Annotated in this window: 50 protein-coding genes (2 of these 50 running past the window's edge); 26 read left to right on the forward strand and 24 right to left on the reverse strand. The window is 53.4% G+C overall.

Annotated elements, in window-relative coordinates; all coding sequences use genetic code 11:
- Both Q3V30_RS09595 and malX read right to left on the reverse strand, forming a co-directional pair.
- On the reverse strand, positions 1 to 227 hold the start of the coding sequence (locus Q3V30_RS09595) for a MalY/PatB family protein (protein ID WP_306212749.1). 946 nt of this gene lie to the left of the window's left edge; only the first 227 of its 1,173 coding nucleotides appear in the window; its start codon is at positions 225 to 227; its stop codon lies beyond the left edge, outside the window.
- A gap of 113 nt (positions 228 to 340) precedes the next feature.
- Complete coding sequence (gene malX, locus Q3V30_RS09600; RefSeq protein WP_306212751.1) at positions 341 to 1,927, reverse strand: maltose/glucose-specific PTS transporter subunit IIBC; 1,587 nt, start codon at positions 1,925 to 1,927, stop codon at positions 341 to 343.
- Positions 1,928 to 2,126: 199 nt separating this feature from the next.
- Here malX and Q3V30_RS09605 point away from each other — a divergent pair, with 199 nt between their 5' ends.
- Positions 2,127 to 3,158, forward strand: a complete 1,032-nt coding sequence (locus Q3V30_RS09605) for a Mal regulon transcriptional regulator MalI (protein WP_306212752.1) — start codon at positions 2,127 to 2,129, stop codon at positions 3,156 to 3,158.
- A 95-nt stretch (positions 3,159 to 3,253) separates the two neighbouring features.
- On the opposite strand, the gene Q3V30_RS09610 is transcribed toward Q3V30_RS09605, so the two are convergent.
- Together Q3V30_RS09610 and manA are read right to left on the reverse strand one after the other, a co-directional pair.
- Positions 3,254 to 4,753 (reverse strand): YdgA family protein, encoded by a 1,500-nt coding sequence (locus tag Q3V30_RS09610; protein ID WP_306212753.1) that lies wholly within the window; start codon positions 4,751 to 4,753, stop codon positions 3,254 to 3,256.
- A 131-nt stretch (positions 4,754 to 4,884) separates the two neighbouring features.
- The gene (gene manA, locus Q3V30_RS09615) at positions 4,885 to 6,069 is read right to left on the reverse strand and encodes a mannose-6-phosphate isomerase (protein WP_306212754.1); all 1,185 of its coding nucleotides are present in this window, start codon (positions 6,067 to 6,069) and stop codon (positions 4,885 to 4,887) included.
- Positions 6,070 to 6,267: 198 nt separating this feature from the next.
- On the opposite strand from manA, the gene fumC reads away from it, so the two are divergent.
- Complete coding sequence (gene fumC, locus Q3V30_RS09620; RefSeq protein ID WP_306212755.1) at positions 6,268 to 7,665, forward strand: class II fumarate hydratase; 1,398 nt, start codon at positions 6,268 to 6,270, stop codon at positions 7,663 to 7,665.
- Between the two features lie 56 nt (positions 7,666 to 7,721).
- Here the strand turns inward: fumC and tus are convergent, their stop codons facing one another.
- Together tus and Q3V30_RS09630 are read right to left on the reverse strand one after the other, a co-directional pair.
- Positions 7,722 to 8,651, reverse strand: coding sequence for a DNA replication terminus site-binding protein (gene tus / locus Q3V30_RS09625; protein WP_306212756.1), 930 nt, complete (start codon positions 8,649 to 8,651; stop codon positions 7,722 to 7,724).
- 139 nt (positions 8,652 to 8,790) lie between these two features.
- The gene (locus Q3V30_RS09630) at positions 8,791 to 9,192 is read right to left on the reverse strand and encodes an H-NS family histone-like protein (RefSeq protein WP_306212757.1); all 402 of its coding nucleotides are present in this window, start codon (positions 9,190 to 9,192) and stop codon (positions 8,791 to 8,793) included.
- Between the two features lie 708 nt (positions 9,193 to 9,900).
- Here Q3V30_RS09630 and Q3V30_RS09635 point away from each other — a divergent pair.
- Positions 9,901 to 10,977 (forward strand): AbrB family transcriptional regulator, encoded by a 1,077-nt coding sequence (locus Q3V30_RS09635; protein ID WP_306212758.1) that lies wholly within the window; start codon positions 9,901 to 9,903, stop codon positions 10,975 to 10,977.
- Positions 10,978 to 11,025: 48 nt separating this feature from the next.
- Here the strand turns inward: Q3V30_RS09635 and Q3V30_RS09640 are convergent, their stop codons facing one another.
- The 3 genes from Q3V30_RS09640 to bhsA (Q3V30_RS09650) all read right to left on the reverse strand — a co-directional run bounded on the left by Q3V30_RS09640 (position 11,026) and on the right by bhsA (Q3V30_RS09650) (position 14,109).
- Positions 11,026 to 13,068, reverse strand: coding sequence for a choline transporter (locus Q3V30_RS09640; protein WP_306212759.1), 2,043 nt, complete (start codon positions 13,066 to 13,068; stop codon positions 11,026 to 11,028).
- A gap of 476 nt (positions 13,069 to 13,544) precedes the next feature.
- Positions 13,545 to 13,802: a multiple stress resistance protein BhsA gene (gene bhsA / locus Q3V30_RS09645; protein WP_306212760.1), complete on the reverse strand. Its 258-nt coding sequence runs from the start codon at positions 13,800 to 13,802 to the stop codon at positions 13,545 to 13,547.
- A gap of 52 nt (positions 13,803 to 13,854) precedes the next feature.
- Positions 13,855 to 14,109, reverse strand: coding sequence for a multiple stress resistance protein BhsA (gene bhsA / locus Q3V30_RS09650; protein WP_306212761.1), 255 nt, complete (start codon positions 14,107 to 14,109; stop codon positions 13,855 to 13,857).
- Positions 14,110 to 14,425: 316 nt separating this feature from the next.
- Here bhsA (Q3V30_RS09650) and Q3V30_RS09655 point away from each other — a divergent pair, with 316 nt between their 5' ends.
- Complete coding sequence (locus Q3V30_RS09655) at positions 14,426 to 15,067, forward strand: TetR/AcrR family transcriptional regulator (RefSeq protein ID WP_306212762.1); 642 nt, start codon at positions 14,426 to 14,428, stop codon at positions 15,065 to 15,067.
- 28 nt (positions 15,068 to 15,095) lie between these two features.
- Positions 15,096 to 15,629, forward strand: a complete 534-nt coding sequence (gene msrA / locus Q3V30_RS09660; protein WP_306212763.1) for a peptide-methionine (S)-S-oxide reductase MsrA — start codon at positions 15,096 to 15,098, stop codon at positions 15,627 to 15,629.
- Between the two features lie 47 nt (positions 15,630 to 15,676).
- Here the strand turns inward: msrA and Q3V30_RS09665 are convergent, their stop codons facing one another.
- On the reverse strand, positions 15,677 to 16,942 hold the full coding sequence (locus Q3V30_RS09665) for an MFS transporter (protein ID WP_428979256.1): 1,266 nt from the start codon (positions 16,940 to 16,942) through the stop codon (positions 15,677 to 15,679).
- An 81-nt stretch (positions 16,943 to 17,023) separates the two neighbouring features.
- Here Q3V30_RS09665 and Q3V30_RS09670 point away from each other — a divergent pair, with 81 nt between their 5' ends.
- The 3 genes from Q3V30_RS09670 (at position 17,024) to bioD (ending at position 20,064) form a co-directional block, all read left to right on the forward strand.
- On the forward strand, positions 17,024 to 17,935 hold the full coding sequence (locus Q3V30_RS09670; RefSeq protein ID WP_306212764.1) for a LysR family transcriptional regulator: 912 nt from the start codon (positions 17,024 to 17,026) through the stop codon (positions 17,933 to 17,935).
- A gap of 68 nt (positions 17,936 to 18,003) precedes the next feature.
- The gene (gene mlc, locus Q3V30_RS09675) at positions 18,004 to 19,269 is read left to right on the forward strand and encodes a sugar metabolism global transcriptional regulator Mlc (RefSeq protein WP_428979245.1); all 1,266 of its coding nucleotides are present in this window, start codon (positions 18,004 to 18,006) and stop codon (positions 19,267 to 19,269) included.
- Positions 19,270 to 19,395: 126 nt separating this feature from the next.
- Positions 19,396 to 20,064, forward strand: coding sequence for a dethiobiotin synthase (gene bioD / locus Q3V30_RS09680; RefSeq protein WP_306213160.1), 669 nt, complete (start codon positions 19,396 to 19,398; stop codon positions 20,062 to 20,064).
- A gap of 101 nt (positions 20,065 to 20,165) precedes the next feature.
- Here the strand turns inward: bioD and osmV are convergent, their stop codons facing one another.
- The 4 genes from osmV to osmY are packed head-to-tail and all read right to left on the reverse strand — an operon-like array spanning position 20,166 to position 23,621.
- Positions 20,166 to 21,305 carry an osmoprotectant ABC transporter ATP-binding protein OsmV gene (gene osmV, locus Q3V30_RS09685; protein WP_306212766.1) on the reverse strand — a complete coding sequence of 380 codons (1,140 nt, stop codon included), beginning with the start codon at positions 21,303 to 21,305 and terminating at the stop codon, positions 20,166 to 20,168.
- Positions 21,305 to 21,952 carry an osmoprotectant ABC transporter permease OsmW gene (gene osmW, locus Q3V30_RS09690; RefSeq protein WP_306212767.1) on the reverse strand — a complete coding sequence of 216 codons (648 nt, stop codon included), beginning with the start codon at positions 21,950 to 21,952 and terminating at the stop codon, positions 21,305 to 21,307. Before osmW ends, osmV begins: the two co-directional genes overlap by 1 nt.
- 9 nt (positions 21,953 to 21,961) lie before the next feature.
- On the reverse strand, positions 21,962 to 22,867 hold the full coding sequence (locus tag Q3V30_RS09695; RefSeq protein WP_428979257.1) for a glycine betaine ABC transporter substrate-binding protein: 906 nt from the start codon (positions 22,865 to 22,867) through the stop codon (positions 21,962 to 21,964).
- 37 nt (positions 22,868 to 22,904) lie between these two features.
- Positions 22,905 to 23,621 (reverse strand): osmoprotectant ABC transporter permease OsmY, encoded by a 717-nt coding sequence (gene osmY / locus Q3V30_RS09700; protein ID WP_306212768.1) that lies wholly within the window; start codon positions 23,619 to 23,621, stop codon positions 22,905 to 22,907.
- A gap of 407 nt (positions 23,622 to 24,028) precedes the next feature.
- On the opposite strand from osmY, the gene Q3V30_RS09705 reads away from it, so the two are divergent.
- Positions 24,029 to 25,483 (forward strand): MDR family MFS transporter, encoded by a 1,455-nt coding sequence (locus tag Q3V30_RS09705; protein WP_306212769.1) that lies wholly within the window; start codon positions 24,029 to 24,031, stop codon positions 25,481 to 25,483.
- A 138-nt stretch (positions 25,484 to 25,621) separates the two neighbouring features.
- On the opposite strand, the gene Q3V30_RS09710 is transcribed toward Q3V30_RS09705, so the two are convergent.
- Positions 25,622 to 25,915: a DUF1161 domain-containing protein gene (locus tag Q3V30_RS09710; RefSeq protein ID WP_306212770.1), complete on the reverse strand. Its 294-nt coding sequence runs from the start codon at positions 25,913 to 25,915 to the stop codon at positions 25,622 to 25,624.
- A 62-nt stretch (positions 25,916 to 25,977) separates the two neighbouring features.
- Complete coding sequence (locus Q3V30_RS09715; protein WP_306212771.1) at positions 25,978 to 26,325, reverse strand: DUF1283 family protein; 348 nt, start codon at positions 26,323 to 26,325, stop codon at positions 25,978 to 25,980.
- A gap of 128 nt (positions 26,326 to 26,453) precedes the next feature.
- Here Q3V30_RS09715 and Q3V30_RS09720 point away from each other — a divergent pair, with 128 nt between their 5' ends.
- On the forward strand, positions 26,454 to 26,786 hold the full coding sequence (locus Q3V30_RS09720) for a YnfA family protein (RefSeq protein WP_306212772.1): 333 nt from the start codon (positions 26,454 to 26,456) through the stop codon (positions 26,784 to 26,786).
- Positions 26,787 to 27,354: 568 nt separating this feature from the next.
- On the opposite strand, the gene ydfG is transcribed toward Q3V30_RS09720, so the two are convergent.
- On the reverse strand, positions 27,355 to 28,101 hold the full coding sequence (gene ydfG, locus Q3V30_RS09725) for a bifunctional NADP-dependent 3-hydroxy acid dehydrogenase/3-hydroxypropionate dehydrogenase YdfG (RefSeq protein WP_306212773.1): 747 nt from the start codon (positions 28,099 to 28,101) through the stop codon (positions 27,355 to 27,357).
- A gap of 406 nt (positions 28,102 to 28,507) precedes the next feature.
- Between ydfG and guaD the strand changes: the two genes are divergently transcribed.
- From guaD to Q3V30_RS09755, 6 genes are all read left to right on the forward strand, one after another.
- On the forward strand, positions 28,508 to 29,839 hold the full coding sequence (guaD, locus tag Q3V30_RS09730; protein ID WP_306212774.1) for a guanine deaminase: 1,332 nt from the start codon (positions 28,508 to 28,510) through the stop codon (positions 29,837 to 29,839).
- Positions 29,836 to 31,281: a xanthine dehydrogenase small subunit gene (xdhA, locus tag Q3V30_RS09735; RefSeq protein WP_306212775.1), complete on the forward strand. Its 1,446-nt coding sequence runs from the start codon at positions 29,836 to 29,838 to the stop codon at positions 31,279 to 31,281. Before guaD ends, xdhA begins: the two co-directional genes overlap by 4 nt.
- Complete coding sequence (xdhB, locus tag Q3V30_RS09740; RefSeq protein WP_306212776.1) at positions 31,271 to 33,640, forward strand: xanthine dehydrogenase molybdopterin binding subunit; 2,370 nt, start codon at positions 31,271 to 31,273, stop codon at positions 33,638 to 33,640. Before xdhA ends, xdhB begins: the two co-directional genes overlap by 11 nt.
- Positions 33,627 to 34,412: a xanthine dehydrogenase accessory protein XdhC gene (gene xdhC, locus Q3V30_RS09745; RefSeq protein WP_306212777.1), complete on the forward strand. Its 786-nt coding sequence runs from the start codon at positions 33,627 to 33,629 to the stop codon at positions 34,410 to 34,412. The genes xdhB and xdhC overlap by 14 nt, the downstream gene beginning before the upstream one ends.
- A gap of 260 nt (positions 34,413 to 34,672) precedes the next feature.
- Positions 34,673 to 36,217, forward strand: a complete 1,545-nt coding sequence (locus Q3V30_RS09750) for a methyl-accepting chemotaxis protein (protein ID WP_306212778.1) — start codon at positions 34,673 to 34,675, stop codon at positions 36,215 to 36,217.
- Between the two features lie 211 nt (positions 36,218 to 36,428).
- Complete coding sequence (locus Q3V30_RS09755) at positions 36,429 to 37,943, forward strand: sensor domain-containing diguanylate cyclase (protein WP_428979258.1); 1,515 nt, start codon at positions 36,429 to 36,431, stop codon at positions 37,941 to 37,943.
- 194 nt (positions 37,944 to 38,137) lie between these two features.
- On the opposite strand, the gene Q3V30_RS09760 is transcribed toward Q3V30_RS09755, so the two are convergent.
- Positions 38,138 to 38,353: a YdgH/BhsA/McbA-like domain containing protein gene (locus Q3V30_RS09760; RefSeq protein WP_306212780.1), complete on the reverse strand. Its 216-nt coding sequence runs from the start codon at positions 38,351 to 38,353 to the stop codon at positions 38,138 to 38,140.
- Between the two features lie 219 nt (positions 38,354 to 38,572).
- Here Q3V30_RS09760 and Q3V30_RS09765 point away from each other — a divergent pair, with 219 nt between their 5' ends.
- The gene (locus Q3V30_RS09765; protein ID WP_306212782.1) at positions 38,573 to 39,112 is read left to right on the forward strand and encodes a P-loop NTPase family protein; all 540 of its coding nucleotides are present in this window, start codon (positions 38,573 to 38,575) and stop codon (positions 39,110 to 39,112) included.
- 79 nt (positions 39,113 to 39,191) lie between these two features.
- Here Q3V30_RS09765 and Q3V30_RS09770 read toward each other — a convergent pair whose 3' ends face one another.
- Positions 39,192 to 39,902: an IclR family transcriptional regulator gene (locus Q3V30_RS09770; protein WP_306212783.1), complete on the reverse strand. Its 711-nt coding sequence runs from the start codon at positions 39,900 to 39,902 to the stop codon at positions 39,192 to 39,194.
- A gap of 171 nt (positions 39,903 to 40,073) precedes the next feature.
- Between Q3V30_RS09770 and Q3V30_RS09775 the strand changes: the two genes are divergently transcribed.
- From Q3V30_RS09775 to Q3V30_RS09790, 4 genes are all read left to right on the forward strand, one after another.
- Positions 40,074 to 40,766 carry an RraA family protein gene (locus Q3V30_RS09775; RefSeq protein ID WP_306212785.1) on the forward strand — a complete coding sequence of 231 codons (693 nt, stop codon included), beginning with the start codon at positions 40,074 to 40,076 and terminating at the stop codon, positions 40,764 to 40,766.
- Positions 40,766 to 41,716 carry an NAD(P)-dependent oxidoreductase gene (locus Q3V30_RS09780; protein ID WP_306212786.1) on the forward strand — a complete coding sequence of 317 codons (951 nt, stop codon included), beginning with the start codon at positions 40,766 to 40,768 and terminating at the stop codon, positions 41,714 to 41,716. The genes Q3V30_RS09775 and Q3V30_RS09780 overlap by 1 nt, the downstream gene beginning before the upstream one ends.
- Positions 41,713 to 42,648 carry an SMP-30/gluconolactonase/LRE family protein gene (locus Q3V30_RS09785; protein ID WP_306212788.1) on the forward strand — a complete coding sequence of 312 codons (936 nt, stop codon included), beginning with the start codon at positions 41,713 to 41,715 and terminating at the stop codon, positions 42,646 to 42,648. The genes Q3V30_RS09780 and Q3V30_RS09785 overlap by 4 nt, the downstream gene beginning before the upstream one ends.
- A gap of 65 nt (positions 42,649 to 42,713) precedes the next feature.
- On the forward strand, positions 42,714 to 44,036 hold the full coding sequence (locus Q3V30_RS09790; protein ID WP_306213165.1) for an MFS transporter: 1,323 nt from the start codon (positions 42,714 to 42,716) through the stop codon (positions 44,034 to 44,036).
- 209 nt (positions 44,037 to 44,245) lie between these two features.
- On the opposite strand, the gene Q3V30_RS09795 is transcribed toward Q3V30_RS09790, so the two are convergent.
- Positions 44,246 to 45,586 carry an MFS transporter gene (locus tag Q3V30_RS09795; RefSeq protein ID WP_306212790.1) on the reverse strand — a complete coding sequence of 447 codons (1,341 nt, stop codon included), beginning with the start codon at positions 45,584 to 45,586 and terminating at the stop codon, positions 44,246 to 44,248.
- 728 nt (positions 45,587 to 46,314) lie between these two features.
- On the opposite strand from Q3V30_RS09795, the gene dcp reads away from it, so the two are divergent.
- Entirely contained in the window at positions 46,315 to 48,360 is a 2,046-nt protein-coding gene (gene dcp / locus Q3V30_RS09800; protein ID WP_306212792.1) for a peptidyl-dipeptidase Dcp, read from the forward strand.
- A 127-nt stretch (positions 48,361 to 48,487) separates the two neighbouring features.
- On the opposite strand, the gene hpxO is transcribed toward dcp, so the two are convergent.
- Positions 48,488 to 49,645 carry an FAD-dependent urate hydroxylase HpxO gene (gene hpxO / locus Q3V30_RS09805; protein ID WP_306212794.1) on the reverse strand — a complete coding sequence of 386 codons (1,158 nt, stop codon included), beginning with the start codon at positions 49,643 to 49,645 and terminating at the stop codon, positions 48,488 to 48,490.
- Positions 49,646 to 49,896: 251 nt separating this feature from the next.
- On the opposite strand from hpxO, the gene Q3V30_RS09810 reads away from it, so the two are divergent.
- Positions 49,897 to 50,532, forward strand: coding sequence for a hypothetical protein (locus Q3V30_RS09810; RefSeq protein ID WP_306212796.1), 636 nt, complete (start codon positions 49,897 to 49,899; stop codon positions 50,530 to 50,532).
- A gap of 72 nt (positions 50,533 to 50,604) precedes the next feature.
- A complete protein-coding gene (locus Q3V30_RS09815; protein ID WP_306212798.1) occupies positions 50,605 to 51,024 on the forward strand; it encodes a hypothetical protein in 420 nt (139 codons plus the stop codon).
- A 19-nt stretch (positions 51,025 to 51,043) separates the two neighbouring features.
- Here the strand turns inward: Q3V30_RS09815 and Q3V30_RS09820 are convergent, their stop codons facing one another.
- Complete coding sequence (locus Q3V30_RS09820) at positions 51,044 to 51,955, reverse strand: TIM barrel protein (protein WP_306212800.1); 912 nt, start codon at positions 51,953 to 51,955, stop codon at positions 51,044 to 51,046.
- Positions 51,956 to 51,964: 9 nt separating this feature from the next.
- The gene (locus Q3V30_RS09825; RefSeq protein WP_306212801.1) at positions 51,965 to 53,020 is read right to left on the reverse strand and encodes a LacI family DNA-binding transcriptional regulator; all 1,056 of its coding nucleotides are present in this window, start codon (positions 53,018 to 53,020) and stop codon (positions 51,965 to 51,967) included.
- Between the two features lie 256 nt (positions 53,021 to 53,276).
- Here Q3V30_RS09825 and Q3V30_RS09830 point away from each other — a divergent pair, with 256 nt between their 5' ends.
- The gene (locus Q3V30_RS09830; RefSeq protein WP_306212803.1) at positions 53,277 to 54,455 is read left to right on the forward strand and encodes a Gfo/Idh/MocA family protein; all 1,179 of its coding nucleotides are present in this window, start codon (positions 53,277 to 53,279) and stop codon (positions 54,453 to 54,455) included.
- 45 nt (positions 54,456 to 54,500) lie between these two features.
- Here the strand turns inward: Q3V30_RS09830 and Q3V30_RS09835 are convergent, their stop codons facing one another.
- Complete coding sequence (locus Q3V30_RS09835; RefSeq protein WP_306212805.1) at positions 54,501 to 55,775, reverse strand: Glu/Leu/Phe/Val family dehydrogenase; 1,275 nt, start codon at positions 55,773 to 55,775, stop codon at positions 54,501 to 54,503.
- A gap of 519 nt (positions 55,776 to 56,294) precedes the next feature.
- Between Q3V30_RS09835 and eptB the strand changes: the two genes are divergently transcribed.
- A protein-coding gene (gene eptB / locus Q3V30_RS09840) for a kdo(2)-lipid A phosphoethanolamine 7''-transferase (protein WP_306212807.1) crosses the window boundary here: on the forward strand, positions 56,295 to 57,671 show its 5' portion. 282 nt of this gene lie beyond the right edge of the window; only the first 1,377 of its 1,659 coding nucleotides appear in the window; it begins with the start codon at positions 56,295 to 56,297; its stop codon lies off the right edge, out of view.

Genomic DNA, 57,671 nt, shown 5'->3' on the forward strand with positions numbered 1-57,671 from the left:
CAGTGGCTGACAGCTGACAGAAAGTCCGGATGCTGCCAGCGGCTGTAGCCGAGCACGCCATGCGCCAGGCGCTGCAAAAGCGCATCAGTCACGGCGGGGGCGGTGGCAAAATCCATATCAGAAATGGTAAAAGGCAGCAGATCGTCGCGGCCAAAGCGATCGGCGACGAAGTCCCACTGGGTAGACCAGCTGCCGCGCCGGTCGATAACTCGATCAAAATCAAACATTTGCTTTCTCCGTGGTTGTACGCCAGCTTCCCTGCTGGTCTGCCATCCGTTCTTCTGAAACAGAGGCGGAGTGATGGGACAAGGTGAGGGCATCACGTACCCTCAGCCATGATTCAGCCGGGCACCGTCGCCATCATGCTGGCCATCTCATCTTTCACTGACTGAACCTGCGGACCAATCACCACCTGCAGGCTGTGCTGATTCAGATGAACCACGCCAATCACCCTGTTCGCCTTAAGGGCGGCGTCATCTACCAGGCTCATCTCTTTGACCGTAAGACGCAGGCGGGTCAGGCAGTTATCCAGCGAGGTGATGTTCTCCATACCGCCCAGCGCCGCAAGAATAGCCGGAGTGTTGTAACCCGATTTACCCACCGTAGCAGAGAGGCTCTTTTCAACGGTGGTGGTATCGAGATCGCGGCCCGGCGTTTTGATATTGAAATGGGTAATAGCGAAACGGAAAATCAGGTAGTAACCCACAAACCAGACGGCAGCCACCACCGGCACGAAATACCATTTGGTGGCGAGGCCATGCAGGATGCCAAACACCACGAAATCGATAATGTTGCCGTCCGTATTGCCGATGGTCACGCCCAGTACCGCCATCACGGTGAATCCCAGTCCGGTCAGCAGCGCATGGATCAGATAGAGCACGGGCGCCACAAACAGGAACAGGAATTCAATCGGTTCGGTGGTGCCGCCCACCACGCAGGCCACCACCCCTGAAATCAGCAGCCCCTTTATTTTGTGTCGGTTTTCAGGACGGGCGCAGTGGTACATCGCCAGCGCTGCGCCCGGTAAACCGCCGAGGAAGGCGGGCATTTTACCCTGCGACAGGAAGCGCGTGGCGCTTTCAGCAAAGCCAGAGGTCTGCGGGCAGGAGAGCTGTGCCTGGAAAATGGTTAAAGCGCCGCTGACGCTGTGACCGCAAACTTCCATCGTGCCGCCCGCATCGGTAAAGCGGATAATCGCCACCAGAATATGCTGCAGGCCAAACGGCAGCAGCAGGCGTTCGCCGGTGCCGAAGATCATCGGGCCGAACTCGCCAGCGCCGTTGATAACCCAGCCAAGCCCGGTAATTGCCGCAGCGAACCAGGGCCAGATCAGCGGAACCATCAGCCCGACCAGCCCCATGACCAGCGTGGTAATTATCGGTACAAAGCGCGTGCCGCCAAAGAAGGCGAGCGCGTCAGGCAGACGGATGGTATGGAAACGCTCATGCAGATAAAACACGATGATGCCCACAATGACCGCGCCGAGGATCCCGGTATCGATCGACTGAATGCCGATAATATTCTGGATGTTGTTGGCCTTGAGTAGCGCAGCATCGGTCGCCGGTAAAATCCCTTTCGCGTTAAGCCAGAAGTTCACCGCCAGATTCATCACCGCAAAGCCCACAAAGCCGGAGAAGGCGGCAACGCCCTTATTTTCCCGCGCCATCCCCAGCGGGATCGCAATGGCAAACATCACCGGCAGATAGCTGAAGGCAAACGATCCTACTTTGCTCATCCACAGGAAAATCAGCTGTAAAACCTGATTGCCCAGAAAGGGGATCAGCGTGATGACATCGTGACTGCTCAGCGAGCTGCCAATTCCCATCATGATGCCGCAGAACGAGAGCAGCGCAACGGGAAGCATAAAAGTTTTGCCCAGACTCTGGAAAAATTCCCACAGCGTTATTTTGTGTTTAGTGGCCGACATAGACTCTCCCGGGATAAAAAAAGCTCAGACCGCGCTGAGATAAAAAAATGATAAAACGTTTTATCAGGTATTAATGCGCCATAAGTCACACTCTTCCCGGCAGTGCAGGTTTTATTTCAGGCCTCACAAGTGTAACGTTTTACCTTGTGGTTTCGACCAGGTTCACTAAACGAGTCAGCCAGGGCTGGCTGGAAATTTTATGTCACTGAAAAAAAGCACCATAAATGATGTTGCGCTCGAAGCTGGCGTCTCCGTGACGACGGTCTCTCTGGTCTTGTCCGGAAAAGGGCGCATCTCCTCTGCCACCACCGAACGCGTTAACAAAGCTGTTCAGGCGCTTGGGTTTGTTCCAAATCGCTCTGCCACCATGCTCAGAGGCGGCGGCAGCGGGGTGGTGGGATTGATCGTCCGCGATCTCTGCCATCCTTTTTACGCTGAGATGACCGCAGGCCTCAGCGAAGGGCTGGAAGCGCAGGGCAAAGTGCTGTTTCTGACGCAAAGCGGGCCGAAGGGCAAGCAGATTGACCGCTGTTTCGATACGCTGGTGGCGCAGGGGGTGGAGGGGATTGTATTAGGCGGCGGTGCGGAGAACGCCTCGCACCTTGTTGAAAAAGCGCGTGAGCAGGGGATCGCCCTGATCTGCGCCTCACGAGCCAGTAGCCTGGAGGAGACGGACTCTATCCGTCCCGATAATCTCCACGCTGCGCAGATTGCTACGGAGTATCTGATCAGGCGGGGCCACCACTGTATTGCCTGGCTCGGCGGCTCCGGCTCTTCCCTGACCAGAGCGGAGCGCATCGGTGGCTACTGCTCAACGCTGTTACAGTATGGTTTGCCGTTTCGCAGCGAATGGATTATCGAAAGCGGCCGCTATCAGCGGGATGTGGCTGAACTGACCGAAGATCTGATCCATCATCATCCCACCATTACCGCGATCCTTTGCCACAACGCATCAGTAGCGCTGGGCTGCTATTTTGGGTTACAGCGCACGGGCAGAATCATCGGCAAAGGGGGGGTGGACAGCTACTACGGACAGCAAATGGCGCTGGTAGGCTTTGGTGACGCGCCGGAAGCGGAACTGACCGATCCGCCGCTGACCTTTATCACCAGCTCGGCCAGAGAGATTGGGCGTACGGCGGCGCAAAGGCTGCTGCAGCGAATGGCCGATCCGGCCGGAGCTGTGCAAAACAGTATCCTGCCGCCGGTGCTTATCGAGCGCGGGTCTGCATAAATAAAGGGGCGGTAAAAGCCTGACTCAGATCGCCAGCGAGGCGGAGGGCAGATAAAAAAGGGCGCGATAATCGCGCCCTGATAAAAAACTCACCGTTATTGCGGCATCTCTGCTGGTGCCATGCCACCCAACATATAGCGCGCCAGGAACTGATCCAGCGCCATTTTTTCACCGTTCATTGTTACCTGGCCCGTCGCATACTGTAGGCTGGTGACGATATTGTTATCCTTCCGGGTGGTCAGCTTAAACATCTGACCCATTGCCGCCACGCCTTTCACCTGCTGATCGGCCAGCTTCGCGGCATCCTCTTCTTTATAACCTTCCGCCATCGCCACGTGAGTCATCATCTCGGTCGCCATCGGCATTGAGATGCTCAGCTTGCCATCCAGCGTTTTCAGGACGTTATCCACGGCCTGACCGATGTTCTGCGGTTGAGCGGTGTTAGTGGAGGGATCCTTGAAGTGCACCGAGAGATTGAAGCTGCTCTCGCCTTTATCATTCTTCCAGCTGAAGGGGGCGATGTTAACTACCGGGTCGCCTTTCAGCAGCAGGGGCAGGTTAGCCGTCAGGATCTGGCTCATGCGCTGCTGGTAAAGTGCCGGATTGTCGCCGATCCCGGGCTCATTCATCAGCGCCTGTACCTGGCTGTTGTAGTTGTCAGAGAAGGCCTTCATGCCGTTGGCGTCAAACTGCGACAGCTTAATAGAAAGCTTACCTTCACCAAAGTTCTGGTTTTGCAGCTTCAGGGAATCCAGGGTGTAATCAATCGTCCCGGCGATCAGGCTCTTTTCAGAGTTGAAGGAGGATTTTCCCTTCAGGCCTTCAGCGATAAACGCTTCCTGGCCATTAACGGCGGCGGTGAGTTTCTGCAGATTGATGCTCTGATCGCCCACGCGCATCCCTTCCGGACTGAGGTGGGTGGAGGCATCCAGCTTCAGGCCGTTAGCGGTAAACAGCACCGGCATGTCGAGCTGATTTTTGGTAGTCAGCACCAGGCTGTCCAGATTACCGCTGAAATCAACTTTGTCGCCCTTGTCATCCGCGCTGACGTTGAGCGTGCCGCCATTAGAGGCAAACCGCTCTCCGGTCTGGCTATTGTTGTAATCCATCGGCAGCAGATGAATGTCAGAAACGGTAGTGCCGCTGTAACCCACACGCGTTTCTGCCTGAATAATCGACTGACCTTTGGTCATTTCAAACAGCTTCTTCACCGCATCGGTGTTTTCCAGCTGAGTGTGTACGGAAGCCATACTTGGGATCAGATTGAATTTTTTCAGCTGGGCAAAAGGGAAAGGGCCATGGTCAATCTTCTCGTTAAAGACGATGCTCTGGCCAGGCTTGATCAGGGCGTTATCTTCAGTCTGCGAGTTGGACTGCAGCACAAAACGGGCAGTACTGCTGAAAACGCCGCGTCTGAAATCCTGATAGCTCAGCTTCAGGCGGCTTTCCGGCGCCATATTATTCATCTGGGCATTCGCATTCTGCACCAGCCGATCCATATTCTTTTCCAGTTGTTTCCCGGTAAACCAGGCGGTTCCGGTCCAAATCACGCCGAGTGCGACTACTACTCCAATCGCTATCTTTGTCTTTTTCATCTGTAAAGTCGTCCTTTTAGTCACTGGCGCCGGCAAATCGATGCTGGGGGCAAAGGCCTGGCGAATAAAAAACGCCCGGGGGCGTTTTTGTTTAATAATTTGATTAATAATAGCAATTGTGGCGCTTTACGTCAGCCGCAATCCTGCAGATCGTTAAAGACCCGCGCGACCCGTCCATTGCCTGCCAGGGTAAGGGAAGAGTCCGTTGCCGGAACAAAACAGGACTCGCCGGGCTTAAGCGTCAGCTGCTGCTCACCCTGAATGACAACAGCCTGGCCCTCCACGCAGAACAGAATGGCGGCGCTTTGCTGGTGTATGGGAGCGGGCGTGGGGCTGAGCTGGTGCAGGGAAAAGGCAAAGTCATCCACCGGCACCGGGAAGTTCAGGGTGGTCCCCACCTGCTCCGGCTGGGTGAGCAGGCTGGCATAAGGTTTAGCCTCGAACTTCAGGTTGGCCAGCAGTTCAGGAATATCGATATATTTTGGCGTCAGGCCGGCGCGTAACACGTTATCTGAATTTGCCATCACCTCCAGCGCCACGCCCTGCAGATAGGCATGCGGTGTTTCAGCAAACAGAAACATCGCTTCGCCAGGCTGCAGCTCAATCACATTCAGCAGCAGCGGGGAAAAGAGTCCGCTGTCATCCGGGTAGACCTCCGCAATCAAAGCCACGGTCTCCCACGGCTCGCCTTTACGGCTTCTCAGTTCGCTCTTGAGCAAATCCAGCGCCAGGCTTTTTTGTTCCCCTTCCATCGACAGCAGGGCAGCAAACAGCGTTGAGAGGCCGCTCATCTCAGGTGACTGCAGGAAGTGGGCAATAGCCGGATGCGCGCCTGCTACGGGTTGCAGCAGAGAGATAATTTCATGGAGTTCACGAAATCCGTTGATCGCCTTAAATGGAGTAAGGGCAAACACCAGTTCTGGCTTGTGGTTGGCATCTTTATAATTGCGGTTCGCTGCCGAAAGGGGAATACCGGCAGCATTCTCTTTAGCAAACCCCGCTTCGGCAGCGGCCTTGCTGGGATGAACCTGAATGGATAAAGGCTGGTCAGCGCAGAGTACCTTGAATAAGAAAGGCAGCTCTCCAAATCGCTCTGCCACGGCTTTACTTAATAAAGCCTCTTTATCTGCCTCTATAACCGTGCGCAGCGACTTTTTTTCACCGTCAACGTCAATATAAGAGGGACTTTTAGGATGCGCACCCATCCAGAGTTCAGCCATAGGTTGCCCATCCGGATTGGCAATCCCATAGAGATCCGTCAGAGCCGTCGGGCTTCCCCAGGCGTAATTTTGCAGCGAATTGATCAATTTTTGCATGTTAACTCACCTGTATTCCGATAATTTCTCGGGATATTAAAGCAGAAAACCGTGACGAAAAGACATTGCGGTGTGCAATAAGAGCGTATGGGTCCCATAATGTTAAATTATTGTATGACACACTACGCCCCGCGCTTTCAGCCCGGAAGGGTAAAAGAAAGGGTTAATATTCATATCATTGTGTAGAAGGAGAGAATCATGGCTGCCAACCGCATTGAGAAAGATTCAATGGGTTCCATCGAAGTTCCTGCGGATAAACTCTGGGGGGCACAGACGCAGCGCTCCCTGGAACATTTTCGCATCTCCACGGAAAAAATGCCCGTTGAGCTGGTGCGGGCGCTGGCGCTCACCAAGCGCGCAGCGGCGAAGGTTAACAGCGATTTAGGGCTGCTTCCGGCTGAACGCGCCACCGCCATTATCAGCGCGGCGGATGAAGTCCTTGCCGACAAGCACAGCGCGGAGTTCCCGCTCGCTATCTGGCAAACCGGCTCCGGTACGCAAAGCAATATGAATATGAATGAGGTGCTCGCCAACCGTGCCAGTGAGATCCTGGGCGGCGTACGCGGCATGGAACGTCTTGTTCACCCTAACGACGATGTGAACAAGAGCCAAAGCTCGAATGACGTTTTCCCGACCGCGATGCACGTCGCTGCCGTGCTGGCGGTGCAGGAGCATCTGCTCCCCGAACTGAAAACCCTGCAAACAACGCTGAATGAGAAAGCGGAAGCCTTTAAAGATATCGTCAAAATTGGCCGAACTCACCTGCAGGACGCCACGCCGCTGACGCTGGGTCAGGAGATTTCCGGCTGGGTGGCGATGCTGGGGCACAATCTCAGGCACATTGAACAGAGTATTCCGCATGTGGCTGAGCTGGCGCTGGGCGGCACGGCGGTGGGGACCGGCCTCAATACTCATCCTGAATATGCCGTTCGCGTGGCTGAAGAGCTGGCTAACCTGACCAGCCAGCCGTTTGTCACGTCACCCAATAAGTTTGAAGCGCTGGCAACCTGCGATGCGCTGGTGCATGCCCACGGTTCACTCAAGGGCCTGGCCGCCTCTCTGATGAAGATCGCCAACGACGTTCGCTGGCTCTCTTCCGGCCCGCGTTGCGGCATCGGAGAAATCTCCATACCTGAGAACGAGCCGGGCAGCTCAATTATGCCAGGGAAAGTTAACCCGACACAGTGTGAAGCCATGACAATGTTGTGCTGTCAGGTGATGGGAAATGACGTAGCCGTAAATATGGGCGGCGCTTCCGGTAACTTCGAACTGAACGTTTACCGTCCGATGATTATTCATAATTTCCTGCAATCGGTGCGTATGCTGGCAGACGGTATGGATAGCTTTAATCACCATTGCGCCGTAGGGATAGAGCCGAACCACGATCGCATCTCTCAGCTGCTCAATGAATCGCTGATGCTGGTCACGGCGTTAAATACGCATATCGGCTACGATAAAGCCGCAGAAATAGCCAAAAAGGCGCATAAGGAGGGATTAACCCTTAAAGCTTCAGCGCTGAAACTTGGCTATCTCTCGGAAGAGGAGTTTGATGCCTGGGTACGCCCAGAAGATATGGTTGGCAGCATGAAGTCATAACATTCTTACGATAAAAAGAGCGGGGATCATCCCGCTCTTTTTTGCTTTTATCACGGTCAAACTTCCCTGTCGCTATATAAATGCAGCCTTGGGATCACCGAAAAGAGAGGTTTAGCCTGAGGCTTAAATTTGTGAACCACATTATCGGCATCATAATTGAGCAACTCGCCTAATTTCGGCACGCTGGTTGCATCCGGGCAAAGAATCAGTAGCGGTGAAGGGCAGGCAAGCTGCGTTTGCTTCTGCTGCTGTTTATTCCATACGCGTGCAATGGGCTGCACCTTAACCGGGCGTTTTATCTTTAGCTTCACGGAAGCGGGCAGGGAATTAAGCAGCGCGATCTCTTCAGTGAGTTTTTCCGCCCACTCTTCTCGCGTCCAGGGCGCCATTGACCGTCCCGCCTTGACGCTTTTATTCAGTTTTTCCAGCATCTCTTCGCGTGTGACATTTTTAATAATATGTTTGTTGGCCCAGCCAAAATGCAGGGAATCGGCTGAGTCCAGCAGGGTAATTGTCCTGTAAGCATTAAGCGTAATTAGCCCTTTCAGATGCGTATGGACAAATTCAAACCGCTCTTCACTCGGCACGCCAGATTCCACCGTAATAATCTGCTCAAGGCGCTGTTTAAGGCTATTTATGTGATCGATATGCTGGCGCACCCGCTGAGCTTGTTCAGGGCTGGCGGCAAAGCAGAGTGCGCCCGGTAAGCGAACCGCAGCTTTAGTACTTAACGACTCAGACTGATGCTGAATAAAAAGGCGCAGGTAGTGTTTGAGGGCAAGATCCAGAGCGGGTTGCGCCAGGTGCTGTCTGACCGGGATTTTACGCACCGGGTCATGCTCTTTGCCCTTAAGGACGGGCGGCAGCTCAAATACCCGGGCTACTAACAACCGCAGGTCAGGCAGGGAGTTGGTGAACGTTTTCAGCGCGGCCTCAAGGTCAGCCACGCAGCGGTGGAGATTATCTACGGCTTCATAACGACTCATCTGGCATCCTTAGTTACAACATACCAATCAGTGACAGCATAATATAACAATGAGGGGCTTATAAAACGGAAAAATTAAGCGGTCAGGGATAATAAACCGGAAGGGGGCCACGCCAGGATAAGCTGACGTGGCAGGAAGATTAAATCAGGAAATCTTCCAGTTTTTTACCCTGATCTAATGCCTGCTTAATTACCGCTGGGGTACGACCCTGGCCGGTCCAGGATTTAGTTTCACCGTTTTCGTCGGTGTACTGATATTTAGCCGGGCGGGGAGCACGTTTAGCACGGGATTTGCCCGTAGTGGTTTCGGCCGCAGTCAGTTCGCTTAAATCAATACCGTCATCCAGCAGCATCTGACGATATTTCGCCAGCTTCTCTTCCTTTTCCTTGACTTCAGAAGCAATGGCCGCTTCTGATTCACGACGTTCATTCACTACCGCTTCGAGTTTTTCCAGCATCTCTTCAAGTTCAGTTAAAGAAACTTCACGAGCCTGCGCACGAAGAGTTCGAATGTTATTTAATACTTTCAGAGTTTCGCTCATAAAGGAATCCGTAGCGTTGAGTGGTTTAAAAATTAAACAGTCCAGGTAACAGGGCTCAGTGTACAGAGAAAATTCCCGGTAAAAAACAGTTAATGCGTAAATTCGTTATTTATTTTATGCGCCGTCACCTTTTTAAGCGAAAGAGCAGGGCGCCTGCATTAATATATTTACATTAATAAGACAAATCTTAACGGTGTATGAGCAGAAGTCTTGGACAAATGAACAAACGCCATTTTTGAAGAGAAAGGTAATTGCCGGAGAGATTCACACAGCTATATTCATCCGCTCCGGCAGGGCAGCACTTAAAAGCTTCAGAGCCACAGTTAATATGAGTGAGCGCCGCAATACTTCTGGCTGGTGAAAATTAGTCTGCTGACAGGGCGACAGTAATAACACCTCTCTACGGCAAGATTAAAAGCGGTTTATCTGGCTGACCGCCAGAGAGACTGAAAAGAAGCACCATTTTGCTGGAGTTTAAAAGCAGAGGCTTATTAAAGGGCCTGAAGTCAGGAAAGCGGACAAAAGGAGGGCGTTACAAACAGAGTGCTGGCTGCATTTTAGTTACAACATGCTAATATGCATATTAACAAACCATCGCGATAAACCCGAGCTAATCTGAAGAAAAAAGTCGCTGTAACTATGCCTGGCAGGCTGGAGATGAGCTGATAAAATGCGAAGGTTCGTGTTGAACGCCTCCTGGAGCTATAAATGAAAACACCCCGTATGCGCTGGTTCTGGCTGATTCTGTTTTCCGCTCTTACTGTAGTGGGGCTGGAGAGCCTGAATCTACCGGCAGCGCTACTGTTGGGCCCCATGGCGATGGCTATTGTTTTTGCAGCGCGAGACAAGCCATTGGTTATCCATCGCCAGCTCTTTTCTCTGGCTCAGGGGGTGGTAGGGGTGATGATTGCCAGAGCGATGCCAGCCTCGCTCTTTGTTGAAATAGCTAAGAACTGGCCGCTGTTTGTCGCCAGTATCTGTTCGGTGATTATTGCCAGTACATTTCTGGGGTGGTTACTGGCTCGCTGGCAAGTGTTGCCAGGTTCAACCGCTATCTGGGGATCGTCACCCGGTGCAGCCACCGCCATGACATTAATGGCAGAAAGTTACGGGGCCGACGTGCGGCTGGTCGCCTTTATGCAATATCTGCGGGTAGTGATCGTAGCTGTAACGGCAACGCTGGTGGCACGTATCTGGGCGCCCGCAGCGCCTGCAGGCAGCATGACCTCAAGCTTTGATATCATTCAGCCTGTGGCATGGGGCCATTTTTGTTATACGCTGCTGGTCATTGCCGGGGGGGTGCTGATAAGCCGTCTCTGGCGTATTCCGGCAGGGCCGTTACTGATCACGCTTGCGGGCGGGGCGCTCTTGCAGGATTTTAACGTTATTGCGATTGAACTGCCGCCAGCCTTGCTGATGATGGCTTATGCGATTATTGGCTGGAGTATTGGACTGCGCTTTAACCGGGCTATTCTGATGTATGTTGCAAAAGCCTTGCCGCGACTCTTGTTATCAATATTCAGTCTGGTAGCGATCTGCGGCCTGTTTGCTTTTTGCCTGGTCCATTTTGCCGGTATCGAGCCGCTGACAGCTTATCTGGCTACCAGTCCGGGCGGTGCCGACTCTGTGGCTATTATCGCTTCATCCAGCCACGTCGATATGCCGTTTGTGATGTCGATGCAAACCGGGCGTTTTATTATTGTGCTGCTGACAGGACCTGCGCTTGCAAGGTGGGTTGCCAACTCGATGGCGGCGAAACAACCAAAACAGCAGACCCCGCCCTGAATATAAAAGCCAGGCGTATGCCTGGCTTTATTACTGAACAAGAGGGCGTTATGAGACTTCGGGGAAAGGCATGGTGTTGCCCGGCGCTTCCCGATGAATATGCAGGAAGGTTAAATGACGCTCATACTGATCGAGAATGTCATTAATAATCTGCTCTTTGGTGTAATCCATCAGGTCATTGCCCTGCGTACCTTCAAGCAGGAATGTTTCCAGCCGGAAATAATCTGACTTGCCGCTGCGTGCCCGATAGGTAAAGGCGGGAACAGAGTAGCGCTGAGGCCAGATCTGGTAAAGGAAGCGCTGTTCTTCGCCCAGGCTAACTAACATCTCCAGATGATTCAGACGCTCATCTTCCAGCGGCGGCAACTCGTTGACCTGCACCTCGGCACCGCGCCTTTCCAGTTCCAGCGCTACCTCCTGCATGGCGGGCAGACAAACGGTATCCAGCATCTTTTTAGTGTGGGTGCTGCCAGGGTAATTCATCACGCGAGAAATACGCTGCTTCCAGTTCAGGCGGTCTTCGCGGGACACCGGGACGGGCGGGGTGCTGACCACGCTGCTTGCACGACGGTGATCTTCCACACGCAGAGATTTATACAAACCGGCCATAACAAAGAAAATCACAAAGCTGAACGGCAGCCCCATAATCACCGTGGTTTTCTGCAGCGCCGTAACGCCATTGACCATCAGCATTCCCAGCGTGAGCAATCCAATAGCCAGTGACCAGAAGATCCGCAGCCAGTTTGGTGCATCGTTATTGATGTCACTGAGTCGTGAGGTGAAATTGCCCAATACCAGCGAGCCGGAATCTGCAGAGGTGACGTAGAACAGCAGGCCGGTAATGGTCGCCACCGAAGCGCTGAAGGTAAAGGCGGGATATTGCGCCAGCAGGCTGTAGAAGCCGCGCTCAGGATGCGCCAGCGTTTCCTGCGCAAAGCCCAGGTTGCCGTGGATAATTTCATTCAGCGCGCTGTTGCCGAAAATCGACAACCAGAGCAGGGTGAAGATGAAGGGAATAGTCAGCGTGCCGACAACGAACTGTCGGATTGTACGGCCACGAGAGATGCGAGCCAGGAACAGGCCGACAAACGGCGACCAGGCAACCCACCACGCCCAGAAGAAGAGCGTCCAGTTGTTCATCCATTCTGTTGGGCGATCGAAGGCAAAACTGTTCAGCGTCATGCCCATAAAGCGATTGATATAATCCCCTACGTTGAGCACCAGCGCATTCAGCAGGAAACTGGTATCGCCCATAAACAGCACAAAGAGGATCAGACCCAGCGCCAGCAGAACATTCAGTTCCGAGAGGATCCTGATCCCTTTATTCACGCCAGAGGTCACTGAAATAGTCGCCATAATCACTGAAAGGGCGATCAGCGCAGCCTGCGCCGTCAGCCCTTCAGGCACATGGAACAGCACATTGAGTCCATAGTTCAGCTGAACTACGCCAATCCCAAGCGTAGTGGCAATACCAAAAATGGTACCAATGACCGCAGCAATATCAACAGTGTGGCCAATCGCGCCATTAATACGTTTGCCAAATATGGGGTAGAGTGCAGAGCGGATAGTTAGCGGCAGACCGTAGCGGTAGCTGAAGTAGCCCAGAGCGATCCCCATCAGCGCATACATTGCCCAGCCGGTTAAACCGTAGTGGAACAGTGTCCAGACCATCGCCTGGCGCGCCGCTTCCATTGTCTGACCCTGGCCTTCAGGCGGCATCATATACTGTGTCACCGGTTCTGCTACCGAGAAAAACATCAGATCGATACCAATACCTGCAGCAAACAGCATTGCAGCCCAGCTCATCAGACTGAATTCCGGTTTGGACTGTTCCGGCCCCAGTTTGATAGAGCCAAAGCGGGAGGCAGCAATCACCACCACAAAGACGATATAAACCGTCGCGGCCAGCAGGTAATACCAGCCAAAGGTATTTGATACCCACTCCAGCGTTTTGTTAATCCACCGATCGGATAAGTCAGTAAAAAAAATGGTGGTTAAAGAAAACAGCAATATCAGCGCTGCAGAGGTGTAAAAGACCACGGGATTTATGCGGTCTTGTTGTTCTTTGCTGGATATTTCAGTCGTCGGCATACCTTCTCCGAAATTAATCAAGATTGAACCTGATATTCGCAAAGCGTGCCTTAGCGCATACTGGGAAAACTCCGCCGCATATCCGCTAACTACACTGGGGAAAACTCAGGTGTGTAAAGTTATCTTTTTGATTTAACTCTGTTAATTAACCATTTTTTCACCTTTTCAATAACATAATGTGCGAAAACTGGTAACCATCATAGTTTTTATTGATTGAGCATTCAATTAAAAATAACTTAAGTTCACAGGGTTAATTTATTTCCACACTAAGAGTAGATATATATTTCCACAGCTTATTTATGGGATATAAAACAGGAACCAGGATGATTTTTGAGGTGATTGAGCGCTGGTGAATTTGTGCGCAGAGTGCAGAGACGGAGAAAGTAAGGGAGGGGGAGAAGGAATATTTTCTTTGCCTGAGAGCAGAGAGATAACCGCCGCCAGCAGTTGAGCTGACGGCAGGGCGGCTGTCGAAATTAATTATAAATGATGGCGGTGCCATGCAGGTTGTTCTGACCAGAGGTCGAAGTGATGAGGAAAGATTTCGCGCCTGCCCCCTGAGCCTTTTCCGAGAGTTGTGCCTCCAGAGAAGCCAGGTTGGTACTGCCGGTTGCGCTGATCACCCCCAGTTTTTGCTGATTTGCCGGGGCGCTGGTAACCAGCTCTGCCGCCATGCTGCCAAAAGAGAGAGAACTTAAAACAGCTGCGGCGATAACTAATTTGATGTTTTTCATGACGATACCCTTAATAGTTTAAAATTTTACAAACAAAGCTCATTCGGTGTAATTACTGATAAATCTCTGCAGTAGCATGCATGCGGTTATTACCTGTGGTTGAGGTAATCCGGAATGATTTAGCGCCTGCGGCATCAGCTTTAGCAGCCAGTTGAGATTCCAGTGAAGACAGATTGCTACCTGTAGCACTTACCACGCCTACCTGCTGCTGGTTCATCGGTTCCTGAGTCACGCTATCGGCCGCAAAACTGGCAAACGAGACAGAGGTCAGTGCGAGGGCTGCAAGGATCATTTTTAAGTTTTTCATGGTTCAGATTCTCTCTTAATTCGGTTAAGTTGATGATTGCGTCGTTATTAGTTAACGATCGATAACTAAATGGTATTCCTGGCCCGGACATTCGTCAACAGCATTTTGTTATCGATCGTTAATTTAATAGCTATCACATTGATTTTTAAAATTTTATAATACGAAAAAAAATTAAAACCTCGCCTGAAATCTGCGCTTGCCCCCTTTAACTCTTTTTGCTTCAGGAATGTGATAAAGAGACTCGACATCGCAGCCTGAATGTTTTTATAATGATCGGTAATTTAATCAGCTAGTGCTGTGTCAACAGAGAGGACTTATGACTGATCAGGACATCTGCACACGTAAGGGCCGGGGACGGCCAAAAACGTTTAACCGCGAAGCTGCCCTGGATAAGGCGCTTGAGCTCTTCTGGCAACATGGCTATGAAGCCACATCCCTGTCAGATCTGGTCGAGGCGACGGGCGCTAAAGCCCCAACGCTCTATGCAGAATTTACCAATAAAGAGGGACTGTTCCGCGCAGCCGTAGACAGATATACGGAGAAGTTTGCCGATCAACGGCAGGCGGCTTTAGCCTGTCCGGAGAACAGCGTTGAAAAAGGGGTAGAAAACTACTTTCGTTCAACCGCAGCCTGTTTTACCGACGGACAGAAACCAGCCGGCTGTTTCTTTATCTGTACTTCTACGGCGCTTTCAGCCGACTCTGCGGAGGTGGCGGATATGCTTAAAGCCCGCCACACCAGCCAGGAGAGCCATCTCCATCACTTCTTGCTTGCCCGTCAGGCTGCTGGCGAACTTGATGCAGAAACGAATATTGCCGCGCTTGCAGCCTATCTTGGTTGCCTGCTGCAGGGCATGTCGGTGCGCGCACGGGAAGGGGCAAGCCGGGAAGAACTGGATAGCATTATCGACACGCTTATGCTGCAATGGCCTGCATTAAGCCGGATCGGCTCTCATTAAGTCCAGCAACATTAAAAGAGGAGTCACCATGACAATTGAATATGCAACCATCGCCGGAGGCTGTTTCTGGTGTACTGAAGCGGTCTTCAAACAAATTAACGGTGTGGTCTCGGTAGAAAGTGGTTATATCGGCGGCCATACGGCTAATCCCACTTACCGCCAGGTTTGTGAGGGCGATACGGGCCATGCTGAAGCGATCCGCCTGGGCTTTGATCCTGAAAAGGTGAGCTACGGTGACCTGCTGGATATCAGCTTTGCCACACACGATCCGACCCAGCTTAACCGCCAGGGTAACGATATCGGGACTCAGTATCGTTCCGCTATTTTCCCCGCTGATGATGCTCAGGCAGAAGAAGCCAGGGCCGCTATCGTGCGGGCGCAGGAAGATCACACCAGCCCCATTGTGACCACCATTGAAGGGCCAGCGGAGTGGTATCCGGCCGAAGATTATCACCAGAATTACTGGGAAGGCGAAGGGCAGCAGAACCGTTACTGCCTGGCAGTTATTCCCCCTAAACTGCAAAAACTGCATAAACGCTATGCGGACCGTACTAAAGCGTAAGCTTGTACGTGCAGGCAGATCGGAGAACGGGCGCAAGGCCCGTTCTTTTACAGCTGTTTACTCCTGAGACGTACCCCCACCAGCAATGCCGCCGTCAGCAGTAGAGTGATAAAAGCGGTAATCCCCTGCCAGCCTAACTGATGCCAGAAGACCCCGCCCACCGTCCCGGCCACGCTGGAACCCAGATAATAACTGAACAGATAGAGTGAACTGGCCTGGCCCTTAGCCCTTCTGGCACGCGGGCCGATCCAGCCGCTGGCCACCGTATGCCCGGCAAAAAAGCCGGCGGTAAACAGCATCATACCTGGCAGGATCAGCCAGACGGAGCTGAACAGCGTCATCAGCACGCCCACGATCATCATACCAATCGCAAACAGCAGCACCGGGGCACGACCAAACTTAGCCGTCATCAAACCCGCTTTTGGCGAACTCCATGAGCCGGTGAGATAGACCACTGAAAGCAGGCCGACAATGGCCTGACTCATAAAGTAAGGCGGTGCCAGCAGGCGATAGCCGATGTAATTAAACAGCGTGACAAAGGCACCCATCAGCAGAAATCCCTGCGCAAACAGTAGCGGAAGACCGTTATCGCGCCAGTGCAGCCTGAAATTAATCAGCAGACTGTGGGGTTTCAAGGAGGCGGGACGGAAATGGCGCGAAGGCGGCAGGATTTTCCAGAACATCAGGGCAGAGGCGAGAGCGAAACAGCCGATGACCGTTACAGCCACACGCCATGAGCTGAAATCGGTGATCACGCCGCTTAGCAGCCTGCCGCTCATTCCGCCGATAGAGTTACCGCTGATATAGAGTCCCATCGAGAAGGCGATGACTCCGGGGTGCATCTCCTCACTGAGATAGGTCATGCCCACCGCAGCCACGCCGCTTAGCGACAAGCCGATAAGCGCCCGCATAATCAGGATCCCATGCCAGCTGGTCATGACGGCTGAAAGCAGCGTACAGCATGCGGCCAGAAGCAGCGCGGTCACCATCACGGATTTCCGCCCGACGGCATCAGAGAGCGGCCCCGTCACCAGTAAACCCAGCGCCAGCAGCACGGTAGAGAGCGAGAGCGAAAGGCTGCTGGCGGCCGGTGAAACCCCAAATTCATGCGACAGCACGGGCATAATGGGCTGTACGCAATAGAGAAGGGCGAAGGTAGCCAATCCGGCTGAAAACAGGGCCAGCGTCACGCGCACGTATTGCGGAGTACCGCGCTCGATATATTCACTATCGGGAGCAGGTTGCTGATTATGCTTAACGCGATCGTCCAGCGTCGCAGAAGATGATAAGCGATTCACTGCAAATCCTTTCAGGAAGTTAAATCATCATTTACTGTAATAAGCGCTCAGTATGATGTCTAATCTATTAATAATCTTAAATGAGACTTTAAAGATATGAATATTGAGCTGCGCCATCTGCGCTATTTTATTGCCGTAGCGGAAGAGCTCCATTTTGGCCGGGCGGCACAGCGTCTTAACATCTCCCAACCTCCGCTCAGCCAGCAGATCCAGATCCTTGAACAGCAGATCGGTGCACGACTCTTCGCCCGCACCAACCGAAGTGTTCAACTTACCGCAGCAGGTCTGCAGTTTCTTAATGATGCCAGGCAGATTATGCAGAGCGTAACGCAGGCTGCGGATAAAGCCGCCCGTCTGCACCGGGGAGAAGAGGGCGAGCTGCGGATTGGTTTTACCTCCTCCGCTCCCTTTATTACCGCCGTATCGGATGCCCTGTTCACTTTCCGTCAACGTCATCCGGGCGTCCATATTCAGATGCAGGAGATCAATACGCGTCAGCAGCTTGACCCCCTGAATGAGGGCCGGCTGGATCTGGGGGTGATGAGAAATACGCCGCTGCCGGAAACGCTTGCCCATCAGCTGATGCTGCGTGAACCGCTCTGTGCGGTTTTGCCACGCGATCATCGCCTGGCGGGTAAATCTGCAATCTCAGTCACGGAGCTGGCGCAGGAACCCTTTGTCTTTTTTGACCCGCAGGTCGGCACGGCGCTCTATAGCGAAACGCTCGCTCTTCTTCAGCGTTACGCTATTGCGCCTAATATTGCGCAGGAAGTGGGAGAGGCGATGACCATTCTTGGGCTGGTCGCCACGGGGTTAGGCATTTCAATTCTTCCTGCCTCCTTCAGCCGTATTCGTCTGGATGATGTCCGCTGGGTAGCGTTGAAAGAGCAGGATGCCTGGTCCGAAGTCTGGCTGGTCTGGTCGCGGCGGCGCGAGACCACTGCGATCACAGAACAGATGAAAACCCTGCTGCTGGCGTCAACCGTTGGCGGTTTAACCGGCAGCTGAGGCACTTTTATGTGCTGTAAATCACATTCCGAATCAAATATTTGACGGCATCCGTGAAGTGTTTCACCATGCAGATATGCTTTATTTTGAAGCGTGAAAATAACCAGGAGCAGGGTGTGATAGTGGACGGCCAGCCAGGCCATATTGACCAGATCAAACAGACCAATGCAGGGGCCGTTTATCGCCTGATTGACCGTTGTGGTCCCATTTCGCGCATCGAACTGTCTAAAAAAGCGCAGCTCGCCCCCGCCAGCATTACCAAAATTGTGCGTGAGATGCTGGAAGCGCATCTGGTACAGGAAACCGAGTTTCAGGAACCGGGAAGCCGCGGACGGCCTGCCGTTGGTTTGATCCTCGACACCAAAGCCTGGCACTACCTCTCGGTGAGTATTGGCCACGGCGATATCCTGCTGGCTTTACGCGACTTAAGCAATCAACTGGTTACTGAAGAGAGCTGCCCGCTGCCCGTGACGGAGAGCGAGCCGCTGTTAAACAGGATCATCGCAGAAATTGACGCTTTTTTTATCCGCCATCAAAAGAAGCTGGAGCGCCTTACGGCGATAGCCATTACGCTGCCCGGCATTTTAAACGCCCGCAGCGGCATCGTTCACCGCATGCCTTTTTATCACGTCACCGATATGCCTCTCGGACCAGAGCTTGAGAAACGCACCGGACTACCGGTCTATATCCAGCATGATGTCTCTGCCTGGACGCTGGCCGAGTCGCTTTTTGGTGCTTCGCAGCAGGCCAGAGACGTCATTCAGGTCGTGATCGATCATCAGGTGGGCGCTGGCGTGATCACCAGTGGAAAGCTGTTGCATAACGGCAGTAGTACGCTGGTAGAGATCGGCCATACGCAGGTCGATCCTCAGGGTAAGCAGTGCTACTGCGGCAATCACGGCTGCCTGGAAACGGTTGCCAGTAGCGATAGTCTGTTAGAGCTGGCCGAACAACGCCTGCGAACGGGTGAAGCAAGCAGCCTGCAGGGGCAGCCTCTGAGCATTGACCGGCTGTGCAAAGCGGCAATGCAGGACGATGCGCTGGCAAAAGAGCTGATAGCGGGCGTTGGGCAGAGCGTAGGGCGGATCGTCGCCATCATGGTTAATCTCTTTAATCCACAAAAAATTCTGATTGGTTCGCCGCTTAATCAGGCCCAGTCAATTCTGTTCCCCGCCATCGCTGACGCGATTCATCGTCAGGCCTTACCTGCTTACAGCCAGCAGATTGAAGTTGAGCCTGCGTATTTCCATCAGGTTGGAACAATGCGGGGCGCGGCCCTGGTTAAGGATGCGCTTTATGATGGCACCTTGCTGGTAAAGCTGCTGCAGGGATAAATATTCGCACTTAGTGAAAAAATGTTGCGCTAACGCAAACCGATCTCATCTCGCCTGACCTACCATGCCTGCTCTGACAGTTAATGAAATTTAATTGATTGGCCAAACGGGGCCGATGGAGAGGGCATATTGAAGCAGTTATTTGTCACTGGCACCGATACCGAGGTGGGGAAAACAGTGGTCAGCCGTGCGCTTTTGCAGAAACTGACAGAAGGCAATAAACTCACCGTGGGCTACAAGCCTGTAGCCAAAAGCAGCCAGCAAACGGAGGAGGGGCCGCGTAATAAAGATGCGCTGATTTTACAATCTTCCTCTTCATTGCAGCTACCCTATGCCGCGATCAATCCGGTCACAGCACTGGATGATGAGCTCAGCACCAGCCGCGATACCGCTATCGATTACTCCACGCTGAGCGCCGGTCTGCGATCGCTGGCAGCGCAGGCAGATTATGTGGTTGTTGAGGGAACGGGTGGCTGGCGAAGCCTGATGAACGATCTCAGACCGTTGTCGGAATGGGCTGTTGAAGAGAAGCTTCCGGTAGTGATGGTGGTAGGGATCAAGCTCGGTTGCCTGAGCCATGCGTTACTGACCGCGGAAGCTATCCAGAATGATGGCCTGCCGCTGTTGGGCTGGGTTGCCAACCGCATCAACCCTGGCCTGGCACACTATGCCGAGATCATTAGCGTGCTGAGCAGCAAAATTCAGGCGCCGTTGCTGGGTGAGCTACCCTATTTACCGCGTGCCGAAACGCGGGATCTGGCAAAATATCTGGATCTGAGTGCGCTGAAATTGTGATAGCCCGGTTAGCTGCAAAGCCTGCCGATGAATGTATTACATCGACGAGCTTAACAGACACACTATTAGCAGCCAGCGGCTAATCACCGCTGGCTGGATCGTTAAGCCAGATTCAGTACCCGGCGGGTACGGCCTGAACTCAGATAATCTGCAATATAGTCCTGCGAAATTTCTCCGCTGTACCGGCCTTCTTCATCCACAATTGGCATCCAGACCAGATTGTGCTCATAGAGCTTTGACAGCACAACGCGCAGGTTCTCTTCCGCGCGTCCGGTTACGGTAAATTTGTTCAGCATATCGGCACAGTGACCTGACGCGCCGCGAGCCTCACGACGTTTCACAAAGCCGAGCGGTTTGCCATCATCATCCACTACCGTAATTGAGCGCATATCGTTATCGTCCATCATGCCGAATGCCTCAGAGAGCGGGGTGCTTTTCCTGACGGTGATGGTGGGTTGCTGGTCAGTTACGTCACCCGCCTGGACTAACAGCAGTCGCTTCAGGGTACGGTCCTGGCCGACGAAAGATCCGACAAACTCGTTAGCTGGTTTTGCCAGAAGCTCATCCGGGCTGGCGCACTGCACGATTTTACCCTGGCCAAATACCGCAATGCGGTCACCCAGCTTCAGCGCTTCATCAATGTCGTGGCTGACCAGCATCACGGTTTTCTTCAGCTGTCGTTGCATATCCAGGAATTCATTCTGGATCGCTTCACGGTTGATCGGGTCGACCGCGCCAAAAGGTTCATCCATCAGTAAAACCGGTGGATCGGCAGCCAGGGCGCGGATCACGCCGATACGCTGCTGCTGGCCGCCAGACAACTCGCGGGGGTAGCGATGCAGGAAGTTTTTGGGATCCAGCGCAACCATACTCATCAGCTCACTGGCGCGATCGCGGCAACGTTTCTTGTCCCAACCCAGCATCCGGGGCACCACGGTAATGTTCTCCTCGATGGTCATATTCGGGAACAGACCAATCTGCTGAATAACATAACCTATGTTCCGGCGGAGGGTAACAGTATCCAGTCCGCTGGTATCTTCACCGTTGATCAGAATCTTACCGCTGGTCGAGGGGATCAGGCGGTTGATCATCTTGAGAGTGGTCGATTTGCCGCAGCCGGAAGGGCCGAGCAGCACGCACATTTCGCCTTCCGGCACGTTAAGGCTGACGTTGTCTACGGCGTTAAAAGTGTTGCCGTTTTTCTGGCTAAAAGTTTTGGTGAGGTTTTCCAGTTTTATCATTATCGAATCCCCTTCGGAGTCAGCGCCAGCTGCAGGCGGTGCAGCAGCCAGTCGAGAATAATTGCCAGCAGGCAGATCATCAGCGCGCCTGCAATCAGCATGCGGATATCGCTGCCGCTGATACCATCCAGCAGCAGCAGGCCCAGTCCGCCGGCACCAATCACGGCGGCAATGGCCATTACGCCTACGTTCATCACTACTGCGGTACGAATGCCGCCAAAAATCACCGGCAGCGCCATCGGGATCTCAACCCAGCGCAAACGCTGTGAGAAAGTCATACCAATCCCGCGACCCGCTTCGCGAAGTCCCGGTGGAATATTCTCCAGTGCCGTATGGGTGTTGCGCACGATAGGGAGCAGCGAGTAGAGGAACACTGCGGTTACCGCAGGCAACACTCCAATCCCCTGGCCCACCAGCGAAAACAGCGGGATCATCAGGCCAAACAGTGCAATGGAAGGGATGGTGAGCACAATGGTCGCCAGGCCGAGGACCGGTGTCGCCAGCCATTTATAACGAACGATAACAATCCCCAGCGGCACGCCGATGACGATCGCCATGCCCACAGCCAGCGCCACAAGCCAGAGATGCTGGAAGGTCAGTGTGGCCAGATAGCTCCAGTTATCAATAATATAGTGAAGGGTGTCCATAGGGTCTCCTCAGATCAAACCTTTAGATTTCAGGAAATCACTTGCCACCTTCTGCGGAGACTGATGATCGATATCAACGCGTTTGTTCATTTCGGTAATCGCATCATCGGTGATCAGTGGCGACAGGCTGTTAAGCGCTTCGGCCAAGCCGGGATGTGAATCGAGCGTGGCCTGGGTCACTACCGGCGTAACGGCATAGCTTGGGAAGAAACCTTTATCATCTTTCAGGATTTTCAGATCGAAACCCTTCACGCGGCCATCGGTGGTGTAGACCAGCCCGGCATCCACAAAACCATCCCGGATAGCGTTATAAACCAGTCCGGGATCCATCTGCCGGATCTGCGGCCGATCCAGCGGCATGTTATAGGCTTTCTGCAACGGCTTCATACCGTCTGAACGTCCGGCAAACTCCAGATCCAGGCCCAGCATCCAGTTATGGTCCGGGTCGTTTTTGCGGATATCTTCAATTTTGGCCACCAGCTGTGACATCGTTTCAATGTGCTCTACATCAGCACGTTTACGCTGCATAGCGAACGCATAGGTATTATTCATCGGCGCGGGATTGAGCCAGACCAGACCCAGTTTGGCATCCAGTTTTTTCACCGTGTTATAGGCCTCTTCAGACGACATTGGCTTATTGATATGGTTGAAAATAATCAGCGAGGTGCCGGTGTACTCCCAGGTCATATCAATCTGCTTGTTGATCATCGCATTACGGCCAATAGTGGTGGCAATATTGGTTTTGGGCTCTACCTGGAACCCTTTTTTACGAAGATACTGCGTGGTCAGGGCAGAGAGAATGTGCTGCTCGGTAAAGCTTTTGGTTGCCATTCTGATCGGTTCGGCCGCTGCGGTAGCGCTCATCGCCAGCGTGGCTCCCAGCGCCAGCGCGGTATATCTGACCCAACGGGTCATTGAGAAGGCCTTAGCCATGATTCACTCCTGATTATTCTTATACGGCCGTGTGAGGGCTTAAAATACGGCCCAGGCCAGCCAGCAGCATATCGAGGATCAGCGCAAATAACGCTGTTGCTGCGGCGCCAAGGATTAGCGTAGGGAAGTCATTAAGGTAAATGCCGGGGAAGATCAGCTCGCCATAGCTGCTGGCGCCAATCAGAAACGCCAGCGGCGCGGTGCCGACGTTAATAGCTGTTGCCACGCGAATGCCGGAAAGCATAACCGGCCAGGCGTTGGGTAGTTCGACCTGGCGTAACCGCTGGCCTTTAGTCATGCCGATGCCCTTAGCCGCTTCAGTCAGAGAAGCAGGTACCGAGCAGAGACCGGAGTAGGTGTTACGGACAATTGGCAGTAAGGAAGCCAGGAACAGCGCGATAATGGCAGGACGATCGCCGATCCCCAGTACCACCATCGCCAGCGCCAGTACGGCAAGCGGCGGAAGAGTATTACCGACGTTGAAGATCTGCATGACATATTCAGCCCATTTGCGGGCGAAAGGGCGGCTGAGGAGGATCCCGCTGGGAATACCGACCAGCAGGGCGAAGAGCATTGACCAGAACACCAGCAGCATATGTTGCTGACCAAGGTAAAGCAGATCGACCTTACGGGCTTTAATCGTCTCAATCCCAAGGCCGTAAACCAGCAGGCCAATGACGACAGCGATAAAGATCACGGCGAGTAGAGCGCGCCGGAGCAGAGTATGATGTTGCATGAATCCCATTCTCCCTGACAATCCCAAAGGGATAGTGCTAATTAACAATCTGGCCATTTCAGTGCGCAAAAGAGGCGCGTTGCCAGAAAACGTCTTACTTTCTCAAAACCAGACAGATGAGCTGAAAAAGTGTGACGTTTAACGCTTTTTGTTGATAAAGGGTCTGAAAGCGCCTTCAATCTATAGCAGCCTTGAACAGGTAATGCCAAGTTTAAGGCTTAAAATCAGAGGCATAGTTTTGATGAACAGGGCGCTCAAACCCTTACCGGTACTGGCCTGAGTTCAATGAAAATATTTTATCGATCAAAAAGTGACACCGTCACAATTAGTGCTCAGTAAAAAGCACTTTTCGGAAACTGTTGCCCCCATTCCAGGCCAGAATAAAGGAAGCTTACTCAAGGAGACTTATGTCTGATACAGCTCAACACCAGGTGACGCATCGCCACTGGATCCTGGTTGCCGCTATGCTGGCGATGTTTATGGCGGCCATTGAGGTGACCATCGTCGCTACGGCGATGCCGACCATTATTGCTGAGCTCGGTGGGTTTTCGCAGTTTGGCTGGGTTTTTTCCATCTACTTGCTGACCCAGGCAGTAAGCGTGCCTGTTTATGGCCGTCTGGCAGATTTGTGGGGCAGAAAGCGAGTCTTTTTCATCGGCACCTCGCTGTTCCTGGCAGGCTCTGTTCTTTGCGGCTTTGCCACTAACATGGCCTGGCTTATTCTGTTCAGGGCTTTCCAGGGACTTGGCGCCGGGGCGATCATGCCACTGACTTCCACCATCATCGCCGACGTCTATCCCCCTAAAGAGCGCGCCAGCATTCAGGGCTGGCTCTCCAGCGTCTGGGGCATAGCCGCTATAACCGGCCCGTTAACGGGCGCGTGGATTGTGCAGCACTTCAACTGGGCGCTGATCTTCTGGGTCAACGTGCCCATTGGGATTGTCTCCATGCTGATGCTGGCCCGCTGGTTCCCTGAATCCCACAATGAGAAGGCGCAAAAGCTGAACCTGGCGGGTAGCGCCTGGCTGATGCTGACCGTCAGCGCGTTGCTGACTGCGTTATTACAGGCGGAATCACTGGGTTACTGGGCTTTCGTGCTGATTGCGGTGGCTTTGTTGGCGGGAATAGCGCTGTTGCGCCATGAAAAAGGGGCCGATGAACCGCTCTTTCCGATGGCGATCTGGCGCAGCCGTACGCTGGTGGCAGGCAACGCCGGCAATCTGGTTATCGGCGCTGCCATGATGGGGATCAGCGCCTTTTTACCTACCTGGATCCAGGGCGTAAACGGCGGAACGCCGCTCCAGGCGGGGAGCGCGCTAGCAATGATGTCCATTGGCTGGCCGCTGGCCAGTACCCTGAGCGGACGGCTGATGCAAAAAACATCCTACCGTTTTACTGCCCAAACAGGGGCCGTACTGCTGATTCTGGGAACCTCATTACTGTTAACCCTGCACAGCAGCAGCTCGGTTCTGCATGCCGCACTCTCTGCTTTTGTTATTGGCACTGGCATGGGAATGACCAGTACTACCTTCCTGATTGCCGTGCAGAATACGGCAGAGTTCTCTATCCGGGGTATTTGCACCGCATCCATTATGTTCAGCCGTATGCTGGGTTCAGCGCTGGGAACGGCAGTGATGGGGGCAGTACTGAATTACAATCTGATGGTTCGCCTGCCGGGGCATGACGATCCGGTACAGCAGATCATGTCCCAGCCGCAGCGCGATGCGCTCGGTCAGGGGGTGCTGCATTCTATGGTGAATGAAGTCGCGCATTCACTGCACTGGGTTTTTGTGGTATCGGTAGGGATCGCCGTGGCCAGCCTGCTGATCGCTCGCTGGGTTCCTGCAACCAAGCCGCATTAAAAGTGGTGGGCAGGAACGGGTGATCGCAATAAAGCTCCATCAAAAGGGCCGGAATAGAATAAGGCATGCGCAAACAAAAATGCAGAAAGGACCAACTGGCAGGATGAAACATGGGGGCGAGAACCACCCCCATGTTTATCAGGAGGCAGGGGCATCCTGAGAGGTTCCGGTGCTGGCCGGGACAGATTCGCTCTCTGAACCGTTGCGCTTATAAACGATTTTTTGCGTATCGTTCGCGCAGTGCCCAACAACCTGTCCACCCGCCTGATCGACCTGATCATTTGGCACAACATCCAAGGTAAAATCACCGGCGGCAACGCCGTTATTAATGATTTTCTGATTAATGTCCGCTTTTACCGTCTCGCAGGAGGCCTGTACGGCCAGCGGCGCGGCGATCATCACTGCGGCTAACATCCACGAATACTGTTTCATCCTGTCATCCCTCTGTTTACTGGAGCTGTTTGCTTCGGGCTAACTATAGCAGTTCTTATCGATCAGGGAGCAACCGGACGGCCAGTACGACGGTCGAGGCAGCGGAGGGTGTTCGGTTCCCAGTAAGCATTAACGTTAAGGCTCTGGTCGCAGGCGTCACGGGTATCAACGGCGCGGTCTGCTTTATCAAAGTTCTTTTCAACGCGCGTGTTTACTTTACTGCGTAGCCGGTGAGTTTCATCCCACTGCTCTTTCTCCTGACGCGCCTGCTCGTTACTTAATGCGTTATCGCCATCCTGAATAATTAAGCGATCGGTTTTGGCCTGAGCACTCTGCTGTATGCTGAACAGGGCGCCAAAAAGCACCAGCGGCAGAGCGGCCTTGCTCAGATGTTTTTGCCATTGTTTCATCGACATTTCCTGATTTCCTCTGTTTTCGCTATTCTTGAAGGCTCATACGTCCAGTAGTGAGTATATCATCTGCCGGAAATGTGTAACCAGTGAGCCGCCCCTTCGTTTATCTTTCTGAGAGTAAGTTCATGCTGTTTTTCAAGACCACCTTGCTGTTTTTCCTCACGGCCATCGCCGAGATTGTAGGCTGTTTTCTGCCCTGGTTATGGCTCAAAAAGAGCGGCAGCATAATCCTGTTAATTCCTGCGGCATGCAGTCTGGCCTTATTTGTCTGGCTGCTTACGTTGCATCCGGCAGCCAGCGGCAGAGTTTACGCGGCCTACGGCGGTGTTTATGTGGTCACGGCATTAATCTGGCTGCGGTTTGTGGATGGCGTGAAGCTCACGCATTACGACTGGCTGGGTGCTACCGTAGCGTTTTGCGGCATGCTGATCATTGTTGCCGGGTGGGGAAGGGCTTAGCGATAAAAAGGGCACTTTGTCTGAAGGTTTGGGGCCAGGTCAGGGAGAGCGGGCTGAACACAAAAACGCCGTGAACCCTTCCGTGGGGGCTGCGAAGCGGCGTCCATGCCGCTTAGCTTTTGCTTATCAGCCCGCTCTCCCTTCCCCTCAGCACCAGTGTTTTCTGTTAGAGAAAAACAAACCAACTTCCAAATCCAGCATCAAATCTGGTTTTGACCTGTGTGAACGTCGAAATCAAAGACAACACCGCATGTTCTGGGTGGCACCATAGGGCACGTTAGCCGAGTGTATGCCGCAGGGATGCGGCATCCAAGCCCCCATGGACGGGTTCACGGCGCCTCGGATAACGTGCCCTATGGTGACGCCTTGCCACCGTACCCGGTTTTGACCTGTGCGAGCACTGAACTTACCGACAACGCCGGATTTTTGGGTGGTACCACAGAGCACGTTAGCCGAGTGTATGCCGCAGGGATGCGGCATCCAAGCCCCCATGGACGGGTTCACGGCGCCTCGGATAACGTGCCCTATGGTGACGCCTTGCCACCATACCCGGTTTTGATCTTTCCGCTTATGCCTTATGGACCTTCAGGCCTGCCAGCGTCTGGCCCACCGGCATCATCTCCAGCGTGTTGATGTTGACATGCTTCGGCAACGTCGCCACCCAGTAAACGGCTTCGGTTACATCTTCTGGGGTTAATGGCTCAGCACCGTCATAAACGCTGCCTGCTTTGGCATCATCACCTTTGAAACGCACATTTGAAAACTCTGTTCCGCCTACCAGCCCCGGTTCAATATCGGTGACGCGCAGGGCAGTGCCGTGCAGATCGGTACGCAGATTCAGGCTGAACTGACGGACGAAAGCCTTGGTAGCGCCATACACGTTTCCACCAGCGTAAGGCCAGCTGCCAGCGATCGAACCGATGTTGATAATATGGCCGACATTTCTTTCCACCATGCCAGGCAGCACTGCGCGGGTCATGTACACCAGACCTTTATTATTGGTGTCGATCATCAATTCCCAGTCATCCAGGCTGGCCTTATGCGCCGGCTCAATGCCAAGCGCCAACCCTGCATTGTTCACCAGAACATCAATATTGCGCCATTCAGCAGGCAGACTTGCCAGCGCTTCTTCAATACCCGCACGATTGCGCACGTCCAGCTGCAGGGGATAGAGTGCATCGCCCAACTCCTCTTTTAATGCCTGAAGCCGCTCCTGACGACGGCCTGTCGCCACCACTTTATGCCCATGAGCAATGAACCGACGGGTGATGCTTTCTCCAAAGCCAGCGGTGGCACCGGTAACGAATACAATCATCTTACTGTTCCTCAACACATTTTGGATTTAAGTCACCATACCACTTCAAACCGAAGCTGATAAGGATGAAAAGGTTATCAATTATTGATAGAGGTAAAGCGCACGCCGATGGTGCATCACAGCGTTAAAACGCCTTAATAAGGTGCAGGATTTTCCCACGCCGCCGCTCTTTTTCATCACCGAAAGAATTGTTTCCGTAATGCAACCGTTTGCTAACGTAAGCAACCGTTTGCGCATACGTTTCCCTGCCGCCGCGCTCACAAAACAGGCTCTGAATAATTTAACTTACTGATAATTAACTATAATAATTGTCATATTGAACTGGCATAACAATTGCTACCTTATTTAAAGGTTTTAACCTGCATTTAACACCCGAGAGAGTAAAACTCTCTCCACAGGAATCGCTATGTCAGTTACCTATACTCAGGCACTTCGCGGCAGTTTTTTTGATATTACTGCGGTCGTGGATAATCCTCAGCAGTTGCCCGAGCATGCCCGTTATATTGAAGATGGTTTACTGCTGCTGAACGGCGGAGAGATCGTCTCCCTGCAGCCCTGGGAAGAGGGAAGCCGTCTGCTGCCTGAAGGGGCCGCCGTGCTGGACTATCGCGGTAAGCTCATCGTGCCGGGCTTTGTCGATACGCATATCCACTATCCGCAAACGGAGATGATTGGCGCCTATGGCGAGCAGCTGCTGGAGTGGCTACAGCAATATACCTTCCCGGTCGAGAGTCAGTATCACTGCCCGCAGCACTCGGCAAAAATGTCCGCATTCTTTCTGCATCAGTTGCTGAGCAACGGCACCACCACTGCACTGGTGTTTGGCACCGTGCATCCCGAATCCGTTGATGCCCTGTTCCACGCCGCCGATCGGCTTGGCATGCGCCTGATCGCCGGAAAAGTGATGATGGACCGCAATGCGCCGGACTATCTCACCGAAACGCCTGAACAAAGCTACCGGCAAACCCGCGAACTGATCCAACGCTGGCATAACCATGGCCGGCTCAGCTATGCGTTAACCCCACGCTTTGCGCCAACCTCTTCACCCGAGCTGCTCTCTAAAGTTCGTCAGCTAAAGGAGGAGTTTCCGGATACCTGGGTACACACCCACCTCAGCGAAAACCCACAGGAGGTAGAGTGGGTTAAATCGCTGTTCCCGGAACATAAGGGCTATCTGGACGTTTACCATCACTATCAGCTCACCGGCCCACGCAGCGTATTTGCCCACTGCATTCATCTTGAGGAAGAGGAGTGGGACTGCCTGCATCAGACCGATTCTGCCATCGCTTTTTGCCCTACCTCTAACCTGTTTCTGGGCAGTGGGCTGTTCAACCTGAAAACCTGCTGGGACAAAGGGGTGAAAATGGGCATCGGCACCGACGTGGGGGCAGGCACCACCTTTAATATGCTGCAAACGCTGGGCGAAGCTTACAAAGTCGGCCAGCTCCAGCGCTACAGGCTGGCGGCGTGCGAAGCGTTTTACCACGCCACGCTCGGTGGCGCGAAGGCGCTGAATTTGGAAAACCGCATCGGCAATTTTGCTGCGGGCAAAGAGGCGGACTTTGTGGTGCTGGATCCCGCTGTTTCGGCTCTGCAGCAGATGCGTTACGCCAACAGCCGGGATATCTGGGAAAAACTGTTTGTTCTGATGACACTGGGCGATGACCGAAACATCGCCGCCACCTGGGTTAACGGTGAATGCGTCTGGCAATCACACAGCGAGGAAAAAGCAGCATGATCCAATTCTTACTTAATCAGACGCTGGTGACAGAACACGCGCTGGATCCTAATCTCACCGTCCTGAATTATCTGCGCCAGAATCAACGGCGCTTCGGCACCAAGGAGGGATGTGCCTCTGGCGACTGCGGAGCCTGCACGGTCACGCTGGGCCGCGTTGAAAAAGGGGAGATGGTCTATGAAACGGCAAACAGCTGCCTGACGTTTGTCAGCAGCCTGCAGGGCAAACAGCTGATTACGGTGGAAGATCTCAGGCAGGGCGACAAGTTACATTCGGTTCAGCAGGCGATGGTGGATTGCCACGGTTCGCAATGCGGATTCTGTACGCCTGGCTTTGTTATGTCGCTTTTTACGCTGCAGAAAAACAGCAGCGGCTGGCAGCATAAAGAGGCGGAGCAGGCGCTGGCCGGTAACCTTTGCCGTTGTACAGGCTATCGTCCCATTGTTGATGCTGCCCGCCAGGCTTGTGAAAATCGGCAAGAGGACAGCTTCCGGCAGCAGGCGGCAGTCACCGCCAGACGTCTTACCGCGCTGAAAAATGGCGATCTGCAAACGCTGGCGTTCAACGGCAAGGCCTGCTTTATGCCTAAAACGGTGGCACAATTATCCCTGCTGCTGAAGGATAATCCTGAAGCGAAATTGCTGGCCGGGGGAACGGATCTGGCGCTACAGGTTACGCAGCAATATAAATCGCTGCCGGCGGTCATCGCGCTGGAGCAGATTGATGAACTGAAAGTCTGCCAGATTAATAAACATGAAATTGTGCTCGGCGCTGGTGCTTCACTGCATCACTGTTATCAGCTGCTGGCGGATGAGATCCCAGCTTTTTCCGCCATGCTGGAAAGGTTTGCCTCGTTACAGATTCGGCATCAGGGCACGCTGGGCGGGAACATCGCCAATGGCTCACCCATCGGCGACACGCCGCCGATGCTGTTGGCGCTGAATGCGACGCTGGAACTGCAGCAGGGTGATACTCTCCGTCGCCTGCCGCTGGAGAAATTCTTCCTGGCGTACCGGAAAACGGCGCTCAGGCAGGGGGAATTTATTCGCAACATCATCATTCCCAAGGTGACAACGTCACAAATATTTCAGGCATGGAAAGTCTCAAAACGGCTGGAAGATGATATTTCCGCCGTTTTTGCCGCTTTTATGATCGAAACTGATGAAGCGGGTGTGGTTACACAGGCGCGTATTGCCTTTGGCGGTATGGCTGAAACAGCCAGACGCGCAGCAAAGTGCGAGAATCAACTCAAAGGCAGAGCGCTTACCGCAGCCAGCGTCGAGCAGGCCTGCGCGGCGCTCTCTGAAGATTTCACGCCGTTAAGCGATTTCCGTGCCAGCGCGGATTACCGCCTGCAAATCGCAAAAAACCTGCTGCGCCGCTATCACGCCTCATGTTCTGGCGAACTCAATCTCCTGGAGGTATCACGCTATGTCTCATAATCGACCTGTTGTGGCTGAAGAGGTGATTGCAAGCCAGTACCGCGAGGGGATCCAGAGCGGCGTCGGCAAAAGCAACAAGCATGAAAGTGCGGAAAAACATGTCTCCGGCGAAGCTCTCTACATCGATGACAAGCTGGAGTTGCCCGGGATGCTGCACCTCTGTCCAAGGCTGAGTGAGCATGCCCATGCCCGCATTCTCTCTCTTGACGTAGAGCCTTGCTACGCCATACCGGGCGTGGTGCAGGTACTGACCTGGCAGCAGGTGCCGGGCGAGCTGGATATCGGACCGCTGGAGCCAGGCGACCCGTTGATGGCTAAAGATCTGGTGGAGTATGCAGGACAGGTGATCCTGGTCGTGGCGGCGGAAACGCCTGAAGCGGCACGTCTTGCAGCGGAAGCCGCCATCATCGAATATGAAATCCTTACGCCAATGCTGGACGTAAAAGAAGCGCTGGAAAAGCAGCATTTTGTGCAGCAGCCTCACGTGCATCAGCGCGGTGATGCTCTGGCTGCGCTCGACCGCGCCGTGCATCGCCTGCAGGGGGAATTCCATATCGGCGGGCAGGAGCATTTCTACCTGGAGACACAGATAGCGATGGTCATCCCTGGTGAAGATCGCTCTTTACAGGTCTTCTCCTCCACGCAAAATCCCACGGAAGTCCAGAAGCTGGTGGCCTCGGTGATGGGCATCACCATGAACAAAGTGACAATTGATATGCGTCGCATGGGGGGCGGTTTTGGCGGCAAAGAGACCCAGGCGGCGGGTGTGGCCTGCCTTTGCGCCGTAGCCGCCAGACTCACCAATCGCCCGGTAAAAATGCGCCTGGCGCGGCGGGATGACATGCGCATTACCGGCAAACGCCATCCGTTTTATGTGCGCTATGACGTAGGCGTGGATGAGGAGGGACGGTTCTGCGGGGTAAAAATCGATCTGGCGGGCAACTGTGGCTATTCGCTTGATCTTTCAGGCTCTATTATCGATCGCGCCATGTTCCACGCGGACAACGCCTATTATCTCGGCGATGCACTGATCACCGGTTATCGTTGCCGCACAAATCTGGCGTCCAACACCGCCTATCGCGGCTTTGGCGGACCGCAGGGAATGGTCGCCATTGAGCAGATTATGGATCATATCGCCCGCGAACTGCATCTTGATCCGCTGGAAGTGCGTAAGCGGAATTACTACGGCAAACATGAGCGTAACATCACGCATTATCACCAGCAGGTGCAAGACAACCTGCTGGAGGAGATGACAGAAACGCTGGAGGTCAGCGCCTCATATCAGGCACGTCGTGAAGAAATTACCGCATTCAATGCCGGCAGCCCCTATCTGAAGCGGGGATTAGCGTTAACGCCGGTAAAATTTGGCATCTCCTTTACCTCAAGCTTCCTGAATCAGGCGGGTGCGCTGCTGCTGATTTATACCGACGGCACGGTGCAGCTCAACCATGGCGGGACGGAGATGGGCCAGGGGCTGAACACCAAAGTTGCGCAAATTGTCGCTGAAGTGCTGCAAATCGATGTCGATCAGATCCAAATCACCGCTACCGATACCGGCAAAGTGCCTAATACCTCGCCCACCGCCGCCTCCAGCGGTACTGACCTCAACGGCAAGGCGGCGCAGAATGCCGCTGAAATTCTGCGTGACCGTCTGATCGACATGCTCTGCAATCTCTATCACTGTTCCCGCGATGAGGTGAACTTCAGTAACGGCATTGTCCGGGTCAAAGATCGGCACTTTACCTTCCCGGACGTGGCGCAGATGGCGTGGCTGAATCAGGTACCGCTTTCCGCAACCGGCTACTACAAGGTGCCTGGCATCCATTACGATCGCGAGGCGGGACGCGGTACGCCTTTCTACTATTTTGCATTTGGCGCCGCCTGCGTTGAAGTGATTATCGACACCTTAACGGGCGAATACCGCCTGCTTCGCGCTGATATTCTGCATGATGTAGGGGCCTCGCTGAACCCGGCAATTGATATTGGCCAGGTGGAAGGGGGATTTGTACAGGGCGTGGGCTGGCTCACCTGCGAGGAGCTGGTGTGGAACGAGCAGGGTCGACTGATGACCGACGGACCGGCCAGCTACAAAATTCCGGCAATTGGCGATGTACCTGCCGATATGCGGGTCACGCTGGTCGAAAATCGTAAAAACCCTAAGGATACGGTATTTCACTCGAAAGCCGTTGGGGAGCCGCCGTTTATGCTGGGGATAGCGGCCTGGTGCGCCCTGCAGGACGCGGTCTCCAGCGTCAGTGAGTATCAGCAGCATCCTCTGCTGGATGCGCCCGCCACGCCTGAGAGAGTCTTCTGGGGAGCAGAGCGGCTGAGAAAGGAGGGCGTGAATGCGATCGGATGACTGGATAGCCGTGCTGGCAAAATTACGCGAAAAGCGTGAGCCATGTGTTCTGCTGACCGTGCTGGAGGAAAAAGGCTCGGTGCCGCGCGATCGCGGCAGCAAAATGGTGGTCACGGCGGACAAAACATATCTGACCATCGGCGGCGGGCATCTGGAGTTTCACTCTGTCGCTATCGCCAGAAAAATGCTGGCGGAGCGCCATTCCCATCCGCTAAGCGAACAGTTCAACCTGGGGGCAAGGCTGGGGCAGTGCTGCGGCGGAATGACCACGGTGTTTTTTGAACCGCTGATTCAGGTTCAACCGCAGATTGCGGTGTTTGGTGCCGGGCATGTTGGCCAGGCGCTGGTTAATCTGCTCTCTACGTTACCCTGTCACGTTTTTTGGGTGGATGAACGGCGTGAGCAGTTCACGCATGTGCCGGATAACGTTACCGTATGCTGTCTGGAAGATCCTGTGGATCAGGTGAGCCTGATGCCAGCGGCAAGTTACTTCGTGGTGATGACTCACCATCATCCGCGTGATTTTGAGCTGTGCGAAGCCATTCTTAAGCGGGGTGATTTCCACTATTTCGGCATGATCGGCTCGGCAACCAAGCGCCAGCGTTTTGACTATCGCCTTGAGGGCAAAGGCTTCAGTCGCGAGCAGCTTGACCGACTGCGTTGCCCGATAGGGCTGGCAGATGTCACCGGCAAATTGCCTGCTGAGATTGCCGTGGCGGTAGCGGGTGAAATAATCGCAACCTATCAACGGGCTGCTGTTAAAGCTGAGTAAATTGTTAATACTAAACAAAAAAGGCCGCCTACTGGGCGGCCTTTTCAGGTGCTGTCTATAAACTAATCGTTATTTGTACAGCTCTGCAGTCATCTACACGCCGTTATTCCACATTACCCCGCTCCAGAGCGCACAGAACCGTCTCCGGGTAATGTGCCTTATTCGGTTATTTTGGTGAAAAATTCTTCACCAAAAACCTGAAATTTTTCTGCGCCATGCCGATATCAGTAATATTAATCAATCACAGTGGTAAATCATCTATGAAAGTATCGACCCGTCTTGCCGGAGGCTTCGGCCTCATGGTGTTGCTGTTAGCGCTTTGTGCCGGGGTGGCCATAAATTCCCTGAACCATGCCCGGGAAGATATGAACGACGTAGTTAACGTCAAGATGAAGAAATATCAGCTCATCCTTGATATGCGCGGCAGCGTGCGGGATTTAGCCATTGCGGTGCGCAACCTGGCGCTGCTGAGTGATCTGAAGGATATGCAGCCTGAGTGGGAGCGAGTGCAGAAACAGAAACAGCTTTTCATCCATAACCGCGAAGAGCTGGCGCAGATGATACAGAGAAATGCGGTGCCGGCTGAAACGGCGGCGTTCAGTAAAATCCTCGAAAGAGAAGGACCCGCAATGTCTGGCTTTGAAAAGGCGGCTCAGCTCGGGCTTCAGAACCTGCAGCAGGAGACGGTTCCCTACCTGTTGAATGTGTCCCGCCCGACGCAGCGGGCGCTGCAGGATGCACTTAATGCCATGACGGCTATACAGATGCAGAATGCCAGCGGAGCCATGGAAGAGAGCAGTAACGAAAGTCTGGATGCCACTATTTTGCTTGCCGTACTGGTTGCCGTCTCTGTTCTGTTCGCAGCGGGTATTGGCTTTATGACCCTGCGGGTGCTGATGCGTCAACTGGGCGGTGAACCGGCGCAGGCGCAGGCCATGGCAGCGGCGATCGCTGAAGGAGACCTGACCTCACGCATGACGCTGCGTAATGGCGACACCATGAGCCTGCTGGCATCGCTGGCCAGGATGCAGAGCGGACTCGGAGAGATGGTAAAGCAGATTAAAGAGGCCTCAACATCCGTTGCGCTTGCCTCCGATGAAATTGCCCGGGGTAATACCGAGCTTTCAGCCCGAACCGAGCAGCAGGCCGCGGCGCTTCAGGAGACTGCCGCCAGCATGGAACAGTTGACTGCCACAGTGAAAAGCAATACCGCAGGTGCCAGTCATACGGCGGGCTCGGCCCGTGAAGCCGCGGTGCTGGTGAGGGATGGCGAAGAAAACGTGCGCAAAATGACAAAAACCATGGCTGATATTTCATTGAGCGCCGCGAAGGTCGGAGAGATTACCGGAACCATCGAGAGCATTGCGTTTCAGACCAATATTCTTGCTCTCAATGCTGCGGTAGAGGCTGCCCGCGCCGGTGAGCAGGGTCGCGGATTTGCTGTAGTGGCCAGTGAGGTGCGTACTCTGGCACAGCGCAGTGCAACGGCAGCCAGGGACATTAAGGGGCTGATTGAGGCGACAACCATGCGGGTAAATGAGGGTGTGACGGTAGCCGAAAGCACGGCGGAAAATATCTTGTGTGTGGTGGCGCGAGTCAGCGATCTGGCCGGGGCGATGGATGAAATTGCGCTGGCGTCAAACGAACAGATGCAGGGCATTTCTCAGGTTACCGTGGCCGTTGGCCAGATGGATGGCGTGACCCAGAGCAACGCCGCACTGGTGGAAGAGTCAACCACGGCTTCACAGTCGCTTGCGGAGCAGGTACATGCGCTGCGGGGAATGGTGGATACATTCCGCATCTGAAAATGAGCTTCCGCCCATGCTCTCCGGGTGGAAAAGTACAGGGTCAGGCAGCAAGGCTGACCCGTGTAACTCCCCCGTCTTTCATCAGAGCCGATGAGTCAATGACGCACTCAACTTGTAACCCTGCCATTCATAAATTACGCTTCAGTATAATAGTGCAACGGGAAAACCGCATTTGAACACTCATTCAGGCAACTCCTCCTCTCCGCTGATGCGCACTGCCCTGGGCAAAAGTATGGCGGTGTTTTTGTTTATAACGGCTCTGGCCGTCACGGGAACTAACGCCTGGTCACTCTGGAATGGCTGGCAACACAGGTTGGCAGAGCGTGAGGATGATGCCCGTAACCTCTCCGTCTCGCTGGCGAAGCAGGCAGGGGATGCCTTTCTTCAGGTAGACATCACGCTGGCTGATGCAGTCAGGCAGCTCAGACAGAACGGGATAAGTTATGCCGCCACGCCCGCTTTTACCCGCCAGATCAGGGAGCAGCACGGTAAACTTCCCCAGCTGCACGGCCTCTTTATCTACGATGTGAAGGGTAACTGGGTTGCCACGTCGGGGAACTATGTTCCGGCTAAGGCCAGCAATGCGGATCGGGATTACTTTATCTGGCACCGCACTCACACCGGTACGGAAGTACTTGTCAGTCACGTCATCCGCAGCCGCTCTACGGGTGACCTGGTCATTCCGGTCTCCGTGCGGCTGAACGACGAAGCAGGTAACTTTGCCGGTGTTGCGCTGGCCACGGTGAAGGTCGACTATTTCAGGCAGTACTACAGTTATTATACGCTGGGTGACCGCGACGTACTGGGCCTTATTCTGGCCGATACTACTGTGCTCTATATCCGCCCCATGCCGGATTCGGTCATCAACCAGAGTCTTTCTGCCAGCCCGCTGTTCAGGACTGCACTTAAAGCCTCTGACAGTGGCAGCGCAACGTGGCGCTCGGCGCTGGACGGTATTGACCGTATTTACGGCTACGCCCGTCTTCAGCAGTATCCGCTGATCGTCACAGCCGGTTATGAGCGTGACAGAATATGGAAGGAGTGGCTGACTGCGAATATGACTGATGCTCTGCTTAATCTCGTATTGCTGGTGATGATAACGGGCATGGGAATTTTCGTGCTGAAGCAGGTCAGGGCCAACGTCAGGAATCAGATTGAACTGACCCAGGTCAGGGATGAGCTGACTACCATCAATCATACGTTGCAGTCACTGGCTCTGATTGACGGCCTGACCGGCCTGGCCAACCGCAGGCAGTTTGACGCAGTCCTTGAACAGGCTCAGCTGCGATCCAAAAAATCTGGTGAGCCCCTGTCGCTGATTATGATAGATATCGATTATTTCAAGCGTTATAACGACACCTATGGACATGTGGCGGGCGACATGTGCCTGAAGAGAGTCGGTGGATTACTGAAGGGGGTCACGCACCGTCATGCTGATTTGGTGGCGCGCTACGGCGGCGAAGAATTTGCCATTATTCTCCCCTTTACCAGCGCACCTGATGCCAGACTGATGGCCGAGCTGGCCGTCAAGAGTGTCAGGGAGGCAGGCATTGCTCACACCACCACGGAGCTTCCCGGCCAGGTCGTCACCATCAGTGCCGGATACTGTACGATAATTTCCGATGGTCAGGAGGGGGAAGCGGAGCGGCTGAAGGAAAGGGCGGACAAGGCGCTTTACGAAGCAAAGCGCAGCGGACGCAATTGTGTTCAGGGAGAAACCTGACCTGGCAAACAGCCAGGCCAATGTTAACCGGCATTTAAATCGTCAGCCTGCCTGCGGAGATTGCCGTAGGGGTAGCGGGTGAAATAATCGCAACCTGTCAACGCGCTGCTGTTAAAGCTAAGTAATTCGTTAATACTAAACAAAAAAGGCCGCCCAGTGGGCGGCCTTTTCAGGTACTGTCTTAAAACTAACCGTTATTTGTACAGCTCTGCAGTCATGTACACACCGTTATTGGTATAGGCGCTGGTGATTTTGTACTGGTCGCCGTGCTGTTGTGCCTGTGCGGCGATTTTGGCTTCAGCACCGTCCAGCGTTGAGGCGGTAGCGGAAACGCTCTGGGCGAAACTACCAAATGAGATCAGCGAGAGAGCGGCTACAGCAGCAAGTGACAGAGTTTTCATGGTTTTCATGGTCATAATCCTTCATTTGTATGGTGAGGAGGCTGTACGCCTCCGATGAAAATATTATACCCCTGGTTACTATTAACTTGCTAACTATTGGTGTGATAGGATGCGCCAATAAAAATCTTGATTTAAGGCCGCCTGGTTTGTATTTAACAATCTTCCTGCGCATTTTCAGCTTCGTTGTATTGTTAAAGCCCTGACAGGGATTTATCAGAGGGAGTTTTTGTGTACACACCCGTTTCATTAGAAGAACTTGGTCCACGTATAGCTATTATGGGCCCTTCAAACAGCGGAAAATCAACGCTGGCTGACGCTATTTCTCGCAAGAGGGCGTTGCCAGTGGTTCATCTCGATCAGCTTTATCACCTTCCTGACACCAACTGGATCCCCCGTGACCAGTCAGAATTCTTTCGCTTACATAGCAATGCTGTCAGCCAGGAACAATGGATCATGGAGGGTAACTATACGAAATGCATAGAGGAGCGACTCGCCCGGGCTACGGGAATGATCCTGCTGGATGTGCCGGTAACGCTGGGCCTGCTGCGATACATTCGCAGATGCTACTCATCTTCTCCCAGGATTGGCGGTCTCAGAGCAGGTCGGGAAAATATTACCTGGGAGATGATTAAATACATTACTTTAGTGGCTCCTCAAAACCGTCTGCGCCACAAGATGTTGTACAATCGCGTCAATCTTCCAAAGCTGCTGCTGATGTCTCCTCAGGATGTTAAAGCTTGTCTTAAACGTTGGGATTTACAGATATAAACGAATCGCTTAGCTATTAGGGTATGACGGCTAACGTAGAATATTTTGTGCTTCACACCCTGAGGTCTGCTTATGCCCGTTATGTTTTATAAAAATCCTCACACTTAATTTTAGGTGCGCCTAATTTAAGGGAAAGGAGGTAGGCCGTATCTTTCATTAATTTACCTGTACCACTGGTACGCATCGACTGTGTTAAACGTGATGAAGGGCCGGTTAATGCCAGAGCCGCAAGCAGTTTGTTACCCTCGCCAAATACCGGTAGCGAGAAAGCGGCAATATGCGGATCGCGTATTCCGGAAGTGAAAAGCGGCAACTCTGGGGCGGAGGCGAACAGCGGTTCGTTAAGCCCCCAATAGCGAAGCACCTGTCCAATTGCTGAATTGTCCAGCGGCAAAAATGTCCCGGGTAAACGTGTTTCCCGTAGCCCTTCTGATGGCTCAGCTCTGAACAGGCAAAGCCTTTGACCGTTTTCAATCACATACCATGTGGCGCTTTCGCCCGTTGCAGTAGCCAGCGCATGGAGTTCAGGCTGAACAATACTGGCCAGATGAAAGGACTGTTCATAAAGCTTACCCAGATAAAGCAGTCTCGGACCCAGTGTGTAGACTCCGTTGTCGCGCCTGATAACGTAGTTCATGCGTTCAAGTGAGTTCATAAGACGATAGACCGTCGTTTTATGGTAACCCGAAAGTTGAGCAAGCGCGGTGAGCGTTAACGATTCTTCGCCTGGCTTGAAACAATCCAGTAACGCCAGCGCTTTTTCTACGGCAATTACGCCTTCATTACCCATCAGTATCTTCTCCTGTTTGCAACGATAGAGAGTTTACCGTGCAATTTGTGATTCACATCTTATTTACATTACAAAGGCACGCTTAATGCTGGCATGACCTGAAATACCCCTTATAGTAATTTTATATCGTACACCATAGTTGTACCAGGTAAAACAATACAGAGGTCATTTATGCCACATTCAGATAATAACTTCATCAGACGCGACATTATCCGTATTGCTCCGGAACTGGTAAAACAAGCTGCGGAATACCAGGCCGCGATTCTGGCGGATGTAGCGGGGCGTCGCGGTACGCTGCACGGCCGCATAAAACCGGTCGCTCCCACTATGAAAGTTGCCGGCCCTGCAATCACCGTTGAGGTCCGGCCCGGAGATAACCTGGCGATTCATGCGGCGCTCGCTATTGCTCAGCCCGGCGATGTCATCGTGGTTGACGGCAAAGGTGATATCAGTTGCGCCCTGATTGGCGAGATCATGTCCACACAGGCAGAAGCATCAGGTATTGCAGGCATCATTATCGATGGGGCAGTACGTGACGCCGACGCTCTGTGTGAAAACGGCTTCCCGGTCTTCTCGGCGGGCCTGAATCCTTGTGGCCCGACAAAATCTGTGGCGGGACGCGTTAACTATCCTGTCTCCGTTGCTGGTGCGGCGATCCAGCCTGGCGATCTGATCATCGGTGATGTTGATGGCGTGGTGGTACTGCCGCGTGAAGCCGTGCCTGCTCTGCTGGAACTGGCGAAGAAAAAGCTGGATGCCGAAACCCGGCGTATTGCGGCCATTCGTGATGGCGATGTCCGCGCCCCGTGGTTAGAAAAGACCCTGCTTACCGCTGGCATGCTGGTCGAAGGAGAGGATCTCTAATGACAACTTCTCATCCAGTGATTTTAGTGACCGGCAGCGATTTGGCGCAGGAAGCGCTGAACCTGCTGAAAGATTTTGAGATTATTTACGCAGGCAAACAACCCAGCGAAGAGGATTTATGTCAGCTGTGCCAGCAGCATGACCCTGTGGCGATTATCGTTCGTTACGGAAAAGTCAACGCCCGCATTATGGATGCAGCACCTCGCCTGCGGGTGATTTCCAAACACGGCAGCGGCATTGATGTTATCGATCAAAGAGCTGCCGCTGAGCGCCATATTAGCGTCCAGTCCGCGCCCGGAGCTAATGCGGCGGCGGTGGCAGAACATGCCTGGGCGATGATATTAGCCTGCGCCAAGGCGGTGCTTCCGCTCGATCGCCGTATGCGTGAGGGATATTGGGACAAATCGACCCATAAGTCTGTTGAGCTTGAGGGCAGAATGCTGGGTTTAATCGGGCTTGGCGCCATTGGCGGACGCGTGGCCCGCATTGGCACAGCGTTCGGAATGAAAGTGATTGCCTATGATCCCTTTGCCAAAACTTTTCCCGACCAGTGCGAGTCTTCCTCGCTTGAGGCCTTGCTGCAACAGGCAGATGTCATTTCCTTACACTGTCCGCTCACCGAGCAGACAAAACATATGCTCAACAGTGAAACGCTGGCACTGTGTAAAAAAGGGGGGATTTTAGTCAATACTGCACGCGGTGGCCTGATTGACGATCGGGCGCTGTTAGCTGCCCTGGCTGACGGCACTCTCAGCTGGGCTGCGTTGGACAGCTTTGCTACAGAACCCCTCACTGCACCGCATCTCTGGCAGTCCATCGATAATGTCATCCTGTCACCCCATATTGGCGGCGTAAGTGACAATTCCTACGTGAAAATGGGCACGGCTGCGGCAAGTAACGTTCTGAAAGTGTTGGCAGAATCCTTTAATAGTCAGGATGCTCAGCCATGACCTTTCTCACTCAACCAACGCTACGCGAAATGACGCTATTCAGTCGGCTTCCCGATCGGTTTCGTCAGCCCGATAAAAACAATCCCTGGTCTCTGGCTAACCGGGGCGGAGAGGCGGTGGACTCATTTCTGGAGGGGCCGGTATGGCACCCTTCGGGTTGCCTGTACGTGACGGACATTCCCTATGGACGCATTTTCAAAGTGGATATGCAGGGCAACTGGGAACTGATTGTCCAGTATGAAGGCGAGCCAAACGGTATGAAGCTGGTTGCGGAAGAGACGCTGATAATTACCGATTACCGCAATGGATTACTAAAACTTTCATTGAAAGAGCGGACGGTCACTCCGCTGCTGGCGCGCCGTAATAGCGAAAGCTTTCGCGGCGTCAATGATTTGACGACGGATAGCAAGGGCAATCTCTTTTTTACGGATCAGGGTCAGACTGGATTACATGACCCAACTGGCCGCGTTTACCGCTTGTCACCCCGCGGTAAGTTAGATTTATTGCTGGATAACTGCCCAAGCCCGAATGGGCTGGTCTTATCGCCAGATGAAAAAATTCTCTATGTTGCCATGACGCGCGGTAATGCTATCTGGCGTTGCCCGTTACAGCAGGATGGGTCAGTGAGCAAAGTAGGGCAGTTTTTTTCCTCACATGGCCCAAGCGGTCCCGATGGGATTACCGTCAATGCCGAAGGCGAATTACTGATCGCTAATCCAGGCCTGGGACGCATCTGGCACTTGAATGACCTGGCCGAACCGGTGGAAATCCTTGTTAGTCCGCTGGGGAGATCGACCACCAACCTCTGCTATGGCGGCAATAATCTGTGCGAGCTGTTCGTAACCGAGTCCGTTTCGGGCGCTATTTTGACCAGCACTCTGTCAACACCCGGTAAATCCCTTCCCATCCCATCCGTCTTCAACCCTCGATAATAAAGTTGCGTCTTCCGGACGCGCTGGAGATCGTCATGACCCTGCAGACTTCTACTGAAAATAATATGGTGCAACTGCCGGACCCACCCGGTGTGGCTGATACGATGAACAGGCAGGATTTCACTCTCAGTGAAGCCGCCGCTAAGAAAGCCTTTAAGCGGATATTGCCGTTCATTTTTATCTGTTATGTCGTGAGTTATCTGGACCGGACTAATGTCAGTTTCGCCGCATTAGGCATGAACAGTGATTTAGGTATAACCGCGGAGCAATTTGGCTTTGGTGCCGGGATGTTCTTTATCGGTTACTTCCTGTTTGAAATCCCCAGTAACCTGATCATGCAAAAAGTCGGCGCGCGTATCTGGATAGCCCGCATCATGATCTCATGGGGCATTATTTCCATGGCGACGGCCTTTGTTACCGGCCCGGTCAGTTTTGCCTTCGCGCGTTTCCTGCTGGGCGTTGCGGAAGCCGGATTTACGCCTGGCATCTATCTCTTTTTTACCTACTGGTTTCCCGGAACCTGGCGCGCCAAAATCACGGCGGCATTTTTAGTCGGCATTCCTGTCGCCAATATTATAGGCGCGCCCATCTCTGGCGCACTGATGCAGATAACGCACCACGAACACATTCGCAACTGGCAGTGGCTGTTGCTGATTGAAGGGGTGCCAGCGGTAATACTGGGCATCATGTGCCTCTTTTTCCTTAGCGATAAGCCAGAAAAAGCCAGCTGGCTTAATGACAGTGAGAAAGAGTCACTGAGAAGACGCCTGGATACAGAGCAGAACAAGATTGCGGCCTCGCATGGATCCAGCCTGCGGGATGCCCTGAAAAACCCGCTGCTTTATCTGCTGGCGTTTATTAACTTCTGTGGGATTGTCGGTTCAATTGGCGTTGGTCTCTGGATGCCGCAAATAATAAAACAGCTTGGGGTCAGCCATACTCAAACCGGTTTCCTTACCGCTATTCCTTATATCTGTGGTGCGGTAAGTATGCTGCTGTGGGCACAACGCGCTAATCGCGCTAAAAACCGTATTGCGTGGATCGGTGGTGCATTAGCGATTGCGTCAATTGCCCTTGCGTGTAGCGCGGTCGTGGATGAGCCGGTATTAAAAATGATCGCACTTTGCTTTACGGTGAGCGGCATTCTCTCTTTCCAGGCGTCATTTTGGGCGCTGCCTTCCGGGTTTCTGACGGGAAGCGCCGCTGCAGGCGGTCTGGCGATGATTGTCTCAATTGGGAATCTGGGCGGCTTTTTTGGCCCTTCGCTGATTGGCTATATTAAACAAATGACGGAAGGTTTTATGTGGCCGCTGCTGGCCGTTTCTGCTGTGTTGTTAACAGGGGCAATCGCCATTGCCTTTGTAAAAGATCCTTATCGCACTCTCTGATGAATTAATGTCAGCACGGTAAAAACGTGCTGACATTCTGGTCACAGTTATTAGGTTCTTTCCTTATTCTCTCCAGCCGCTTCGCGCAACTTCTCTTATAATGTCAGCCCCTTACAGCCGCCATCATGCCCTTTTAATTACGGTTGAGAGAGAAAGATAAGAGAAGTTTCCTGCAGGCGCTAAGATAAGAGCCTGCAGGCTTCGTTAAGTTATTTGCTCACCGGGGAAGGGCTATGTTCAACTTCGATTTTCACCTCTTTTTTACGGCCCATGATGAGCACTGCGATGCCACCAATACCACACAGGATAGCCAGCGGTACCATGGCAAGGGTATGGCTGCCGGTGGCCTGGTTGATGATGCCGTAGACGTTAACCATCACGCCACCCCCAATCAGGTTAGCCATTGCGCCAATGGCTGCAAGACCTGCGGCAGCGGTAGTGGAAGACATCCAGCCAGATGCCAGCGCCCAGAAAGGACCTTTCATCGAATAGGCGCCTATTAACACCAGCGACAGAATAACAACGCTGCCCGTCAGGCTGTTGGTGATAAAGGCTGACAGCAGCCCCCCTGCGATTAAAAACAGCGTTAATGCAGTGTGCCAGCGGCGTTCGCCGCTACGGTCAGAACTTCTGCCCCATACAATCATCAACACAGAAGCCAGGCCGTAAGGAATTGCATTCACCAGCCCTGTTGTGACGTTATCCAGGCCGAATGATTTAAGCAGTTGCGGAGACCAGACGCTCAGCGTTGAACCCGCCGCTGAGGCGCCTGCATAAATCAGCGCCATCACCCAGATATGTTTATGACGTAGCAACTGCCATAAAGAGATATGACCGATTGCTTTCTTTTTAGCGTTTTCCGCCTCAAGCGTGGCATTCAGCCACTCTTTTTGTTCGCTGTTTAACCAACTGGCATTGGCTGGGCGATTGCTCAACATAAAGAAAGCGGCAATACCCAGAATAATCGCCGGAATACCTTCAAGGATAAATAACCAGTGCCAGCCGCGCATGCCGTACCAGCCATCTAATGACAAAATAAGACCTGAGATAGGGGAGCCGATAAAATTCGCTGCCGGGATGGCGACCATAAAGGTGGCAATCACGCGCGCACGGTATTTACCCGGAATCCAGTAAGTGAGATAAAGAATAACGCCAGGAAAGAATCCTGCTTCAGCCGCCCCCAATAAGAAGCGTAACAGATACAGCATATTGGCACTTTCGACGAAAGCAGTACAAACCGAGACAATGCCCCAGGAGACCATGATGCGAGAGATCCAAATTTTGGCACCAATTTTCTGCATCGCAAGGTTGCTGGGCACTTCAAACAGAAAATAACCCACAAAAAACAGGCTGCTTGCCAGACCAAAAACCGCTTTAGAGAGACCTAAATCTTCGTTCATCTGCAGCGATGCCATACCGATATTACCGCGATCGATAATCGCAATCAGATAACAGACGATCAGAAAGGGCAAAATGCGCCAGACCACCTTCTTGACGGTCTGCTGCTCAATATCGGCAGAGAAAGTAGGGGTGTGCTTTTTCTCAGACATGATGATCCTCACAATTTTTCATGGCTTTACGTGATAAGCGTAAAATGCTTTTGTTTTACTGTGTAAAACTTGAGTGTATTCAGTAAAACCATTATTACGATAATCTTTCCCGCCTGCCTGAAGATGTAATCAGATTGTGTCTATTGTCACAAAAAGGTGTCTGGTACTTATCGTTTATGTGATGAGTATGGTTTTTCAGGGCGAGCGGATGCGCTCAGGCGATCGGGACAGCTGCCCCACGGAAAGCAACTGCTAAGCAGCCACAAAAATAAAACATTTCTTATAAATACCGGGCGAATTAATAGATTTTATTAAAACAGAGTAATTCCAATTCTTTATAGGGCTGAGTATCTGGAGGAAATCGAAAGTAACAGGGGGGAAACAGTCATAATCTTTATAATTTAAATTACCCATATATCCGCAGTCGAACTTCATGGCTTTTTTATTTTCGGCAAAGAAAGCCAGAAAATCAGAGCGATGCAAAATGATTTAACGCCACGGCTTTTTGAATTTTGTCGTCGAAGTCTGCTTTTACTAAAGTACGTATTGATGATATTCGTTTTTTTCTCGTAGCCCATCAGCCACGCTTGTTTAATTCTGAAAAATTTCGTTGGAAACATTGTTCAAAAACAACCTTATGGCCCGGCATTTATCGTGCAGCCTGATTCAGTTGGCTTGCGCGGTCATTCGGCCTATGCTGAAGATCTACCGTGACAAGGAGAATACCGATGCAAGCCAATCCGTTCAGTCAGCCAAGTACCTTGCCCTATCAGGCTCCGCCGTTCGACAAAATAACGGATGAACATTACCGTCCGGCGCTGATCGAAGCGATAGCGCAAAAGCGCAGGGAAGTGCAGGCTATCGCTGATAATCGTGAAGAACCCAGCTTTGCCAATACTTTTGAGGCGTTGGAGAAATGTGGAAGTATGCTTCGTCGGGTGGAAAATGTGTTTGGAGCGATGACCTCCGCTAACACTAATCCCACGCTGCAGGCGCTGGACGAAGAGATGTCGCCACTGCTCGCCGCGCTGGATGATGATATCCATCTTAACAGCGCGCTTTTCCGCCGCCTGAATGCTGTCTATGAGAAGCGCAACGCCGCAGGCCTTTCGCCGGAAGCTTTACGGCTTACCGAGGTGACGTGGCAGAGGTTTCAACTGGCGGGGGCCAGCCTTACAGAAGAGGCGAAAACAGAACTCAAAGCCCTGAATCAGCAGGCGGCCACGCTGAGCACACAGTTCACCAATCGTTTGCTGGCGGGTACCAAAGCGGGCGGCCTGAACGTTACCGATCCTGCATTGCTGGCTGGGCTTACCGACGCCGAACTCACCGTCGCCGCACAGGCTGCCGCTGAACGGGGCCTGGAGGGGCAATGGCTGCTGGCGTTGCAAAATACCACGCAGCAGCCGGTGTTGCAGGATCTCAGCAACCGCCAGACGCGGGAAGCGCTTTTCAGCCATGCCTGGCAGCGCTGCGAGAAAGACGATCTGAACGATACCCGTGGGCTGGTGACACAGCTTGCCGCTATTCGCGCGCAGCAGGCGAAGTTAATGGGCTTCAGCAGCTTTGCCGACTGGAAGCTTCAGGACCAGATGGCCAGAACGCCTGAGGCGGCGCTGGCGTTTATGCGCGCTATCGTGCCTGCTGCAACGGCACGTGCCAGCAGAGAAGCGGCAGATATTCAGAAGGTTATCGACCGGCAGCAGGGTGGTTTTACGCTTGAGGCGTGGGACTGGTTGTTCTATGCCGAACAGGTTCGCCGCGAGAAGTACGATCTCGACGAAAGCCAGATCAAACCCTATTTTGAACTCACTAACGTGCTGGTAAACGGCGTCTTCTATGCCGCCACGCAGCTGTTCGGCATTACTTTTGCCCGCCGCGAGGATATCCCCGTCTGGCACCCGGATGTCTCAGTTTATGAGATCATCGACAGCAACGGTCTGCCGATGGCGCTGTTCTATACCGACTACTTTAAGCGAGACAATAAAGGCGGCGGCGCCTGGATGAGTAATTTCGTTGACCAGTCTAAATTGCTGGGGACGCATCCGGTTATCTACAACGTTTGTAACTACACCAAACCAGCCGAGGGCAAACCAGCGCTGATCTCCTGGGATGATGTGATCACTCTGTTCCACGAATTTGGCCATACGCTGCACGGGCTGTTTGCTGAACAGTGTTATCCGACGCTTTCAGGCACCAACACACCACGAGATTTCGTCGAATTCCCTTCGCAGCTCAATGAACACTGGGCCAGTAACGAGCAGGTGTTTCGGCATTATGCGCGGCACTATGCCACCGGCGAGCTGATGCCTCAGGCTCTGCGCGATAAAATCGTTAATGCCAGCAAGTTCAACAAAGGGTACGACATGACCGAGCTGCTGGCCGCGGCGTTGCTGGATCAGCACTGGCATACGCTTTCTGCGGAGGCAGAAAAACAGGATGTGGCGCAGTTTGAAAAAGCGGCGCTTGCAGCCGACAACATTCTGTTGCCGCAGGTGCCGCCGCGCTACCGTTCAAGCTATTTCCAGCACATCTGGGGCGGGGGCTATGCGGCAGGCTATTACGCTTATATCTGGACGCAGATGCTGGCTGATGATGGCTTCGAATGGTTCAACGAGCAGGGGGGACTGAACCGTAAGAATGGTCAGCTTTTCCGGGAAAAAATCCTTTCACGGGGCAACAGCCAGGATCTTAAGCAGCTTTACGCCAGCTGGCGCGGGCGCGATCCGGTTATTGAACCGATGCTGATTAACCGCGGTTTGAAGGAGGAGTAAAAAGATCCCGGCAGAATGCTCTGGCGCAGAGAGTGAATGACTCTGCGCCAGAGAGGGCTTTATGCTGCCTGAAGCTGCCAGGCTCTTAAGCCACGGGGAAACGGGGCGGGAAAGCCGCCCCGGATAGTCAGGCCAGCGGGCCACCCTGAATGGTGTCGCACATGCCTTTAATGATGCGTTCACCGGTTTCTGTTTTCAGATCTTCATACCACTGCTGGGTGACCGCCTTCTCTTTGCCGTGCGTCACATCGCAGCGCTTACGCGCCTTCAGCACCAGATCTTTTACCCGCTCAGCACGCTTGTACTGATAGCGGATCAGCGCATCTTCAATCCCCAGCGAATTGGTCTGCAGCAGGGTAGCAAGCACCACCGCATCCTCCATCGCAGCGCAACCGCCCTGGCCAATATCGGGCGTGGTGCTGTGTGCGGCATCGCCCAGCAACGCCACGCGCCCTTTAACCAGCTCCGGGAAAGGATCGATATCATGGATCTCCACTCGGTTAGTGGTGGCGGGATTGATCTGCGCAATCAGCTTCTGTACCGGCGCGGCCCAGCCGCTGAAATAGCGGGTTAAATCTTCGCGCAGGCTGCTGCGATCTTCTGCCAGGCCGGAAGGTAACGGCACATCAAAGAAGAAATAGAAGCGATTGTTCGCGACCGGCATCAGCGATACGCGTTTGCCTTCGCCAACAAAGGTGGTCCACTGCTGCGCGGGGGCGATGCTCTCATCGATCTCTACCAGGCCGTTCCAGTTGACATAACCGGCGTAGCGGCGCTCTACCGTGCGGCCCAGCACATATTTTCGCACCACAGAATGGGTGCCGTCACAGGCGATAAGCAGGTCACCCCGGGCTTCACTGCCATCTTCAAAGCGCGCCGTTACGCCGTTTTCATGCTGTTCAACTTCAGAGACACGTTTACCAAAGTGGACTTTTTCACGACCATAGGTCTCCAGCAGCATCGCCTGCAATTCTGCCCGCGCTACCGGATAGGGACGCTCGCCAGAATCCTGCACCAGCGGATCAAGACTAAACTGAGTCAGCTTGCTGCCCGTCTGGAAATCGTTATAGGCCATGGCGTGCATTGGCCCACCCAGCTTACGCAGCGGCTCCTTCATGCCCAGAAAGTTAAGGCATTTCACGCCATTCGGCCAGATGGAGATCGCAGCGCCCACCGGCCTGATCTCTTTAACGGCTTCAAAAACTTCCGTTTCAATCCCGACACGCTGCAGCGCGATGGCTGTACACATGCCGCCGATACCTGCGCCAATCACTATTGCTTTCATCTGCTTCTCCTTTCGTTCATAAGAACTATTAAGCAATTTCCATACCAGATTCTTATGACGTGGGAGAGCGCTTAATGCAGGCATTTTCAGGTGCGTGAAACAATGGTTTCACTATTTCCCTGCATTACAGTGATGCATTGCACCATAAAAGTGAGCTAATAGTGAAACGACTGCAATTCAGCAGCGTCGTGGGTTGGCAAAGTGCGGGTTATTTGTCACAGTAGCAGAATACCCCCTTAAAGGACGCCGCTATGGCCACTGTTGCCTGTCTTCATGCTGCAAGAAGTAATATCGCTGTTTTTGAAGAGGCGCTTCGGGCGCTCGATTATGCTGATATTCAGCTGCTGCACCGGGTGGAGAGCGAGCTGCTCGATCGTGCAGCAGAAGCCAATGAAGTTACGCCAGAGATCGCTGAGGCCACGCGAGTGGCCATTGCCGAGCTGTGTGAATATGCCGACGTGGTGATAGTGACCTGCACAACGCTGGGAATTGCCGCCTGCGACGCAAAGCAGTTCAGCAAGCCTGTGCTGCGCCTGGATACCACGCTGGCAAAAGTGGCGTCACGCTACCAGGGTTCCATCCTGGTGCTCTGCACCGCACACAGTACGCTGGAAAGTACCACGCATCTGTTCCAGGCCTTTATCCCTGGTGACCGGCTGGCCGTCGAGCTGATACCCCGTGCCTGGGCATCGTTTAACAGTGGGGATATTGAAGGCTATCATCGTGAGATTGCACACTACATCCAGCAACGTCCGGAGTGTTCGCTGGGCTGCATTGTGCTGGCGCAATCTTCAATGGCGGGCGCGGAAAAATATATCAACAGTACGCTCGCGGTCCTGACTGGCCCTCAGGTCACCCTTCAGGCCGCGATTGAAACGATTTTCTGATGTGCCGCATAACGCTGATTTCCGGGGATCGCTCTGCTATGATTGCGCTCTTTTTATCGCAGGGGATGACCGGTGAGCAGTAAACAAGATAAACGAGCTAAGCGCGCCAAAGTAAAGGCCAGACAGGCTAATAATGCGCGGGCACGCGGCAAGCAGTTGGATGCCGTAGGGCGTCAGAGTTATGTGGCCACACCAGAGATGCTGGCGCTGTTTGAGACGCTGCCCGCGCTGGATGACAACGGCGGCATGCCGTTTGTAGCCGATATTTACCGCTGGTCAGATGAAGAATATGGTTTTGAAGGCACCGGACGTGAAAACGACATGCTGCAGGTTGCCGCGTTAACTGTGCTCTATATCCACTGGCGCACCAGCAACGGGTCAACCACCTTAGTGCAAAATGAGATGATCGAAGCGGCTATCCGCCTGACCGAAGAGAACGAGATATTTAAAGCTCAGTATGAGGCTGCCGAAGCGGCGGCTCAGGCAGAGTAGAACCCCGCCTTAAGGCCGATCAGAAACCAAGGTTGCGTAAATAGTGCAGGCTGGCAGTCACGTCTTTCAGACTGCCGGCAACGTCACGGGGATCGCGCTCCTGCTCAATGGTTATCCAGCCCTGCCAGTTCAGTTCGGCAAGCAACGCCCGCACAGCTGGATAGTCTACGTCGCCGGTGCCAAGCGGGCACATCACTCCTGCCGCGCACGCTTTAAAGAAATCCTGCTGCTGAGCGATGGCCGCCTCAAAGAGAGTTCGGTTCACATCTTTGAAATGAAGATAATCAATGCGATCGGCATATTTTCTCAGCCAGCAAACCGGATCCAGCCCGGCATAATAGAGGTGGCCGGTATCAAGACAAAACCCCGCCTCGCTGGCCGGGATAGCTGTCGCGATACGATCAATCTCATCGCCAAACTCAATAAACCCGCCTGCATGAGGATGGATCACCGGGCGCACGTTATATTCACGGGCGATAGCGCTCAGTGCGCGGATATGAGAAACCATCTGCTGCCACTCCGCCTCGGGCAGACGTCTGGCCCGGGCAGGCTGGCCTGCAGACCTAGCCCGCTCTGCATCGCCAAAGTCGATGATCACCAGATAGGGTGGGGGAACCGCACTTTGCGCGTGACTGACCGGCACCTTCTGCAGAGTTGCACAAATGTTGTGCGCCATTTCACGCAAATTTTCGAAGTTTGCTTCTGAAACCAGATCGTCAAAAATCGTTCCGGCAACCAGCGACAGGTTATGGCTTTCAAGCGCTTGTTTAAGCGCAGCCGGGTCAGCAGGGAGATAGCCCCAGGGTCCCAGCTCAATGCCTGGGTAGCCAGCTTCCTGCGCTTCGCTCAGCACCTGTTGCCATGGAGGTAAAAACGGGTTTTTCGGATCATCCACTCCCCAGCTGCAGGGGGCATTAGCGATTGAATACATTGCATTTCCTTACTGTTGTTGTTCATCACCAAAAGCGCTTCTGAGATGAGAGCGCCTTACCAGCAGCCGATCCTGATGCTGAAAATCAGGCTGCGCGCGATCGCTCCCTGTCAGCCGAAGAAGAGCATCCTGCATCATGGCATTCAGCGGCTGGGCAAAAGTGGTCAGTTGATAACGGGCAGATGAAGCCAGTTCGATATCGTCATAGCCGACAATTCCCAGATGATGGTGCGAGGCTAAGCTTTCCCGCGCATCTGTCACCCCGATCGCCAGGATATCATTTTCACAAAAAAGCGCATCCACCCACCGCCCGGGGAGGGTGGTCTGCAGGTGTTGCTCAAAGGCGGTATAGCCGCTGATGCGGTTATAGTGATTGGCCTTTAACAACAGGATGCTTTGCTCCTCCACGCCAAGCTCTTTCAGCCTGTCGCGATAGCCTTCATACCGCAACAGCTGCGTCGATTCCGTATCAGGCCCCTTCATATAGCCAAATCGCTGATATCCCTGTTGATAAAGGAGATCAGCAGCCTGACCGCCTGCCCGATAGCCATCAGTATTTATGACCTGAATATAGGGGTTGTCATCATTGCGACAGAGCTGAACCAGAGGGATGCGGTGAATATCCTGCGCCAGCGCGATCAGGTCGTCACTCAGCAGCGTGCCTAAAAACAGCAGACCATCCACCTGCAGCTGATCGGCAAGCTTCAGCACCGCTTCTTCACTCTGCTGCGCGCTGATGTTCAGCAACAGCGCCATGTAACCCCGCAGCTGAAGCTGCTGTGTAACCTGATCCAGCAACGTCAGCAGGTTAGGGTTAAGCATCTCATCCACCACCACACCAATCAGGCGTGAGCTTTTCTTCGACAGGCTGCGTGCCAGCAGATTAGGCCGATATCCCAGCTCTTTGGCCGCCAGCTGGACGCGAGCCAACGCCTGTTCTGAAATAGAAGCGCCATCAGTAAAGGCTCTGGAGACAGTCCATTTGGATACTCCCGCTCGTCTGGCAACATCGCTGGCGGTTATTTTGCGTAGAACAGGGCGGTTGGCAGAGGCTTTTTCGTTCATGGTTATCGCTATCTGGAGTGAGAAAAGCCAGTGTAATGCACAATCCGATCCGCATGTTGCAACCGGGTGCAAAATAATCTGTTCCTGTGATCCGCCCGGCGATATTCCCTGATGATGATTTACTTTTTATACAGCCTCACCGAAAGTGCAGCCGTTGGTTGATTAAATTGCACCCGGTTGCATTCGCTATTTTGCAACCGGGTGCAAAACATAAAAAACAGGCAACAACTCTGAAAACCCTACAAAAGAGGTGGTTATGCTGAATGGAGAAAAGAAAATTGCCCGTCCACTACGCTGGGCGATGGTAGGCGGTGGTCGGTTAAGTCAGGTGGGCTATAAACATCGCTGCGGCGCATTACGCGATAACACCGCCTATCAGCTGGTAGCGGGAGCTTTTGATATTGATGCCGCGCGTGGCAGAGAGTTCGGGGTCAATATCGGTGTGGAGGCGAATCGTTGCTATGAGAGCTATGTGCAGATGTTTGCTGAAGAGGCTGCGCGCTCTGACGGCATCGAAGTTGTTACCATTGCCACCCCCAATGGCACCCATTACGAGATAACCAAAGCCGCGCTGAATGCCGGGCTGCATGTTATTTGTGAAAAGCCGCTGTTTTTCACCAGCGCAGAGGTCCGCGAAATAAAGCAGCTGGCTTCAGAAAAGGGGCTGATAGTGGGGGTGACTTACGGTTACTCAGGCCACCAGATGCTGCTGCAGATGCGTCATATGATCGCTAACGGCGACATTGGCGAAGTGCGTATGGTAGAGATGCAATATACCCACGGCTTCAGCGCCAGCGACAGCGCCGATAAATTCTCCGAGGCTCAGAAATGGCGAGTTGATCCCAACATAGCGGGGCCAAGTTTTGTGCTGGGCGATCTCTCAACCCATACCTTCTATATTTCCCAACTGGTTTTGCCGGAGCTGAAGCTGAAGTCGCTGCTCTGCGATCGTCAGAGCTTTATTCCCTCCCGGGCGCCGCTGGAAGATAACGCAATGGTGTTGATGCATTATCACGGCGGCGCGGTAGGACGCTTGTGGACTTCCGCCATCAACGCCGGATCGATGAACAGCCAGTTCATCCGCGTGATAGGGTCTGAAGCCAGTCTGCAATGGGGCGATTACCAGCCCAATGAGCTCGTTTATGAGGTACAGGGGCAACCAGGGCAGGTTATGCATCATGGGATGCCTTATCTGGATGAATCAGCGCTGGCAGACGACCGGTTGGGCGCGCTGCACACCGAAGGGTTAACGGAATCCTGGGCCAATATCTATCTGAAGCTGGCCGTCGCTATTGATGCCAGAACGCGCGGTGACGAAGCGGCGCTGGCGGCAATGGTCTATCCGGGAATTGAGGCAGGGCTGGACGGAGTACGCTGGGTGGAAAACTGCGTTCGCTCAGCAGAGCAGGGATCGGGCTGGGTGAATTTCGAGTAGAGACGTTATCAGGTAAAAGAGGGGCGGAGGATCCGCCCCAACTGCTTAGCCCGGATAGATACCGCGATCTTTACGCGCCATCAGAATACGTTCACAGGCCACAATATAAGCTGCCGTGCGCAGGCTACACGCTTTCTCGCTCGCCTTATCCCAGACATGGATCATCGCTTCTGTCATGATCTTGTCCATGCGATCGTTAATCTCACTCTCGCTCCAGAAGAAGCTGGCCATATCCTGCACCCATTCGAAGTAGCTAACAGTTACCCCGCCTGCGTTGCAGATAACGTCCGGCACCACGGTAACGCCACGTGAGGTCAGCATATCGTCCGCATCAGGATAGGTTGGGCCGTTTGCCCCTTCCAGCACCAGCTTGCAGCTGAGCACTTCGGCACGTTCACGGGTGATCTGTCCTTCCAGTGCGGCAGGGATCAGAATATCCATCTGGGTGGTCCAGAAATCCTCGCTGGCTATCTCTTTTGCGCCCGGGAAACCGGCAATATTCTTGTTACTGTTCTGCCATTCGCTCAGCGCGGCAAGATCGATGCCTTCTGCGTTAAACAGCGTGGCGGAATGGTCCTGAATGACTACCACGCGCGCACCGGCCGCCACAAACAGGCGGGCGGCTTCGCTGCCTACGTTACCAAAACCCTGAACGGCGATTTTTGCGCCTTCGATCTCGATGCCTGAGCGGCGGGCCACTTCACGGCCAGTGATATAGACGCCGCGCCCGGTGGCTTTTTCACGGCCTAAAGAGCCGCCAAGGTGGATCGGCTTGCCGGTTACCACGCCAGTAATGGTGGTGCCGTGGTTCATGGAGTAGGTGTCCATCATCCAGGCCATGACTTTGGCATTGGTGCCAACATCCGGGGCGGGAATATCCTTCTGCGGGCCGATAATCAGTCCGATTTCGCTGGTATAGCGGCGGGTCAGACGTTCCAGCTCACCTTCCGACAGTTTGAACGGATCGACACGTATGCCTCCCTTCGCGCCACCGTAAGGCAGATTAACCGCTGCGCATTTGATGGTCATCCACGCAGAGAGCGCCATCACCTCATTCAGATCGACATTAGGATGATAGCGAACCCCCCCTTTACCCGGGCCGCGAGAGAGGTTGTGCTGTACGCGAAAACCTTCAAAGTGGCGAATAGAGCCGTCGTCCATCTGCAGCGGAATATCCACTATCAACGCACGTTTAGGATGACGAAGAGTATCGATCCAGCGGGTCAGATCGCCCAGGTAGGGCGCCACGCGGTCGATCTGCTGTAAGTAAGTTGACCAGGCCGTTGTGCTGCCTTCTGAAACGTAAGATAGCTTATCCATAACAAACCTTTCTTAAATTAGTTATATGTACTGCGAAACCGTGGAGGGGTCAGTGCATCTGACTTATGCGCGAGAGAATTTACCACTAATCAGACGTTTCCAATTCGTTAATTAAGTGTGAAATTTTGCGCTAAGAGGGGATAAGAAGGGGCGCAGGCGAATAATTAGTTATCCTTTATCCCGATCCAGCGGAAGGGGTGCTTAAAATGCTAATAATTATGCATTAAAGATGCATAGCAGACGCTTTGGCTTTATTTATCAGAACTTTGAATGGGATCAAACTTTGGCCTCTCCCGCGCCGGGTAGCGGAAGGGAAAAGGTTACGACCAGCAGGACCAGTCGGGGCTTGAGGTAGGTCTACACTTTTCGTTACATTATAACAGTCCTCTTTTTAGCGCTTCGCTAAACTCTCACATCTTTACTTTGTCTGACACTCTGCTTACGCATTACTGTGGCAGTTTCCGGAACGTTAACCTTCGGCTGCTGGCACGCCATTCACCGGCAATAACGAAGAACCAGATGAAAAAACTGCATTTTCTGACCCAGACACGGGTCTGTTGTTTTCTTGCTTTCTATATTGGCATCCTGCTTAATTTCCCGATTTTTCTCCGTCGCTTTCATCAGCTTCATTATGATGCGGCGCTCTCAACCGGCATTGAAATTGTCGCGGCCTTTATGCTGGTTCTGTTTACCACGCTGCTCGCTTCAATGGCTGGCCGCTGGCTGTTCAGAATTCTGGTTACGCTGCTGATCCTCTTTTCGGTCTGCGCCAGCTACTACATGATCTTCTTCAATGTCGATATAGGCTACGGCATCATCGCGGCAGTGATGGCGACCGATAGTCTTGATCTCTCCAGAGAGTCAGTCGGCTGGCATTTTACCCTGTGGACGGTGTTGGTGAGCCTGCTGCCGCTGCTGGTACTGTGGCTTGCCCCGATGCCCGAAGCGGCTATCCGGCGTAAAAATGGCTTCGCTTTCCTGCGCCGCGGCGGCATCATGCTGGCCGCCGCGCTCTGCTGCTTCCTGCCGCTGAAGGTAATGGGCAAGCATCAGGACAAGCTGGACAAACAGCATAACCGGATGATGGCCAGCTACGGCGGCGTGGTGGCAGGAACCTATTCTCCCTCTAACTGGCTTTCCGGCATGGGGCTGCTTGCCTACAGCAGCTGGAGCCAGGCTGAGGACAGCCGCAATCTGTTTGACCCGGCAGCGCACTTTACCTATACGCCACCCAAGGATGTCAACGATCTCTATGTCGTCTTTGTGATTGGTGAAAGCGCGCGCCGCGATCATATGGGCCTCTACGGCTACGATCGTGACAACACGCCAAACCTGGATAAAGAACCCAATCTGGCTGCACTGCAGGGCTACTCCTGTGATACCTCCACCAAGCTCTCGCTGCGCTGCATGTTTGTCAGAGAAGGGGGCGCCTCTGAAGCGCCGCAGCGCACGTTAAAAGAGATGAACGTTTTCTCGGTGCTGAAAAAGCAGGGCTTCTCCTCGGAACTCTTCTCTATGCAGAGTGAAGCCTGGTTCTACAATAAAGTGCTGGCGGATGATTACGCGCTGCGGGAAACCATTCAGTCAGAGAAGCGCAACGTCGGCAAGCCGATTGATGATATGGCGCTGGTCAGCGAGCTGAAAGATTCCATTGAGCGCCATCCTCAGGGCAAACATCTGGTTATTCTGCATACCAAAGGCTCTCACTACTTATATACCGAGCGCTATCCACGCTCCTTCGCCAGATATCAGCCGGAGTGTCAGGGGATTGATGACCAGTGTTCGACGGAAGAGATGGTAAATTCTTACGATAACAGCCTGCTCTACACCGACCATGTGCTGGAAGAGGTGTTCAACCAGCTGCGGGACAAGAACGCCATTGTGTTTTATGCCTCC

Origin of the sequence: Erwinia pyri, from assembly GCF_030758455.1 — a bacterium.
Lineage (GTDB): Bacteria > Pseudomonadota > Gammaproteobacteria > Enterobacterales > Enterobacteriaceae > Erwinia > Erwinia pyri.

Bases quoted from the DNA above. Each gene is read 5' to 3' on its own strand.
- Q3V30_RS09610 (WP_306212753.1), bottom strand. From the start codon at position 4,753: ATGAAAAAGACAAAGATAGCGATTGGAGTAGTAGTCGCACTCGGCGTG.
- xdhC (WP_306212777.1), top strand. From the start codon at position 33,627: ATGCGATCGGATGACTGGATAGCCGTGCTGGCAAAATTACGCGAAAAG.
- xdhA (WP_306212775.1), top strand. From the start codon at position 29,836: ATGATCCAATTCTTACTTAATCAGACGCTGGTGACAGAACACGCGCTG.
- Q3V30_RS09630 (WP_306212757.1), bottom strand. From the start codon at position 9,192: ATGAGCGAAACTCTGAAAGTATTAAATAACATTCGAACTCTTCGTGCG.
- Q3V30_RS09750 (WP_306212778.1), top strand. From the start codon at position 34,673: ATGAAAGTATCGACCCGTCTTGCCGGAGGCTTCGGCCTCATGGTGTTG.
- Q3V30_RS09775 (WP_306212785.1), top strand. From the start codon at position 40,074: ATGCCACATTCAGATAATAACTTCATCAGACGCGACATTATCCGTATT.
- Q3V30_RS09635 (WP_306212758.1), top strand. From the start codon at position 9,901: ATGAAAACACCCCGTATGCGCTGGTTCTGGCTGATTCTGTTTTCCGCT.
- ydfG (WP_306212773.1), bottom strand. From the start codon at position 28,101: ATGATTGTATTCGTTACCGGTGCCACCGCTGGCTTTGGAGAAAGCATC.
- osmY (WP_306212768.1), bottom strand. From the start codon at position 23,621: ATGCAACATCATACTCTGCTCCGGCGCGCTCTACTCGCCGTGATCTTT.
- Q3V30_RS09715 (WP_306212771.1), bottom strand. From the start codon at position 26,325: ATGAAACAATGGCAAAAACATCTGAGCAAGGCCGCTCTGCCGCTGGTG.
- Q3V30_RS09830 (WP_306212803.1), top strand. From the start codon at position 53,277: ATGCTGAATGGAGAAAAGAAAATTGCCCGTCCACTACGCTGGGCGATG.
- Q3V30_RS09785 (WP_306212788.1), top strand. From the start codon at position 41,713: ATGACCTTTCTCACTCAACCAACGCTACGCGAAATGACGCTATTCAGT.
- Q3V30_RS09605 (WP_306212752.1), top strand. From the start codon at position 2,127: ATGTCACTGAAAAAAAGCACCATAAATGATGTTGCGCTCGAAGCTGGC.
- Q3V30_RS09810 (WP_306212796.1), top strand. From the start codon at position 49,897: ATGGCCACTGTTGCCTGTCTTCATGCTGCAAGAAGTAATATCGCTGTT.
- Q3V30_RS09760 (WP_306212780.1), bottom strand. From the start codon at position 38,353: ATGAAAACCATGAAAACTCTGTCACTTGCTGCTGTAGCCGCTCTCTCG.
- Q3V30_RS09795 (WP_306212790.1), bottom strand. From the start codon at position 45,586: ATGTCTGAGAAAAAGCACACCCCTACTTTCTCTGCCGATATTGAGCAG.
- Q3V30_RS09720 (WP_306212772.1), top strand. From the start codon at position 26,454: ATGCTGTTTTTCAAGACCACCTTGCTGTTTTTCCTCACGGCCATCGCC.
- xdhB (WP_306212776.1), top strand. From the start codon at position 31,271: ATGTCTCATAATCGACCTGTTGTGGCTGAAGAGGTGATTGCAAGCCAG.
- Q3V30_RS09825 (WP_306212801.1), bottom strand. From the start codon at position 53,020: ATGAACGAAAAAGCCTCTGCCAACCGCCCTGTTCTACGCAAAATAACC.
- Q3V30_RS09780 (WP_306212786.1), top strand. From the start codon at position 40,766: ATGACAACTTCTCATCCAGTGATTTTAGTGACCGGCAGCGATTTGGCG.
- Q3V30_RS09670 (WP_306212764.1), top strand. From the start codon at position 17,024: ATGAATATTGAGCTGCGCCATCTGCGCTATTTTATTGCCGTAGCGGAA.
- Q3V30_RS09820 (WP_306212800.1), bottom strand. From the start codon at position 51,955: ATGTATTCAATCGCTAATGCCCCCTGCAGCTGGGGAGTGGATGATCCG.
- Q3V30_RS09790 (WP_306213165.1), top strand. From the start codon at position 42,714: ATGGTGCAACTGCCGGACCCACCCGGTGTGGCTGATACGATGAACAGG.
- guaD (WP_306212774.1), top strand. From the start codon at position 28,508: ATGTCAGTTACCTATACTCAGGCACTTCGCGGCAGTTTTTTTGATATT.
- Q3V30_RS09755 (WP_428979258.1), top strand. From the start codon at position 36,429: ATGCGCACTGCCCTGGGCAAAAGTATGGCGGTGTTTTTGTTTATAACG.
- malX (WP_306212751.1), bottom strand. From the start codon at position 1,927: ATGTCGGCCACTAAACACAAAATAACGCTGTGGGAATTTTTCCAGAGT.
- Q3V30_RS09770 (WP_306212783.1), bottom strand. From the start codon at position 39,902: ATGGGTAATGAAGGCGTAATTGCCGTAGAAAAAGCGCTGGCGTTACTG.
- msrA (WP_306212763.1), top strand. From the start codon at position 15,096: ATGACAATTGAATATGCAACCATCGCCGGAGGCTGTTTCTGGTGTACT.
- dcp (WP_306212792.1), top strand. From the start codon at position 46,315: ATGCAAGCCAATCCGTTCAGTCAGCCAAGTACCTTGCCCTATCAGGCT.
- osmW (WP_306212767.1), bottom strand. From the start codon at position 21,952: ATGGACACCCTTCACTATATTATTGATAACTGGAGCTATCTGGCCACA.
- tus (WP_306212756.1), bottom strand. From the start codon at position 8,651: ATGAGTCGTTATGAAGCCGTAGATAATCTCCACCGCTGCGTGGCTGAC.
- bhsA (WP_306212761.1), bottom strand. From the start codon at position 14,109: ATGAAAAACTTAAAAATGATCCTTGCAGCCCTCGCACTGACCTCTGTC.
- fumC (WP_306212755.1), top strand. From the start codon at position 6,268: ATGGCTGCCAACCGCATTGAGAAAGATTCAATGGGTTCCATCGAAGTT.
- Q3V30_RS09640 (WP_306212759.1), bottom strand. From the start codon at position 13,068: ATGCCGACGACTGAAATATCCAGCAAAGAACAACAAGACCGCATAAAT.
- mlc (WP_428979245.1), top strand. From the start codon at position 18,004: ATGCAGATATGCTTTATTTTGAAGCGTGAAAATAACCAGGAGCAGGGT.
- Q3V30_RS09835 (WP_306212805.1), bottom strand. From the start codon at position 55,775: ATGGATAAGCTATCTTACGTTTCAGAAGGCAGCACAACGGCCTGGTCA.
- Q3V30_RS09695 (WP_428979257.1), bottom strand. From the start codon at position 22,867: ATGACCCGTTGGGTCAGATATACCGCGCTGGCGCTGGGAGCCACGCTG.
- Q3V30_RS09710 (WP_306212770.1), bottom strand. From the start codon at position 25,915: ATGAAACAGTATTCGTGGATGTTAGCCGCAGTGATGATCGCCGCGCCG.
- hpxO (WP_306212794.1), bottom strand. From the start codon at position 49,645: ATGAAAGCAATAGTGATTGGCGCAGGTATCGGCGGCATGTGTACAGCC.
- osmV (WP_306212766.1), bottom strand. From the start codon at position 21,305: ATGATAAAACTGGAAAACCTCACCAAAACTTTTAGCCAGAAAAACGGC.
- bhsA (WP_306212760.1), bottom strand. From the start codon at position 13,802: ATGAAAAACATCAAATTAGTTATCGCCGCAGCTGTTTTAAGTTCTCTC.
- manA (WP_306212754.1), bottom strand. From the start codon at position 6,069: ATGCAAAAATTGATCAATTCGCTGCAAAATTACGCCTGGGGAAGCCCG.
- Q3V30_RS09655 (WP_306212762.1), top strand. From the start codon at position 14,426: ATGACTGATCAGGACATCTGCACACGTAAGGGCCGGGGACGGCCAAAA.
- Q3V30_RS09705 (WP_306212769.1), top strand. From the start codon at position 24,029: ATGTCTGATACAGCTCAACACCAGGTGACGCATCGCCACTGGATCCTG.